Origin of the sequence: Desulfobulbus elongatus DSM 2908, assembly GCF_000621145.1 — a bacterium.
In the GTDB taxonomy this organism is placed as follows: Bacteria; Desulfobacterota; Desulfobulbia; order Desulfobulbales; family Desulfobulbaceae; genus Desulfobulbus; species Desulfobulbus elongatus.
Map to the genome: position 1 here is coordinate 1 of NZ_JHZB01000004.1, position 57671 is coordinate 57671.

Annotated in this window: 49 protein-coding genes and 1 pseudogene (1 of these 50 running past the window's edge); 18 read left to right on the forward strand and 32 right to left on the reverse strand. The window is 61.0% G+C overall.

The features are described 5' to 3' along the window. A pseudogene (locus Q362_RS24180) lies at positions 1-280 on the forward strand (hypothetical protein); the annotation flags it as partial. A gap of 49 nt (positions 281-329) precedes the next feature. On the opposite strand, the gene Q362_RS21940 reads toward Q362_RS24180, so the two are convergent. From Q362_RS21940 to Q362_RS0102925, 5 genes are all read right to left on the reverse strand, one after another. Beyond that, a complete protein-coding gene (locus Q362_RS21940) occupies positions 330-1424 on the reverse strand; it encodes a restriction endonuclease subunit S (protein ID WP_084312224.1) in 1095 nt (364 codons plus the stop codon). Further along, the gene (locus Q362_RS0102910) at positions 1421-3088 is read right to left on the reverse strand and encodes a type I restriction-modification system subunit M (RefSeq protein WP_028317460.1); all 1668 of its coding nucleotides are present in this window, start codon (positions 3086-3088) and stop codon (positions 1421-1423) included. The genes Q362_RS21940 and Q362_RS0102910 overlap by 4 nt, the downstream gene beginning before the upstream one ends. 63 nt (positions 3089-3151) lie before the next feature. After that, positions 3152-4015 (reverse strand): DNA damage-inducible protein D, encoded by an 864-nt coding sequence (gene dinD / locus Q362_RS0102915; RefSeq protein WP_028317461.1) that lies wholly within the window; start codon positions 4013-4015, stop codon positions 3152-3154. 81 nt (positions 4016-4096) lie between these two features. After that, on the reverse strand, positions 4097-6910 hold the full coding sequence (locus Q362_RS0102920; RefSeq protein WP_028317462.1) for a type I restriction endonuclease subunit R: 2814 nt from the start codon (positions 6908-6910) through the stop codon (positions 4097-4099). A 181-nt stretch (positions 6911-7091) separates the two neighbouring features. Then, positions 7092-7388, reverse strand: coding sequence for a hypothetical protein (locus Q362_RS0102925; RefSeq protein WP_028317463.1), 297 nt, complete (start codon positions 7386-7388; stop codon positions 7092-7094). 987 nt (positions 7389-8375) lie between these two features. On the opposite strand from Q362_RS0102925, the gene Q362_RS0102930 reads away from it, so the two are divergent. The 13 genes from Q362_RS0102930 to Q362_RS18850 all read left to right on the forward strand — a co-directional run bounded on the left by Q362_RS0102930 (position 8376) and on the right by Q362_RS18850 (position 21629). Further along, positions 8376-8600, forward strand: coding sequence for a helix-turn-helix transcriptional regulator (locus tag Q362_RS0102930; RefSeq protein WP_035215436.1), 225 nt, complete (start codon positions 8376-8378; stop codon positions 8598-8600). Between the two features lie 7 nt (positions 8601-8607). Then, entirely contained in the window at positions 8608-9567 is a 960-nt protein-coding gene (locus Q362_RS0102935; protein ID WP_028317465.1) for a phage replisome organizer N-terminal domain-containing protein, read from the forward strand. A 223-nt stretch (positions 9568-9790) separates the two neighbouring features. After that, complete coding sequence (locus Q362_RS18840) at positions 9791-10069, forward strand: hypothetical protein (protein WP_051553550.1); 279 nt, start codon at positions 9791-9793, stop codon at positions 10067-10069. After that, on the forward strand, positions 10035-10925 hold the full coding sequence (locus Q362_RS0102945; RefSeq protein WP_028317466.1) for a site-specific integrase: 891 nt from the start codon (positions 10035-10037) through the stop codon (positions 10923-10925). Before Q362_RS18840 ends, Q362_RS0102945 begins: the two co-directional genes overlap by 35 nt. Further along, positions 10922-11551: a hypothetical protein gene (locus Q362_RS0102950; protein WP_028317467.1), complete on the forward strand. Its 630-nt coding sequence runs from the start codon at positions 10922-10924 to the stop codon at positions 11549-11551. Before Q362_RS0102945 ends, Q362_RS0102950 begins: the two co-directional genes overlap by 4 nt. Before the next feature lie 946 nt (positions 11552-12497). Further along, positions 12498-13697 (forward strand): tyrosine-type recombinase/integrase, encoded by a 1200-nt coding sequence (locus Q362_RS0102960; RefSeq protein WP_028317469.1) that lies wholly within the window; start codon positions 12498-12500, stop codon positions 13695-13697. A 106-nt stretch (positions 13698-13803) separates the two neighbouring features. After that, complete coding sequence (locus Q362_RS0102965; RefSeq protein ID WP_028317470.1) at positions 13804-14601, forward strand: hypothetical protein; 798 nt, start codon at positions 13804-13806, stop codon at positions 14599-14601. A gap of 184 nt (positions 14602-14785) precedes the next feature. Beyond that, a complete protein-coding gene (locus Q362_RS18845; protein WP_035215393.1) occupies positions 14786-15064 on the forward strand; it encodes a helix-turn-helix transcriptional regulator in 279 nt (92 codons plus the stop codon). Positions 15065-15071: 7 nt separating this feature from the next. Next, positions 15072-17069: a bifunctional DNA primase/polymerase gene (locus Q362_RS0102970; protein WP_028317471.1), complete on the forward strand. Its 1998-nt coding sequence runs from the start codon at positions 15072-15074 to the stop codon at positions 17067-17069. Between the two features lie 300 nt (positions 17070-17369). After that, the gene (locus tag Q362_RS0102975; RefSeq protein WP_028317472.1) at positions 17370-19211 is read left to right on the forward strand and encodes a phage major capsid protein; all 1842 of its coding nucleotides are present in this window, start codon (positions 17370-17372) and stop codon (positions 19209-19211) included. A 653-nt stretch (positions 19212-19864) separates the two neighbouring features. After that, on the forward strand, positions 19865-20455 hold the full coding sequence (locus Q362_RS23405; RefSeq protein WP_157469846.1) for a hypothetical protein: 591 nt from the start codon (positions 19865-19867) through the stop codon (positions 20453-20455). A gap of 438 nt (positions 20456-20893) precedes the next feature. Next, positions 20894-21253 carry a hypothetical protein gene (locus tag Q362_RS0102985; RefSeq protein WP_028317474.1) on the forward strand — a complete coding sequence of 120 codons (360 nt, stop codon included), beginning with the start codon at positions 20894-20896 and terminating at the stop codon, positions 21251-21253. Between the two features lie 181 nt (positions 21254-21434). Then, positions 21435-21629 (forward strand): hypothetical protein, encoded by a 195-nt coding sequence (locus Q362_RS18850; protein WP_051553551.1) that lies wholly within the window; start codon positions 21435-21437, stop codon positions 21627-21629. Between the two features lie 217 nt (positions 21630-21846). On the opposite strand, the gene Q362_RS18855 is transcribed toward Q362_RS18850, so the two are convergent. The 3 genes from Q362_RS18855 to Q362_RS0103005 form a co-directional block, all read right to left on the reverse strand. Then, a complete protein-coding gene (locus Q362_RS18855) occupies positions 21847-22326 on the reverse strand; it encodes a cupin domain-containing protein (RefSeq protein ID WP_051553553.1) in 480 nt (159 codons plus the stop codon). 96 nt (positions 22327-22422) lie between these two features. Further along, positions 22423-24351 carry a SpoIIE family protein phosphatase gene (locus Q362_RS0103000; RefSeq protein ID WP_028317475.1) on the reverse strand — a complete coding sequence of 643 codons (1929 nt, stop codon included), beginning with the start codon at positions 24349-24351 and terminating at the stop codon, positions 22423-22425. After that, on the reverse strand, positions 24338-25306 hold the full coding sequence (locus Q362_RS0103005; RefSeq protein WP_035215444.1) for an ABC transporter substrate-binding protein: 969 nt from the start codon (positions 25304-25306) through the stop codon (positions 24338-24340). Before Q362_RS0103005 ends, Q362_RS0103000 begins: the two co-directional genes overlap by 14 nt. A gap of 507 nt (positions 25307-25813) precedes the next feature. Here Q362_RS0103005 and Q362_RS0103010 point away from each other — a divergent pair. After that, entirely contained in the window at positions 25814-26359 is a 546-nt protein-coding gene (locus tag Q362_RS0103010; RefSeq protein ID WP_028317477.1) for a septation protein A, read from the forward strand. Between the two features lie 164 nt (positions 26360-26523). Here the strand turns inward: Q362_RS0103010 and Q362_RS0103015 are convergent, their stop codons facing one another. The 6 genes from Q362_RS0103015 to Q362_RS23410 form a co-directional block, all read right to left on the reverse strand. Beyond that, positions 26524-27594, reverse strand: coding sequence for a cyclic nucleotide-binding domain-containing protein (locus tag Q362_RS0103015; RefSeq protein WP_028317478.1), 1071 nt, complete (start codon positions 27592-27594; stop codon positions 26524-26526). Between the two features lie 74 nt (positions 27595-27668). After that, positions 27669-28007 carry a hypothetical protein gene (locus tag Q362_RS0103020; RefSeq protein ID WP_028317479.1) on the reverse strand — a complete coding sequence of 113 codons (339 nt, stop codon included), beginning with the start codon at positions 28005-28007 and terminating at the stop codon, positions 27669-27671. Positions 28008-28209: 202 nt separating this feature from the next. Further along, the gene (locus tag Q362_RS0103025; protein WP_028317480.1) at positions 28210-29151 is read right to left on the reverse strand and encodes a radical SAM protein; all 942 of its coding nucleotides are present in this window, start codon (positions 29149-29151) and stop codon (positions 28210-28212) included. Between the two features lie 73 nt (positions 29152-29224). Further along, the gene (locus Q362_RS0103030) at positions 29225-29605 is read right to left on the reverse strand and encodes a hypothetical protein (RefSeq protein WP_028317481.1); all 381 of its coding nucleotides are present in this window, start codon (positions 29603-29605) and stop codon (positions 29225-29227) included. A 67-nt stretch (positions 29606-29672) separates the two neighbouring features. Further along, on the reverse strand, positions 29673-31769 hold the full coding sequence (pta, locus tag Q362_RS0103035; RefSeq protein ID WP_028317482.1) for a phosphate acetyltransferase: 2097 nt from the start codon (positions 31767-31769) through the stop codon (positions 29673-29675). Positions 31770-32006: 237 nt separating this feature from the next. Then, positions 32007-32213 (reverse strand): hypothetical protein, encoded by a 207-nt coding sequence (locus tag Q362_RS23410; RefSeq protein WP_157469848.1) that lies wholly within the window; start codon positions 32211-32213, stop codon positions 32007-32009. A 155-nt stretch (positions 32214-32368) separates the two neighbouring features. Between Q362_RS23410 and Q362_RS0103045 the strand changes: the two genes are divergently transcribed. Continuing rightward, positions 32369-33739 (forward strand): L-lactate MFS transporter, encoded by a 1371-nt coding sequence (locus Q362_RS0103045; RefSeq protein WP_028317484.1) that lies wholly within the window; start codon positions 32369-32371, stop codon positions 33737-33739. Positions 33740-33831: 92 nt separating this feature from the next. Here the strand turns inward: Q362_RS0103045 and Q362_RS0103050 are convergent, their stop codons facing one another. The 11 genes from Q362_RS0103050 to Q362_RS18870 form a co-directional block, all read right to left on the reverse strand. Then, the gene (locus tag Q362_RS0103050; RefSeq protein WP_169737353.1) at positions 33832-34590 is read right to left on the reverse strand and encodes a PP2C family protein-serine/threonine phosphatase; all 759 of its coding nucleotides are present in this window, start codon (positions 34588-34590) and stop codon (positions 33832-33834) included. A 58-nt stretch (positions 34591-34648) separates the two neighbouring features. Beyond that, positions 34649-35212 (reverse strand): hypothetical protein, encoded by a 564-nt coding sequence (locus tag Q362_RS0103055; protein ID WP_157469850.1) that lies wholly within the window; start codon positions 35210-35212, stop codon positions 34649-34651. A 17-nt stretch (positions 35213-35229) separates the two neighbouring features. Beyond that, a complete protein-coding gene (locus tag Q362_RS21945; RefSeq protein ID WP_051553556.1) occupies positions 35230-36663 on the reverse strand; it encodes a serine/threonine-protein kinase in 1434 nt (477 codons plus the stop codon). Further along, positions 36660-39275 carry an FHA domain-containing protein gene (locus Q362_RS0103065; protein ID WP_028317487.1) on the reverse strand — a complete coding sequence of 872 codons (2616 nt, stop codon included), beginning with the start codon at positions 39273-39275 and terminating at the stop codon, positions 36660-36662. The genes Q362_RS21945 and Q362_RS0103065 overlap by 4 nt, the downstream gene beginning before the upstream one ends. A gap of 115 nt (positions 39276-39390) precedes the next feature. After that, positions 39391-40548 (reverse strand): vWA domain-containing protein, encoded by a 1158-nt coding sequence (locus Q362_RS0103070; protein ID WP_245590140.1) that lies wholly within the window; start codon positions 40546-40548, stop codon positions 39391-39393. A 42-nt stretch (positions 40549-40590) separates the two neighbouring features. Further along, positions 40591-40998 carry a hypothetical protein gene (locus Q362_RS0103075; RefSeq protein ID WP_157469852.1) on the reverse strand — a complete coding sequence of 136 codons (408 nt, stop codon included), beginning with the start codon at positions 40996-40998 and terminating at the stop codon, positions 40591-40593. Then, positions 40976-42448, reverse strand: coding sequence for a hypothetical protein (locus tag Q362_RS18865; protein ID WP_051553558.1), 1473 nt, complete (start codon positions 42446-42448; stop codon positions 40976-40978). The genes Q362_RS0103075 and Q362_RS18865 overlap by 23 nt, the downstream gene beginning before the upstream one ends. A 20-nt stretch (positions 42449-42468) precedes the next feature. After that, positions 42469-42798 (reverse strand): hypothetical protein, encoded by a 330-nt coding sequence (locus Q362_RS0103085; RefSeq protein WP_028317490.1) that lies wholly within the window; start codon positions 42796-42798, stop codon positions 42469-42471. A gap of 24 nt (positions 42799-42822) precedes the next feature. Beyond that, on the reverse strand, positions 42823-43419 hold the full coding sequence (locus tag Q362_RS0103090) for a hypothetical protein (protein ID WP_028317491.1): 597 nt from the start codon (positions 43417-43419) through the stop codon (positions 42823-42825). 104 nt (positions 43420-43523) lie between these two features. Then, the gene (locus Q362_RS0103100) at positions 43524-44312 is read right to left on the reverse strand and encodes a hypothetical protein (RefSeq protein WP_028317492.1); all 789 of its coding nucleotides are present in this window, start codon (positions 44310-44312) and stop codon (positions 43524-43526) included. A gap of 356 nt (positions 44313-44668) precedes the next feature. Beyond that, positions 44669-46537: a sigma-54-dependent Fis family transcriptional regulator gene (locus Q362_RS18870; protein ID WP_035215396.1), complete on the reverse strand. Its 1869-nt coding sequence runs from the start codon at positions 46535-46537 to the stop codon at positions 44669-44671. A gap of 328 nt (positions 46538-46865) precedes the next feature. Between Q362_RS18870 and Q362_RS0103110 the strand changes: the two genes are divergently transcribed. Continuing rightward, entirely contained in the window at positions 46866-48803 is a 1938-nt protein-coding gene (locus Q362_RS0103110) for a phosphoenolpyruvate carboxykinase (GTP) (protein WP_028317493.1), read from the forward strand. A gap of 153 nt (positions 48804-48956) precedes the next feature. Here Q362_RS0103110 and Q362_RS0103115 read toward each other — a convergent pair whose 3' ends face one another. The 3 genes from Q362_RS0103115 to Q362_RS0103125 form a co-directional block, all read right to left on the reverse strand. After that, positions 48957-50849: a transketolase C-terminal domain-containing protein gene (locus Q362_RS0103115; RefSeq protein WP_028317494.1), complete on the reverse strand. Its 1893-nt coding sequence runs from the start codon at positions 50847-50849 to the stop codon at positions 48957-48959. A 150-nt stretch (positions 50850-50999) separates the two neighbouring features. Beyond that, positions 51000-52496: a serine hydrolase gene (locus Q362_RS21950; RefSeq protein WP_051553560.1), complete on the reverse strand. Its 1497-nt coding sequence runs from the start codon at positions 52494-52496 to the stop codon at positions 51000-51002. Between the two features lie 29 nt (positions 52497-52525). Beyond that, positions 52526-53815 carry a hemolysin family protein gene (locus Q362_RS0103125; RefSeq protein WP_028317496.1) on the reverse strand — a complete coding sequence of 430 codons (1290 nt, stop codon included), beginning with the start codon at positions 53813-53815 and terminating at the stop codon, positions 52526-52528. 163 nt (positions 53816-53978) lie between these two features. On the opposite strand from Q362_RS0103125, the gene Q362_RS0103130 reads away from it, so the two are divergent. Beyond that, positions 53979-54272: a DUF7352 domain-containing protein gene (locus Q362_RS0103130; protein ID WP_028317497.1), complete on the forward strand. Its 294-nt coding sequence runs from the start codon at positions 53979-53981 to the stop codon at positions 54270-54272. Between the two features lie 24 nt (positions 54273-54296). Here the strand turns inward: Q362_RS0103130 and purU are convergent, their stop codons facing one another. From purU to Q362_RS0103150, 4 genes are all read right to left on the reverse strand, one after another. Next, on the reverse strand, positions 54297-55154 hold the full coding sequence (gene purU, locus Q362_RS0103135; protein WP_028317498.1) for a formyltetrahydrofolate deformylase: 858 nt from the start codon (positions 55152-55154) through the stop codon (positions 54297-54299). A 238-nt stretch (positions 55155-55392) separates the two neighbouring features. Then, positions 55393-56706 carry a hypothetical protein gene (locus Q362_RS0103140; protein WP_028317499.1) on the reverse strand — a complete coding sequence of 438 codons (1314 nt, stop codon included), beginning with the start codon at positions 56704-56706 and terminating at the stop codon, positions 55393-55395. A gap of 123 nt (positions 56707-56829) precedes the next feature. Further along, the gene (locus Q362_RS0103145) at positions 56830-57330 is read right to left on the reverse strand and encodes a rubrerythrin family protein (protein ID WP_028317500.1); all 501 of its coding nucleotides are present in this window, start codon (positions 57328-57330) and stop codon (positions 56830-56832) included. 132 nt (positions 57331-57462) lie between these two features. Beyond that, positions 57463-57671 carry the 3' end of a rubredoxin-like domain-containing protein gene (locus Q362_RS0103150; RefSeq protein ID WP_028317501.1) on the reverse strand. The gene runs 445 nt beyond the window's last position, so the window shows 209 of its 654 coding nt (coding positions 446-654); its start codon lies beyond the right edge, outside the window; the stop codon is at positions 57463-57465.

A 57671-nucleotide genomic window follows, 5' to 3' on the forward strand; every position in this document is an offset into this window, starting at 1 on the left:
GCGAAGCTTCGCCTTCCTCAAATGCAGCGGCAACTTGGGCCGCATGACACTTCGCGGTATGGACAATGTTGCCAAACGCTACCTGATGCATGCCGCTGGCTACAATCTTGGTCTGGTGATGCGTCATCTGTACCGGCACGGCACTCCCAGAGAGATGGCCGGCCTGGTTGTTCGTCTGTTTTGGCCTGTAGGGAGCCTTGTATTGCTCCTCGTAACCGGATTTCGCGCTACGGATAAAATTCCTCCAGGGCATGTTTTGACCGGTGCCGGTTTGTCTTGATCGGCTTGGCGTGCCGTACCGAGTGCATGCTCCCGGAAACATGGCTTTTTCAACGGGCTGTTAGGGCGTCCACCTTTTCGACAATAGCGGCGAATTGGTTTTGCTGCTCGACCGGCGGCTTGATCATCGTGATCTTTTCGAAGTCGCCTTTGGTCAAGATTTTCTTCATCCCCTTTGACGCATGACTTTGGATGTAGGCTTTGGAAATCTTGAACAAGACGTACAAAAAGAACGGATTAATATCCTTCTTTGGCTGAATGGCGTTGATTTGCTGGTTAAACGCAACTGTTCTGTCTGTCAGTGCCGCCCGCCCGATGGACTCAACGCTTCCAGCTATACAGGCCACCATAAGAGCGCCCTTCGTTACTGTTCGCGCTTTGGTTGCCCCAGTTTCTGAAAGGTATTCTGCGGCCTGACTTATAAAAACAGAGTCAGCCGAAATATTGTCAGTCTTTATCCATTCAATGTGTCTGCTCGAATAGTTGGACGGGTCTTTTCTTGGCGGAGTATTTCCCGTCGAAATCTTGCCAAAATGTTTCAATTCCGGTTTATCCCACCCCTTCTCATTCCGCACGGGGTCACCGAACATCTCCAGAAAGACGCTTTTGAGCAGGTCGTCGAGTTGTTGCAGGTGTTGTTTGCGCCGGGCGATCAGCCCTTCCACCTTGCCGAGCAGATGGGCAATACGCTTTTGGTCATCGATTGCTTCGGGGACCGGAATTTCGTAGCCCTGAATCTCCCCGAGTCCGATGGCTGGATAGGCAGGGTCTTTGATGAGGCTTGAAGGTGGAAACTGTTTGAGCGCAAGCCGAAGATAATCCCTAAAAACGTTGTCTTTTGAAGTCAGGATCGCCAGGTGGCTGACGACATAGGCAGGATTCTGCAAAACATAAATGCGATCCTTGGTCGCAGACATGCCGCTTTTCGCAAAAAGAATCGAGCCGTTCGGGTAGAGTTTCAGCTTTCGCTTCTTGGCTGTTTCGGCAGGCACCAGTTCAAGGTCGGATTCGCTTTTACCAGCGAGCAAATCTTCCAGACTGCCAGCGCGAACGAAAGGAATGCCGCTGTCTGCAAATTCATCCGGCTTGGGGGCGCCTTGCCCTGCGGTAACATCCGCAATAGAGCTGATAGGAGCCTTTTTCATCCAATCATCTCCCTCAACTCCAGTAACTCCCGTACAATTCCGTTTTGAATCTTTTTCAGTTCAGCCTCGTCCACATTCCCGACTTCCTCCTGCAGCAGCCTCTCTAGGATCACCGCAGGCAGCTCATACGCCACCTCCTCAAATACATCTTTCTTATACCGGGACAAAGACAGGTCATACCCCTCAGCCTCAATATCCCCCCGCGCCACACAAAACCATTTCGCGGTGCGGTCGATATCGGTCTCGGGATTGCGTGCATGGAACCGGTCAACAATATCTTGCAAATCCCCATACCCTTCCTGCTTGCTGCGCTTGTCGTCCAGCGAGTAGCCGTCGGCCTGCATCTCGTAAAACCAGACCTTTTCTGTGGCTGGCTTGTCCTTGGCGGCTTTATCGTCTCCTACCCCCCAGACTTTGGTAAACAATAGAATCGCGGTGCTGACCCCGGCGTAGGGTTTGAACACGCCGCTGGGCATGGTGATGACAGCCTTGAGGTCGCAGCGGGTCACCAATTTTTCACGGAGGTCTTTGAAGGCCTTGCCGGAGCCGAACAGCACCCCCTGCGGGACGATGACGCAGGCGGTGCCGCCCTTTTTCAGCAGGCGGTAGATATTCTCGACAAAAAGCAGTTCGGTCTTGGTGGTGGCAAGGGTCAGGTTTTCGTTGATGTCGCCCTTGTCGATGCTGCCGGTGAAGGGCGGGTTGGCCATGACGATGTCGTATTCGGACTCCTCAAGGTAGCTCTTGGAGAGGGTGTCTTTGTAGTCGATGTTGGGCTCGTCGATGCCGTGCATCATCAGGTTCATCAGCCCCAGGCGCACCATGGTGGCATCGATGTCGTAGCCGAAGAGGGAGGCTTGCAGAATGGCCTGCCTTTTTTCGTCGAAGGCAGCTGCTACAGATGTTCGAACAAACCCATCTTCATCAGGCTTCAGGTCATTGGTTCCCGCCTTAATAGCCAGTTGGGTGACGATGTACTGATACGCTCCCAGCAAAAAGCCGCCGGATCCGCAGGCCGGGTCCCCGATGCGGTGGCCCAGTTGCGGCCGCACCAGCTCGGTCATCAGCTTGATGATGTGACGCGGGGTGCGGAACTGGCCGTTCTTGCCCGCCGTAGCAATCTCGGAGAGGAGCATCTCATAGACATCGCCCTGGATGTCCTGAAAGGCCTGACCCTTCTCCTGCGAGTCCTGCTCCATAACCTCGAAGATCTCGTCGATGGTCTTGACCGCCTCCACCAGCAGCGCCGGTTTGGGGATGATGAAGACAGCGTTTTTCATGTGGCGGGTGAAGCTGGACTCGGTGCCGTTTAAATCCTTGAGAAAGGGGAAGACCTTGGTCTGGACGTGCTGGAGCATGTCCTCGGCCTGCATGCGTTTGAACTCGCTCCAGCGCAGGCTGCGCTTTTCAACCGCGTATTGCTCGGGCTTTTCCTGGTTGCGGTATTCGGGTGGAATCCACGGACCGTCGAATTTGGCGGTGTAAGGTTCACCGGTCCAATCGGCATCGGCCTGTTTTTTCTGGTCCAGCTCGTCGAGCCGTTTCATGAACAGTAGGTAGGTGATCTGCTCGATGGCTGTGAGCGGATTGGAGATGCCACCGGACCAGAATTTGTTCCACAACTGGTCGATCTTGCTTTTGAGTTCGGGGTTGTTTTGCAGCATGTTATTTTCCTTGGTTCCCGGCAGGAGTCTCGGTCAATACTCCTGTGGTTATGGGTTCTTTGTTCACTCTTCGAGCTTCGGGTTGGGCAGCTTGCCTGACTGTTTGACGAGCTTCTTTTCTTCCGTCTTGACCCGGCGCTCCAGCTTTTTGATGTCCTCTTCCGGCGGCAACCGTTCGGGCTTGATGCCGCGCTGGCCGAGCATGTCGCGCACGCTCTCGTTGTTCTGCACATGCTCGCGGGTAATCGCGTGCTCGCCCCGCAAATCTTCCTGCTGCACGTTGTGGTTGGTCATCTCGGTGGCCAGGTTTTTGGCGGCAATGGTCAGGGTCGGCAGAAAATCCGCCAGAGGGCGGGTTTTGGTAATGCCGTAGCGGTCTTTCATCACCTGGGTGGTGTGACCGCCGAAAAGCGCCGCATCCCCCTTGGAACGGATACGACCGAATCCGGCATCGTCCACACCTCGTTCATAGATGTTCTGGGAGAGGGTCTTTTCCGATTCCCGCAGCCGCTCACGGGCATCCAGCCGGGCCAGAAGGCGCATGCGGTCTTCGATCAGTTCCTGCTTGCGGGTCTGGATGGCGAAGTAGCTTTGGGCAAAGGCGATTGGTTCCTTGCGCGGGTCGCCATTCTGGGCAATGAGATAGCAGGCGTAGCGGGTGAGCATGAAGTCATCGACGGCTCGCTGCCCTCCCTTGCCGATCTCGATCATTTTCGTGACGCCACGAAAATGATCATTTGGGTCATAACCCGTTGTTTCGCAAGACTCTATGGCTCGCTTGATGGCGGTCTGGAAGTTTTCCCAGCGGACATAGCCCAGTGGCTCCATCAGATCCCGAGCGAACCAGAATTCTATCCCTTCATCGGGTATGGTATGGCTCAAGCCATCAAAATAGTATGACAATTTCTGTACAGACGTCTTATCCATGACAAGCCCTCCGGATCATTTTCCCGGTGCCGGGAAAATGGTCTAGCGCTGATATTTTATGTCTTTCGTGGTTCTTATCCATCAGGCCGCCAGGCGTTCCGTAAGTTGTAATATTTCGTTGATCTCCGCTGGGCTGAACACGCCGCGAATGCCCTGCGGGTGGATGACCGTAAACGGCGCGTTGATGAGGTCTTTCTTCTCCACCTTCTCACGTTCGATGATGAAACCCTTGAGTAGGTTCAAAAAATCCAGCTGACGGCTGGAGAGGTTAGTATGCTGCCGGATGAACTGGTCAAACGTCTCGCTGACAGTTTCGGGGAAACTCTTCAGGATCTCGATGCCGAGGATGTGGCGGATGAACTGGATGAAGCGGGCCTTGCGGATATTGTAGACACGGCGCAGCAGGTCTTCGGTGATGTGTGGGTGCTCTGCATGGAGCAGCTCGGCCAGAGCGGAAGCCTCACCCGGTGAAACCTCTTCACCGTTCTTGATCTTCTGCAATATGGGATTGTGCGCGGTCAGCTCCGCAATCATGGCCTCGACCATCTCGCGGTAGCGGCTGATGCTGACCGACTCATGCTGCGGGCCGAACTCGACCCATTCTTTGTTGTGCAGCACGTCGGTGAGGTCGAGATGTGTCGGCCCGAGGCCGGTCTGGAGCTCGCGGAATTTCATTAGCGGCCCGAGGTGGGTGTTGAGCTCGTCGAGGGCGTCTTCCAGCGTGTTGGCATCCGTTTTGGCCCAGTAGTGGTTGGTCTGGGCGGCGCGAATCAAACCTTCTTCGGCCTTGACGAAGTTGATCGAGAGCGGGAGTTCACTGATCTGCGCAACAATACCCTCCTTGAGGGTTTCAGCCTTTTCCTTTTCCCCGCTTAACCAGGCGAGTGAGTATTCCAACGCATCACGTTCGAAACGCATGGCCTTGAAATCGGCCTCGGAGACGGTGCGGAACAGGGGCTTGATCTCGGTGCGCAGAAATTCCAGTCGCTGGTGATTCAGGGTGATCCAGAAGTTTTCCTCATCTATCCGGGCGAGTACGGCAGCCGCCTCCTTGATGATGACGGAGCTTCGCGGCAACTGGCTAATCTGGTGTCGCAGTTTGACAATTTCGCGCTCGGCAATGTTTGCCTGGGTAAGGTCGATGGCCTTTTCAATTTTATCCAGCCGCAATCCGACCAATCGTACCGGTAGGGGGAGCTGGGGCTTGAGCTCTTTGCCCTTGGGTTGCAGCTTGAAGTATTCGAAGTTGTCCCAGCAGTCGAGGATGAGGAACACCTCTTTTTCGGTGCACCAGGGCTTGGGCTTGCTGGTTTCCAGCAGGCGGGTGCCGCGCCCGATCATCTGCCAGAATTTGGTGTAGGAGTAGACCGGCTTGGCAAAGACGAGATTAACGATCTCACGCACGTCGATGCCGGTGTCGAGCATATCGACACTGATGGCAATGCGAGGCATGTCGTTGTTGGTGAACTGGTCGAGCAGGCCACCCTTGCCGTAGACGCGGGGATCATCGGAGACCAGCACCTTGGCCAGCTCGCCCTTGTATTGGGGAAAGAGCTTGTCGAAAATTTCTTCCATACGCCGGGCATGGGCCTTGGAAGAACAGAAGAAGATGGTCTTGCCGGGCAGCACCCCGCTTTCGTCCTTGATGCACTCCTCCATGAACTCTTTGACGATGAGGGTGTTGGTCCCCTTGTTGATCACCTGCTTTTCAAGTTGAGAACCCTCAAAATTGATCTCCTCGATTTCCTTGCCTTCCAGCAAAAGCTTTTTCTGATCTTCCAGTGAGATAGTGCGTTTGCTGATCCCTTCCATCTGGAAGCGGGTCTGAATCTTCATCACCTGAAAACTGCTCAAATAAGGCGGCACATTGTTCACCGCCTCTTCGAAGGTGTAGGCAAAGGTGGGAAATCCGTCCTCGCAATGGAAGAGCTGGAAGGTGTTGTGGTCGATGATGTCGGTCGGCGTGGCGGTCAGGCCCAGGGTGATGGTCTTGAAGTAGCCCAGGACTTCTCCATAGGTGTTGTAAATGGAGCGGTGGCTTTCATCGACCACGATGAAATCGAAAAAATGCGGCGACAACTGCTGTGATTCGTCCCGGATGATGTTGAGCATGGTGGGATAGGTCGAGACGTAGATGCGGCGGTCTTTGGCGATGAGCTTTTCGCCGACGTTGGGCCAGCGTGGCTCGTGGGGCAGGTGCTCCTTGAAGGCGGCCAGCGCCTGCTCGCGCAGCGCGATACGGTCAACCAGGAATAGTATCTTTTCCGCATGCCCGGCACGCATCAGTGCATCGACTAGGGCAATGCAGGTACGGGTTTTGCCAGTGCCGGTGGCCATGACCAGGAGGAAGTCGCGTTTTTTCTGTTCGATGCCTTCCAGGACGGCGCGAATGGCCCGGATCTGATAGTCGCGACCGGCGATGTTCGTATTGATCAGCTCCTGAGTCAGGGGCTTGCGGTTGCGGCGTATATACTGGAATCGCTCCAGATCGTCGCGAGTCGGAAAGCCGACAATCTTGCGCGGTGGGTAATTGCCGAGATCCCAAAAATAATGATCATGACCGTTGGTGTAGAAACAGAACGGCAACTCGCCCCCCAGTTGCTTCTGAATATTGTGGCAATATTGCTTGGCCTGTTCGCGGCCAAGAGCCGGATCCTTGCTGGTCTTCTTGGCCTCAACCACGGCCAGGGGCTTGCCGTTTTTCCCCAATAGCACGTAATCACTGAATTGGTGGCCAGCATAGGGAGACGGGGGCTCGGCGGTGGTCAAGGAAGTTGAGTCGACCAGGATGTCGAATTCCTGAATGACCAGAGTTGGGTTGGTCACATCCCAACCCGCCTGGGCCAATTGCCGATCAATGAGTTCTGAACGGGTTTGTGCCTCCGATTTTGTCATAGGTGTGGCGATCCTTGGGCATTATCACGTATATTCAGCAGGCTTACATCCCAATCGGTTGCACCTTATACTCCTGCCTGATGTTTCGCGACAAAAAAGTCAAGCAAATCAAGTCAATCTCTCATTTGTTTACTGAAGCGTGCAGACCATGAGCAATCAATGGTCACTTTGCACATCGTCTTCATGGTCTTGAGTGCTTCGGGGGACAATAATCAAACCCTGCTCTCTCGCTAAACTCGTCCATAAAGGATGAGAAGGCCTCGACAGCCTGGCGGGCATTGGCCATGAGTTCCAGAGCTTCCTGCTCCGGGATGCCGCCCATTTCTTTCCAGTGTGCCTTCAGATGATCGTAGGCCAAGTCGAACTGCACCACCAGATGCAGCATCTGCTTGGCCAACGGGGAACGGACATCGATGAGCTTGGCTGTGGGGGTACGCCTTGCCGTCTTTTTGATGACCTTCTTTTGGCTGGTTGCCATGATCCTTCCTCCAGTGATGTTTGTGGGTTATTTGTGGTCCAGGGTTTCCAAAAACACGCCGAGATTCCGGTAGCGTATCATTTTGATCTGTCAGGATTACTTACATAATCTCTCTTGACTGCCAACCGATACATGTCTAAAATGTGCGCGTAATCCCGATTCCGCCCGAGACGGTGGGGCTACAGATAATCAAATAACAACAGATACAACACTTACCCAGTCCGGAGAACCCTGCCCGGTTCCCGGATGAAGAACTGCTGATCCGTGCCAGGGTAGCACAGCACAGGATCCCCCGACCATTGCCGGCGTTGCTCCGCTGGCATCCGGCCGGGACCCGAATCGGACCCGTTGCGAGCACAATAAGGCAACGATGGTTCGTTCTCGTGGCCGTAGGCCAACTCCGCCGCCCCATGGCACAGCAGGCGAAGGAGGAAGAGAACGCCGGTTCCTCTACGGAACGCAGGCCACCATTCAATAATGCCAGGTCACCTGCCCACATGGAGGCAGCGCATTCCTCAATCGTCCCCCGCACTGCTGACCGCTGCGTTGGACATCAAAACCACCATCAGGTCGTCACGGATCTCTTTCCGGTGGGTCTTGGTTTGCCCGCACACCCTCGTGCAGTAGGCCACCCGTGCTTCGGCAAAAGTCCACCCTCACGACCGCCATCCATCCAGAGCCAGGAACGTTCAGTACCCTCTTTCTTCTTTTTCCAGGGGTGCTGACATCCAACAGCTTCATGTAAGAGATTTTTTCGCCCTTTTGGGGCTTTCCACCGCCTCGAGATGAAAACCGGACGGCCGGTTTTCTTACGGAATCCTCATTAGTTATCTAAGAGGAGCAATCCGTTATGGCACGTTCTACAAAAATAATTCGCATGCGCTGCGTGACATCGTTTGTCTCGCATCGCAAACACCCGGGAACCACCTTTTCATGGGTGATCTCAGCGTCCTGTTGCCCGACCACAAGGAGGGCAATATGGAAATGATGCCAAGGAGCACCCTGCCGGAAACCGGATTCCTGCGTCTGCCCCAGATTGTCGGCAACTCCAAGGCCCAGCCTCCCGTTCCAGCATTGATCCCGGTGTCGAGAAGCACCTGGTGGGCTGGCGTCAAATCAGGCCGCTATCCCCGCCCGGTCAAGCTCGGGCCGCGCATCACCGCCTGGCGGGTGGAGGATATCCGCCGGCTCATCCAGGACACCTTCGTGTGAGGTGGCTATGGAATGGGTCAAAGTGAAGTGCGACCTCTTTGATCACCGCAAGATCAAACTGATCCGCAAGGGACCCAAGGGCGATACCCTGGTGCTGCTCTGGGTGATGCTCATTGCCGAGGCCGGCAAGTGCGGCCGGGGAGGGGCACTCATGATCTCAGAGAATAAGCCCTATACGGCCGAGACCTTGAGCCTGCTATTGGCAATACCCGAATCAGTTGTCGAGCAGGGCCTCGAATTGTTTGCCCGGTTGGAAATGATCGAGCGGGATGCAATTATCCGGATTCGCAACTGGCGCAAGTACCAGAGCGAGGAAAAGCTGGAGGTCCGCAGGGAAAAGGACCGGCTCCGCCAACAGCGGCACCGGGAAAAAGGACCCGAGGTGTTACAGCCGGTGTCACGTGACAGTCACGCTTCTCCGTCACGTGATGTCACGCCTGAGAACAGAACAGAGAAGAACAGAGTAGAGAAGACAACAACAACAGAGGGAGTACGGTTGTTGTTGTCACAGACACCGTTGTCAAACATCTCTGCTCAGGAACTGGGTGGACTGATGCAACGTCACGGTCCTGGGCGTTTACGGCAGGCCGCCGATGTCGCGGCGGAAACCTGGCGACGTGACCGGGTGGAGATCCGCAATCCGGGTGGCTACCTCAACACCCTCTGCGAAACCCTGGTTATTCCAGACTGGTATGCGCCTCCTGAAGAACGGCAGAAACGTGCTCAGGAGATCCGGAGACGGCAGGAGGTGCAAACGGCCGGTCTAGTGGCGCAGCAACTGGCCGAAGAAATTGAGAACAAGGCCCGTGACCAACTGTGGCAGAGCCTGAGTGACAGCGAGCGTGACCAGTTCTGCACCGTTGCCCGGGATGAATATCCTGTCGGCACTCATGCCCCGGAGGGTGTGGTCCAGATCCTGGCCAAGATGAAAGCCTGGGAGGCCCGGCAGGTGAGCGGCTGCTCCTGAAAGCGTGGCAACCGTGCCTTGCACGGCTGCAATGCAGCAGACACGGAAATCCCCGGTGGTTGCAGCGCTGACACACTGAAGACTGTTTGTCACCTACTGCAAACCACTGTCAATTTCGATACCCGGATTTCCGCGCTGTGTCAGCAGGCGCCGACACAGCGCGGAACCCGCACCCCAGCACCGCTTTGCCGCGCCGGGCGCGACAAAGCACGGAGGACGAACCATGGAGACACATGAGGAGACATTTGATGCGCAGGCCGAGGTCGCGCGCATTCGCAGCCGCCGGGCAGTGGCCAGGCGGAAACACTACCGCAAAAGCCGGCTGGACCGCTACCGGGCCGAACTTGTGGCGATGAGGCGGGCCGGCGCCTCATGCGCCGATCTGGCCGAGTGGCTAAGGGTCCATCGCTGTCGGATCCATCGCAGCTCGATTGACCGCTATCTGAAATGCTTGCCGGAGTTACACCATGCCGAGTTTCCGCTCCCCGAAGGCCCAGGCTGAACATGCAGTCTCCCGCAAAATTGCCCTGGGGACCGGCAGGCATGATCACCAGAACGACGGTCGGATTCACAGTCTGGGTACGGCCCGGAGCTATGAACAGGCCCTCAAGGGCTTTGCCGACTATCTCCGCCAGCATCGATTGGGAGATCTGCACAGCGCCAGCGAACAGGAGGCCCGGCAGTATCTGGCCGAACGCTCAGAGGTAGTCGGTCAGAAAACCCTCGATCTGGACCGTCAAGCGATCCAGATCCATCTGGGACAAAAGCTGGAGATCGTCTGCAGCAGCAAAGAGAGCACCCTTGCCACCCGAAGCTATACCCCTGCCCAGGTGGAGAGGATAGCACATGCCCAGAGCGAGACCAACAGCCTGGCCACCCGGTTAGCCTATCATGCCGGCTTGCGGGCGCATGAGTTACTCACCCTGCGGCCTGCTGGTGAACGGGCAGCCTCCGGTCACCGCCAGTGGAACGAGGAGCGGTTCACAGGCCGGGAGGGGGATAGATACACCGTTGTCGGCAAAGGTGGACTGGTGCGCGAGTTGGTGTTGGCCCGAGAGTTGGTCACGGCCTTGGAAGCCAGGCGGTTGGAGGAACCCCGCCTGGTGATCGACCGGGGTGTGCACTACAGCCAGCATTATGACATCGGCGGCGGCCGGGCCTGGAGTCAGAGTTTTTCGTCTGCCAGCAAACGCGAGTTGGGCTTTTCCAACGGCGGCCATGGGCTGCGCCACAGTTACGCCCAGGAGCGGATGAACGAGTTGCAGCAGCAGGGGATGCGGTATGACCAGGCGAAGGGGACGGTGGCCCAGGAGGTCGGCCATTTTGACAAGGAAACCACTGAGGCCTATCTGCGATGAAAAAAGGATGGCACAGCTTCTGGTTTCTTGTTGGTTTCTTACCTCTGTTGGTTGTTCTCTGGTTGGCTTGGGTGTTGCCCGGTTGGGGTTTCTTCCGCTTGGAGGCGGACCCGTTTTATCTCCCCCAGGATGGGATGGTGCTGGTGGAGCGCAGGGCGGGCAAGGTGGTGAGCAGCTCTACCCTCTCTTCCCATGGCATCGGCAGGCAGGCATTATGGGAGCTGTGGCCACTGATGCTGCTCTGCGTCCTGGCCGGATATTCCTTGGGGGGCGGGTATCACTGGCTGTATCACCTGCTGGATGGCGAGCAACCGCCAGCAAAAGAAGTGACTCCAGAGGAGATAAAGCTCCGGGAGCTGGCTGAAAGTCTGCGCAACAATCAGCAGATACAAGAAGTTGAAATAAAGAACCTGCGGAAATTGCTCCAGCAAGCCCGGAAAGAATCCTTTGACCAAATGATGAAAAGCGGTGAGCGCGGCAAACAGATAATGATGCTGGAGCGCAAGGTCGAATCCCAGCAGCGGGAGCTATTCAATGCCAGGGCCAAGATGAAGCGACTTGCGGGAAAACAGCGAAGAAAACCAGTTGACCATCACTCCTGGCCCGAATACAGTGACGATATGTAGCGCACCGTGGCGCTTTGTCTGACGACACACGGATCGGCCCGCAGAGCCGGACCTCTTATGTGGCAGATCTACCTGACCTGATAGGCGCAGAGGCGCACAGGCCAGCAGCGGTGAACAGTCCCACGCTGAACTCTTGGGGGCGAATCGGGAAGGTGACTTCTCGCGGTGGTTCAGATTATAACCATCGGCCACGGCATCAACTGACCGTTTGGCAATCTAACGCGACGCGGACATTGAGCATGCACAGTGAAAGGCCTCCCCGGTAGTGGAGGCCTTTGGTGTTTGTAGCGCATTAAAAGGCAGGCTTACCCGGCCAGGTAGCATGGCTGGAGCAAAGCCGCAAGGCCAAGCCCTGCGGGTGCTCGCTCACTCGCAGCCTTGCCCCTTTCCCCCAGCCACGCTCCACCTCCAGGTGGCGAAGGCGGAGAGGCGCTCTGCCTCCGGCGGGGCTCAGACTGAAAGGCTTATTCGGTTTCAGTATGAGGTCATGGCGTATGCTAATGGCCAGATCATGACTTCTAACGGCCAAATTATTTTTTTTGTTTTTTGAAATACATTTTAAAATCAAATTGATATCGTTTGTTATTGGTAGGATGGCCGTTTGATTGAGCGCGATTTTTCCGCGTAGTGTCCTTTAGGAAATTGGCCTCAATCAGCGACGAAACTCTGAAAAATTTGTTGGTACTTTTGTTGGTATCTTGAAAAATAATGTTTGTCTTTTTAAATTAATTCATAAAGTTAATTGGTTAATACAAAGGTCTGCTTCACAGTAGTTTTTTATCGTCCAACAAAGGCCGGAAAATCCACGAGAAATCATGGGTTCCGGCCTTTTTCATGTCCTTTTCAGTCCATTCCCGTCCATTGACATCCGGCATTTTTTGTGAGTATGATTTGGAGTAACCCGCCTTACTCACAAAATTCCTACTCACAAACGAGGGAAACCGCGATGCCGCTGACCGAGACGGCCATAAAGGCACTCAAGCCGCGCACCAAAATATACCGAGTCGCCGACAGCAAAGGTCTTTGCCTGGAAATCACACCATCAGGCGGCAAGCTTTGGCGCTATCGTTACCGCCATGGCGACAAAGCAAAAATGCTCGCCCTAGGCAAATACCCTGAAATCTCCCTCAAGGAAGCGCGTGAACGCCGCGACGAGGCGCGGAAGCAACTGGCCCATGGTGTTGACCCCGGCGAGGCAAGAAAGGCGGAGAGAGCCGCCGAGGAGGCCAGGAGGGGCGCCACCGTGGAGGCCGTGGCGCGGGAATGGATCGAGACGTGGCGAGCAGGGAAAGCCGAGAGCCATGTCCGCAATGTCATTGCCCGGCTGGAAAATTACGTCTTCCCCCAAATCGGCGCACAGCCAATCGCCGAGGTCGGCGCACCGGAAGCCCTGCGCCTGCTCCAGCGAATCCAGGACATGGGCTTCGTTGAGAACGCACACCGGGTGAAATCCATCCTGTCGCAAGTCATGCGCTACGCCATCGTGACGGGCCGGGCGGAGCGTGACCCCTGCCAAGACCTGAAGGGCGCGTTGCAATCCCCCCAGACTACTCACATGGCGGCCCTGACCAAGCCGGCGGACGTGGCCGGGCTGTTGAAGGCGATCGACAGCTACCAGGCAACTTCGCACGCATCGAGCGTCACCTGCGCGGCGCTGAAGCTAGCCCCCCTGCTGTTCGTCCGTCCCAGCGAACTGATCGCCATGAGATGGGCCGATATCGATCTGGACAAAGCCGAGTGGGCATACACGGTCGGCAAAACCAAAACGGCGCACCTGGTCCCCCTTGCCCGGCAGGCTGTGGCGATTCTGACCACTTTGCAAGGGCTGACGGTTGAAAGCGGGTGGGTGTTTCCAAGCTGCCGTCATGGGCGGCACATCTCAAACGCCACCATCAACAAAGCGCTGCAAACTCTCGGCTACGACACCAAGACGGAAATCACCGCTCACGGCTTCCGGGCCATGGCCAGGACCATGCTGGCCGAACGTTTGGGCTATCCACCCGAGGTGATCGAACACCAACTGGCGCACAAGGTTCCGGACACCCTTGGCACGGCCTACAACCGCACCAAGTACCTCGACCAGCGCCGGGAGATGATGCAGGCCTGGGCGGATTATCTGGACGGACTGAGGGAAGGCAAAGGCTGACCACGAATTTCCCCGGCTAGGCGTGGCCTCATGAACCGCGTTGAACACCCTTCCCCTGGGGGGCCCGGGGAATACTTCACAGGGACTCCGCCAGGGGGGATAAAATATGTTTGGCGACTGGATAAGCCTGGGCTTGCTGGGCTCGGCCTACGGACTGGATGATAAAAAAAGCATAGAGCTGGCGCAAAGCCTGACGTACCAGGACAAGCACAATTTGCTGCTTGGTTTCGATATACAGAGGATTGACGATATCGCAAGGGAGCATGCATACCTATTTGAAGAACAAGGAGATGAATATATTCGTGGCATATTTGCCCAAAAATGGAGGTTAACAGAGCAATGGCGGCCCGACGCGCGGCGGGGAGATAACTCATACCTGGCATACGTGTCCTCCTTAGAGGGCGGGGGGAAAGAAGAGGCTCGCGATATTCTACAGACAGGTATACGGGGATATCTTTTCGCTCACCTGGAGGTGGACAAAAAGCGGGCTGTTCTCACTTTGGAGTGGGCTGGGCATTGGCTCCAAGCCGAAGTCCCCGGCCTGACTCGTGCTTTTGTTGCAAAAGTCCTGGCCGAGCACGCAAAAACCACCACGCCACCACCACAACCATCGCCTCAAGGCCATCCGCCGACTTCATCGGCTCAAAAACCAGCCGATCCCTTCGCCCTTGCAGCGTGGAAAACCGCTGTTGACACTTACGAAAAGGACCACATGACCAGATCCAACGATGCATTACCGGCCAGAATGCGCGTTTTCCTGCGATCCCTGGAAGGGGTGCCGTTTTCGGACTTGGAGAAAGAGTTCCCTGGCCGCACAATCTGCCGCGACCTTGGCGCCGCGCGAAGCAGGGATGTCCCCCACCTCGAGGCCCTTTTCCCCCACCTCGTCACCCTCAATTTCTGAAATTGCACCTCAAATTGCATGTAAATTGCATCTGCATGCAATTTTATCTTGCTGATATTTCGCTGTTTTATTTTTCAAGAACCCTATATTTTGCACTAAAACTGCATTCTCCCCATCGGTCATAATCCCCATCAATTCAGCGCGATCCACCCCGGAACGCGAAAGTCTTCTTGATGAGGTGACTATGAAAAGTTCAGATTTGCCCTCAACCGGATTCCTGCGAGTCCATCAAATTATTGGCGACAAAAGGCGCGGTGTCCCGCCCCTTTTGCCAATTTCGAAAAGCTCCTGGTGGAGCGGGATCGCCAAAGGCGTCTACCCGAAACCGATCAAGATTTCGCCTCGGTGCTCGGCGTGGAAGGTTTCGGACATCCAGGCCCTGATCGCGCGGCTTGGTGAGGGAGGCGGCAGCGCCGAGCCGATCCAGAAAACGACCCGTCGCACCATCTGCCCGAAAGCGTGACGTTGCCATGCTTGACGCTCAAGGCGCCGCAACCATGTACCTCGCTACAGGAATTTCGGTTATCCCGATCCAGCCCGGCAGCAAGAAGGCCGCCATCAAGTGGGAGCCCTTCCAAAAGCGCCGCATGTCCGCCGAAGAGTCTCGGCAGCATTTCATCAACGGGTGCCAGGTTGCCATGGTAGGCGGCACCATTTCCGGCAATCTTGAATGCCTGGACTTCGACAAGCCCGACCTCTTTCAGCCTTTTCTGGACACCGTGGAATCGGTCAACCCGGCCCTGCGCGGCAAACTGACCGCGTGGCAAAACACTCCGAGCGGCGGTTTCCACGTTCTGTTTCGGTGCTCCGGGCCGGTCGGCGGCAACCAGAAGCTGGCCATGTCCGCCCGCTACAAGGACGACCAGGGCAAGCTCCGTCAGGACGTGTTCATCGAGACCCGAGGCGAGGGAGGATATTTCCTGGTGGCGCCTTCCAAGGGGTACGCCCTTCATGGAAGCCCTCAAGCGCCCCCTGTGCTCACGCCGGAGGAGCGCGACCTTCTTTTCCATGGAATCGCCCGTTCTTTTGACGAGGCGGGGCAACAGGCCCCGCAACAGCCCGCCAGAACCGAACACGGCAACGGCGAACGTCCAGGGGATGGGCTCAACCGGGAAGCCGACTGGCGGGCGTTCCTGGAAGGCGAAGGATGGACCTACGTCAAGACCGTGGGCGATCGTGAGCACTGGACTCGGCCGGGGAAGAACGACGGCTCCACTTCGGCCACCCTGAATGACCAAGGGCTGTTCGTCTTCAGCACCTCGACCCCGCTTCCTGCGATGAAGCCTTTGAGCAAGTTCGCTTTTTACACGCATTACAGGTTCGGTGGCGATTTCACGGCAGCGGCTCGCGAGCTGAGCCGCCAGGGGATGGAGGCGGGTAGCCAGGCGGCGGGGGTGGAGCCATCCGCCTCACAAAAAATCAACCCCGTCCAGCTATTGGAGGCTTTCGCCGTGAGCAAGGAATACGCCGGCAGGCTAGGCAAGGAAGAATTTTTGATACCGAATCTTTTGATCAAGGGCCATATCCTCGTGGTCGTCGCGCAGCCGGGCGGGGGCAAGACAGCGTTTTTCTTTCGCCACGTCGCGCCCTTGCTGTCCGAAAAAGGGTGCAAGGTCTTCTATCTCGATTGCGACTCGCCGGTATCGGACCATCCGCAAATGCTCGAGATAGCCGAGCGCCACGGGTTCAGGTTTTTGAATCCCGATGCAAACGTCGGTACCAGCATTGACGGGTTGAAAAATACGCTTCAACAGATCGCCGATGGCGACAGTGACCTGGACGGATTCGTCTTCATCCTCGACACGTTGAAAAAATTTGCCAACCTGATGCAAAAGGATGACGTCAAAAACTTCTTCAAATTGTGTCGCAAGTTGACCGCTCGCGGTGCGACGGTGGTTCTCCTGGCACACGCCAACAAATATCGCTCAGCTGAGGGGCACCTGATCCCGGAAGGGACCGGAGATGTAAGAAACGACTCGGACGACCTCATCATTTTCGAGCGCGTCAAAAATGCGAATGATGGCATTGATGTGACCACGGTGGTGGACCCGGACCGGAACGCCAAAACGCGAGGGATATTCCACCCGTTCTCGTTTCATATTTCGCCGGAACGCGAAATCACATTTTACAAATTCCCGCTGGCGTTGGGCGATCCGGGCCAAACCGCCGCGCTGAAGACGACGGACGAGGAAATACTTGAGGCCGCCACGGCAGCACTGGAGGAGATGGGTGGCTGCGCACAACAGGCCCTTGTGAACCGTGTCTGTGACCTGACAGGGGCGGTGGCCAAGCGAACTAGGGAGCTGATCGTACGGAACTCCGAGCGGGCGGACTTACTCCAAAAAGAAGGGCGCAGGTTTTGGTTCACGGTTGGTGCGCACAACCGATATTCGTACAGTCTGGCGGCGGTCACGCGGCCGCCGGAGCAAGTCCCCATGTTTGAGGAATCCAGTTTTGCAAAACTCTAAAAAAATCGTTGGCTGCAAAACTGAGTTTTTTCCAGCCCCCCAGGCACACCCAGGGGAATACTAATAAACTAATAAACTAACAAAACTGCATAGCCGTGTGTTTACAGGTGGTTACGGGCCACCACCCCCGCTCGTAGCTCTGGCCCAGTTTTCAGCTTTGCAGTTTTGCGGCCCTGTGTGCCTGGGGGCATGAAAACTGGACCGGACTCCGCAAATCGGATGCATTTCGGACAGGGACTCCGAGAAAATCGGGGTCAAGATGATGAACAAAAGTTTCGTGAAAAATTGAAGAGGTAAAACATGGATAATTTCCAGCGAAGAATACTTGAGGGACAGTTTTACCGGACAGCAGAGGTCCGGGGAACAATCGATGAAAAACGCCGCACGGTCGAGATCGCCTTCTCAAGCGAGGATCCATACCGGCGCTGGTATGGGTGGGAGGTCCTTGGCCACCGATCCGGCGAGGTCAATATGGAGTTCATGGCGTCGGGCCGAGCTCCAGTCCTGCTCGACCACGATCACCGTCAGCAGATTGCGGTTATTGAAAAAGCATGGATCGGCGCGGACAGCAAAGGCCGGGCCTTGATCAGATTTTCCAAGTCGGCCAAGGCCGAGGAAATTTACCAGGATGTTATCGACGGTATCCGAAAAAACATTTCGGTCGGGTACGAGGTCGAAAAGGCGGAACTGACCGGCGCGGATGACAACGGCGTCGAGGTTTTCCGCATGAAGTGGCGGCCATTCGAGGCCAGCCTAGTAAGCGTCCCCGCTGACACTACCGTCGGCGTGGGGCGGAATCACAGCAACAACTCTATGGAGCAAAAAATGAATAACGAAAATATCACCACCAACAACCAGCAACAGGCCACCAGCAACCAGACCGGCGTTGAAGCCGAACGTTCCCGCGTGCGGTCTATCCTAGCCGTTGGTCAACAGCACGGTTTCGAGGCCGACGCGGCCAAGGCTATCGAGGACGGCACCAGCCTTGACGGCTTCCGGGCTCATGTCTTGGGCAAGATGGAACAGCCAAAACCCGTAGAGAACTTTTCCCGGGAAGGGATAGCCCTTCGCCAACAGCGGCAGGCGGAGGAATTCAGCATCGCCCGCCTGATCGCCAGCCAGATCCCCGGATCCCATATCGGCGCCGAGCGCGAAATTGAAGTCAGCCACAGGCTCGGCAAGGAGTTTGGCAAGGAGCGTCAATTTCGCGGCTTTGCCGTACCCATGGGGCAGCCCCAAGAGCGCGAATTGACCGTGGGCACAGCTACCGCCGGCGGCCATACCGTCGCCACCAACCTGCTCGCGGGATCGTTCGTAGATATTCTGCGGAACCGTTCCATGGTTATGAACCTGGGCCCGACTATCCTAACCAACCTGATAGGGGACGTTGCAATCCCCCGACAGACCGGCAGTTCGGCGCCGTATTACATCGGGGAGGGTGACGACATCCCCGCTTCCGATGCGAGCTTTGATCAGATCCTGCTCACCCCCTATACCATCGGGGCGCGGACCTCTTACAGCCGGAAAGCCCTGCTCCAGGCCTCGATCGATATGGAGCAGTTTGTCCGGCAGGACCTTGGCAAGATTCTCGCCCTGGGTGTTGACCTGGCGGCCATCAACGGCACCGGCACAAACAACCAGCCCCTTGGCATCCTGAACACTTCGGGTATCGGTGTGGTTGCAGGCGGCGAGAACGGCGCGGCTCCGTCCCATGGGGACATGGTGGGACTGTGGGCACAGATCGCCAACGACAACGCCGATGCGGGCAACATGGCTTTCCTGACCAACAGCAAGGTTTGCGCCAAGCTGATGACTGTTGATAAGGGCACCGATACCGGCGAATTCGTCATTCAAAACCTACCGGGGCAGGATGGCTTTACCCTTGCGGCTGGTATGCGTTGCGGCATCAGTAATCAGGTGCCGAGCAACCTGACCAAAGGCACTGCCACAGACTGCTCCGCCATCATCTGCGGCAACTGGGCAGACCTGTTGATTGGCATGTGGGGTGGGCTCGACATCATCGTAGATCCGTACAGCGACTCCGCAAGCGGCAAGGTACATGTCACTGCGTTTCTGAGTTTCGACGTGGCGGTGCGGCATCCGGAATCATTCGCGGCCATGCTGGACGCTTTAACGGTATAGCGAGGGCGGACAACTTGAACGGGGCCGCCCTCGTTCCCCGGCGCCTTCGGCATTGGGGACACCTCATCCCTTCAAGGCTGGTGCCGACTACCAGCGGGGCAAAGTCGGAAGCCCGCGAGGACATCCGGGGGATAACCATCCCCCGGATGGGGTTTCAACATCAGGAGATGAAGCAATGAAGCCAAAGTATTTTTGGGTGCAGGTCTACTCGGACACCGGTGAAGGCGAAGGGACATGGGTACAAGTGGTGCAGTGCTCCACCCGCTGCGAGCACTATCAGCGACTAACGGTGCCGGGCCGGGGTGTGACGCCCTGGTGCTGCTTCGGAGAGGACAAGGCACATTGGCAGCGGGTCCAAGGCGTCGTTCCAGTGGCCGATTGCCCAAAGGAGAGGCTGACAAGATGAGCAAAGTTTTCGTGAAGATCTCGCAGGCGGGGGGGAACTACGGGGTGTTCCCCTGCCCGATTTGCCAGGGAAGAGTGGACCTTAAGTTCTCGAATGGTGCCGGTTGGTGCGGGAAGTGCGGAGCCACTTTTCATGACTATGGCTATACCCCACGCTTCCGAGCACCAGGCGACCCGTTGAAGGCAACCTATTGGCGATGGCTTGGAGTTGATCGGCGACACCTCGCGCCCTGTCGCTGATCGGTGACATGAAAATGGGTCCTTCCCAGACGGCCTCAGCTGCGGGTGTATCGCGCCTCGACCTGTCGCTGGTTACGAGTTTGAAATTATCCATTTCCGCGTCCGCTTTCGAAACGCCACCATTCGCATTCACCCTTGCCCATGACTCAAAAATCGAACTCGGGCCGCCACAGCGCGAAATAGGGCCTATCGGTGTTCATGCCTCTGGCCAGCATTGCGAATCCAAGCCCCCCTACCCTTCAAGTCCATTGACAGCTGCGCCGGCAGCGCGTAACCTTCTGTCAAATTCAGTGGTCACCGCTGTAACGATGATTTCTATCTTGGTTGCCGCCATGCGTTGGAATATTGGGTGGTTTATTCTATTATTGCTCGCTGGGCCGACTGCCTGGCTACTCTGCGATCTGATTCAGCCGAGCACGACCACGATTGCTTTGATTTTCTTTGTCATCCCTTTTTTCGGGCTTTGCTGGTATGCCTTCATCGGAATACTGCGCCTCCTCTTCACCCCATGGGGAAAAATAGTGGGGGACGCGCTCAATGCAATCATCGAAGAAGAGAAAGAGGAGGAAAAGTTTTCAGCGTCGTCAAAAAGAAGCTGAAACTTTCGGACAAATGTCCGCAGCTGCGAACATTTCAGACATTTCAGCTATAGCTCTCCTCGAGCTCACCAAAGCCGCACCCTTTCTTGGCGGCGACGCGCCGCAAAGTGCAGAGCGCCAAATCTTCATTGACAATCCGTCCGATCCAAGCGATTATACTTATGCCGCGTCAAAAAAAGGCGTGGCCGGGTTTAGCGACCCGACTTCTCGGCGGACGCACCGCCACCATTTTTCATGTTCGGCGGTTTTTTTGCGTCCACAGCATGGCATTGCTCTTTTCATTTTCCCCCACAGATGGGAAAATTGTCTTTGGGCGGTGGTGTGTGGGAGGCCTCGTGCCTGCCGGTTCCGAGAGCCGGTTCGCTAACCCGCATACCGCCGCCCTTTTTGCGTTTAGCGACGTGGAAGGGCTCAAAATTCTTTCTCGGAGCTTTCGCCATGAACAATTCCACCCACCCCACCCGCACCCTCAGCGACCAAGAAATGCAATGGACCGAGGACGGCCTTGACCGCATCGAGGCCACCAACTGCTCGATCCAGGGCCTGACAAGCATGCTGATCACCCTGGCCGAGATGATGAACGACACGTCCATCGATCCACACTACCGCCGGGAACTCGGCTCAAAGGCGGTCATGACGGTTGCCTACGCCGTTGACCACCTGACGGAAAATATCACGCACCACCAAGAGGAACTCCAAAACATCCTCGACGGAACGGCCGAAGCGGCGCACAAGGCACGAATGGATTGCCTGTCGGCACGCCTGGCGCAACGGAGGCGAAAAGTTGCTCCGACATAATGTCGGAGCAACCGCGATCTATCATCTTACCGCCCCATCGGTCCCTGAGTCTGCACGCGCCGAGTCGGTCGGAGTACGTACTCCGACCGGGAATCGTTCGGTGCGAAATAATTTCGCACCGAACGACTCGCTGAGATCGAACGGGAAATTTTTACCTGAACCTTCCGGCCCCGGATAAAGCATGAAGACAATCGTTTTTTGCGGCGCCAAGGCCATTGCTGAAGCTGTCGGCATCCATTGGCGGCTTTTGCCCCATTACGTCAAGGAACATGGCCTTCCGGCTTTCAAGATCGAAGAGAGGGGCAGGTGGCTTGCCTTGCCCGAGGATTTGCACGCCTGGGTGGAGAGGATGCGGGATGAGAGCTTGAAGCGGTGAGACGTCAAGAAAACGTCATGAATGCGACATGTATTCCGCTGTGGGTAGAAATGTGGGTAGATCGGAAATTATATGTTTTCAAATTAAGTAATATCAATTATTTATAATGGAGGTTCGAATCCCTGCTTCGCTGAACAAAACAAGCCGTAACCATTTCAACTGGTTACGGCTTTTGCATTGCACGATGCGGCCACGGAGCAACCGCCCTTGTCATCGGTCATTTGGGCGCCTGTCGGGGGACCGCAGCCGGCTGCGCCGGCGTGACCACATTGGGCATTCCTGCAACCCCGAGGTAGAACACGGCCAGCTTGACCGGCTCGGCACCCCGGTTGCTGCCGTTGTGCAGGGTGTTCACCACCTCGATCACCGCCTCGTCCGGGCCGAAGGTCCGGGAGGTGCCGTCTTCCAGTTCCACGGATAGGGTGCCGGACACCACATAAGCATAGACCGGCACTGGATGCGCATGCCAGCCGGTGCTGGCCCCCGGCGCCAATTCCACGGTCATGGCGGTGACCTCGGCCTTGTCGGTTTGAGGATACGCGATCGGCTGGCCATTGCCGGTAACCGTGGTCTTGCACAGCACCTTTGCCGTCACGCCCGCTTGGTAGCCGTCGCTCCAGGCGGACCCGGCCAGCAGCCCTAGCGCCAGCCCGCCCACTGCAAGGACGCGCCACCGCGCCCACCTCCAACCCTTCATCGTCTTTTCTCCCATTCTGGTGCGCGGGCCAAGCGCCCGCCGCGTGGTTTTCCCCTCAGGTCGAGGGGACTCCCCTTCTCTTCCCGGCGGGCGATTTCAGGCACTGCCCGCCGGTCCCTTGTACCTGATGGCGATCATGGTCACGTCGTCGGATTGCGGCGCATCGGCCGCATGGCGGGCGACCTCGGCGCGGATGGCGCGGATCATCCCGGCCAGTTCCTGCCGGGCAACCGCCTGCAAAGCCTCCAGCAGCCGTTTCTGGCCGTACAGTTCCTCGTTCCGGTTGCGGGCCTCGGTGATGCCGTCGGTATAGAGGAAGAGCGTGTCGCCCGGCCGCAGGACAATGCGTTCGGCGGTATAGGCCACATCCTCCATAGGCCCGAGGACGAATCCCGCCTGGACCGGCAAGCTCCGCGCCCGGCCGGCGCTGATCAGCACCGGCGGATTGTGGCCGGCGTTGGCGAAGCGGACCTCGCCGCTTGCCGTGTCGAGGATGGCGCAGAACACCGTGGTGAACATGCAGCTGTCGTTGTCGGCGGCCAGAATCCGGTTGACGCCGGCCAAAATCTGGTCCGGCTCCCCCAGCCGCTGCCCCTCGGCCTTGAGCAGGGTCTTCGCCACCATCATGTACAGGGCGGCGGGCACGCCCTTGTCGGCCACGTCCGCCACCAGAAAGCAGAGGTTGGTGTCGTCGATGAAGAAAAAGTCGTAGAAATCGCCGCCCACCTCCTTGGCCGGGTCCATCAGGGCATGGATGTCGAACTCGGGCCGGTCGGGAAAGGCCGGGAACAGTCGGGGCAGCAGGCTGGCCTGGATGTCGGTGGCCATGTTCAGCTCGCTTTGGATGCGCTCCTTGGCGGCGGTGGTTTCGGTCAGGTCGCGGATGTAGTCCTTGAGCGCGCCGGTCATGGCCGCGAAGGCGAAGGTCAGCTTGCCCACCTCGTCGCCGCTGCGCACGGCCGGCAGCGCGGCGTCGAAATTGCCCGAGGCGATCTCTTCCGTCGCCTCGGCCAGCGCGCCGAGCGGGGCGGTCACCCTGCGGGCGATCCAGTGCACCGCGGCGGTCAGGAGCACAATGCCGGCCAGGGCGATGCCGGCGACCACGAGGGTGAGGTTGCGCACGTCCGCATACAACTCCGCCTCGGGGAAGACAACCCCCAGGGTCCAGCCGGTGGAGGGCACCGGCGCGTAATACATCAAGGCGCGCATGCCGCGGAGATCGGTGTAGGCGGCGAGGCCGGACCCGCCGCGCACCATCTTCCGGCCGAGTTCGCGGAGTTCCGGTCTGTCGAGCGATTCGGTCAGGCTGAAGATGGTTTCGTTCATGATCAGGTCCCGGTTCGGATGGGTGAGAAAGGTGCCGTTGCGGGAAAGCAGGAAACTGTACCCGGTTTCCAGCACCCGGATGGATGCCATCAGCTTCGTCAACCATTCCAGGGAGACATCCGCCACCACCACGCCGCGCACGACTTTTTCGCGACCGTTGTCCAGAAAAACGGGGACCGAGCAACTGGTCATCAGTATCCCGTGGCCGCCACTGTCGAAGTACGGCTCGCTCCAGGCCTTTCTGCCCAATTCCTTGGGGATCTGGTACCAATCCCGGTTGGGATACTGGGAACTGTCTACCGGGTCGAAGATCAGGCGGTCGCCTTGCCGGAAAAAATACGGAACAATGGGCGTGGGGGGATTGAAGGCGGGATCGGGTTCGAAGGCCGCGCCCAACCCATGGATGTCGCCGTTGTCGGCAAGGGTGTCCTTCAGGAGGGCGGCAAGGCCCTGGTCGGTGTACTCGCCCATTTCCAGGGAACGGGCCATACCCTCGGTCACCTTGCCAATGGCATGAAGCGTGGTTTCCACCCGGTATATCGAGGCCAGCACCAGGTTGGCGGCATCGTTCCTCATCTCCTTTTTCAGGGCGACCCGGGAACGATAATAAAAAGAGCCGATGGTGACGGAAAAGATCAGGATGGTACACACCGAAACGACCAGGGTAAAGGTCGAGGCAATGCTTTTAGTTGCGCGCATCGTCGCCTCCGGTGAAGGTTTCGTAGTCCGGAACGGTGGCGATGCCTCCGTGATCGCGCAGTATCCTGCCGGCGGCCTCATACGCGGCCGGCTGCAGGCGGCCCATGACGCCATCGGCGTCCGCCGGGACGATCAGGTCGCGCATCCGCGCCAGCATCCAGCGCTGGTGGGCCCGGCTGGCCGGTATGTTGGCCTGCCGCATGATGCGGAGCACCACCTCGATGGTCTCCTCGGGATGATCAAAGGCGTAGCGCCATCCCTCCAGCGAGGCCTGCGCGAAGGCCCGGGCAAGGGCGGGGTCCTTGCGATAGGCCCGCTCCAGGGCGTAGAGTCCGTCCTCCGGGAAGGTGATGCCGTGTTCGTGGAGCGAAAAGACCTGCAGTTCGTCGGGATTGACGCCGGCGCTGAGGATGGTGTGGTATTCGTTGTACCACATGGCCGAAGCGGCATCGATGCCGTCCAGCAGGAAGAGATTGACGGTATAGGCCTGGGGGATGCGCCGGACGCGCAGGCGATACGTGTCGAGAAAGGCGAGGATCGGCAACGACAATTCGCCGTTCCACAGACCGACTTTTCTCTCCATGAGATCGTGGGGCGCGGCGATGCCGCTCGCCTTCTTGGCCACCAGCATCAGCGACGACCGCTGGACGATTTGGGCCAGGTTGACCAGCCTGGGGCCGGCAGCGTCCTGCTGCAGGGCGGTTGCCAACCAGAGCACGGCAAAGTCGGCCTCGCAGGCGGTCAGGGATTCCACGGCCGACCGGCCGGGACCGCCTTCGAGGATGTCGATATCGAGGCCATGGCGGGCATAGATGCCCTGTTCCCGGGCCATGTAATAACCGGCGAACTGGGCCTGGGGGCTCCACATCGGCATGAGGCGGGCCTTGCGCAGCGCGCGTTCGTCGGCCATCGCCGTGGCGGCGAGCGCCAACAGCAGAACCAACAGTCCCATCATACCGGCCCGCATCGTCCTCCTCCGGGCGTTCGCCCCGGTGTGTTCCGTTCCGTGCATGTCCCTCGTGTCCGCTTGTGTCCGTATTTGAATCCGTCGCCCAGGGGCACCTGCCCCACTCTCGGCGGGCCGCTGCAGGTGCGGCGCTGTCCGTTCAGGCGGCGTACCTCCACCTGCGGGCCTCGCTGACCGGGCAGGCCGACAATGGCAACCGCACGCTCCCGTCGTGCGGGCCGCCGAAGCTCCCATCCCGTTTTTGCCGTATTCTTTTTTTGTTATGCCCGGTTTCGGACGGGAGTGGTAGCACATTTTCCACCGCACCGGCGTGTCCGAGCGTGTCCGATTTTCCGGGTCCGTTTCCGCTGACGCGCATTCCCGATGGCAAAAGCGGGAAAGAACGTTTAAAAGGTGGGGAACCATTTTTTCGCCGGCCAGAACCAACCGGCAAGGCACCTGATCCGGCTCACTGCCTTCCATAGCCCGCACAGCCGCAGCCATTGCTCCGCATCCATGAAATTCCTGTTCGAGTTCCTTCCGGTCCTGCTTTTTTTCATCGCCTACAAACTGTTCGACATCTACATCGCCACCGGGGTGGCCATAGCGGCCACCGTCGTCCAGTGCGGCTGGCTGTGGCTCACGACCCGCAAGGTCGGGACGATGCAACTGGCCACCCTGGCCATCATCCTCGTCTTCGGGGGGCTCACCCTTTTCCTCCGCGACGAGCAGTTCATCAAGTGGAAGCCCACGGTGATCAACTGGCTGTTCGGCGGCGCCTTTCTGCTCAGCCAGGTGGTGGGCCGGAAAACCGCCATCGAGCGCCTGCTGGGAAGCAACCTGACCCTGCCCCCGCCGGTCTGGCGCCGCCTCAATCTCGCCTGGACAGCCTTCTTTTGTATCCTGGGCGGGATCAATCTCTATGTCATGACCTATTATGACCGCGATACCTGGGTCAATTTCAAACTGTTCGGCATGCTCGGCCTGACGCTGGCGTTCATCGTGGCGCAATCCTTCTATCTGTCCAGACATATAACGGAAGCGCCGGAGGATTCCAAATAATTCCGCAGTATTCCTGATCGGGGAAAAGCTCCCCGGCGTTCTCTGGAACAGCGCCGGAACGTGCGGCTGCGTCGGGAGGCGACCACGCCGGAGGAATACCGGCGGCGGCCGGATAGACGGGGAAAACGCGGGACGCGGAAGCGCCCCGTGAAGAGGGGGGCGGCTCAGACCTCCTTTTCGTCCACCCGCCGCATGCCTTCCATGATCAGGCCCATGAACCCGCCGACCACCGGCAGCGTCTTCTCCTCGTCGGTGAGGCCGCCGGTATAGGTGAAATTGCCGTCGGTTTTCGCCAGCAGGGCGAAGAAGGCATCCTTGCCGGCAAGCTCCCGATAGCGGGTGTCGACCAGTTCCCCTTCGTGGAAGGCCACCACCGCGCTGCCGTCGTCGAGCGTCAGTTGCACCTTGCCCGTTTTCTGGCTGGAATTGATCAACTGGAACAGTTCCACCGGGTTGATCTCCGAGAGCCGGCCGGTCATGCCCGAACTGATGGTGCCGGCCCGCATGGTGTTGGCCTGGGCGCGCTCCACCAGCATCCGGTAGAAAAAGACCTGGAGCACCGGATAGCGATTGAGGACGTGCTTGAAATCCTTGCTGGAGAGCGTGGCCAGGCGGGTCTTTTCGCGGGAGTGGATGGAGGTGGTGATCGGCTCGCCGGACAACAGGCTCATTTCGCCGAAGATTTCCCCCACGCCCATCTCGGACAGGGTCTGGCCCTCGTCGCCGATGACCGCGACCCGGCCCTCGAGCACGATATGGAGGCTGGTCCCCGGCTCGCCCTTCTTGAGGACGATTTTATTGGCCTCGAATTCCTTCAACTGGAGCTGCGCGGTGAGATCGCGCAGGCTGTCTTCGTTGAGCGGCTCGAAAATCTCCAGCTTGCGCAGCACATCGTAGAACCGGTCCAGATGCCGCATCCGCGCCTTCTGCTCGGCCACGGCCAGCAGCTTCATCTGCAGCGTGGCGAAATCCTTTTCCTTCTTGAACTCGAACCGGATCAGGCCGGTGCAGCCGCCGCACTCGAACTTGACCCGCTGCGGCCCGATGGGCGAAAACCGCTCCATGCTTTTCTTCTCGGCCACGGCCTTCAACAATTCGCGCACCATCAGCAGGCAGACGGGCTTGCCCTCGGGAACGGTCAGGGCCGCCTGCTCCACCTTGAATTCCTCGCCGACGTTGTAGATCGGGCAGGAGCGCTCCTCGGTGACGATGAAAATCGCGTTACGGTATTCCATGATGCTCCAGCGGCGGGTTGAAAGCGGACGGGCTGCGGATTACGGGATGTCCGGCGATGCCGGACCGATGCCGCTCAATCGGAACGGCCCAGCAGAAGATAGATGATCAGCCCCAGGAGGGCGGCCCCGCCAAAAAGAACCGGCAGCACCTTGCCCACCTGCAGGTGGCCGTCGACCACCAGGGTCTGCATGTAGGGCGTCCCCGAGGCATACCAGGCGCCGATGAGGGCACCCAGAATGATCATGTCGCGGAAGGCCTTCTTGTACAGCAGGTAGCCGGCCAGCACGATGAAGGGGATCAGAAACCACGGGTTGGTGAACAAACCCGCGACATCGACCGTCTTGACCTGTTCCACCAAGTGCGTCTTTTCGATGAGCTGACCGACCGAATCGGCAAAGGTGCCAACATTCATCCTTTTCTCCTTGAATTCAACGGGAAGGTTCCCGGTCGAGAGCCGGCTCCCTGAGGCAAGCGTTGTCCTTTTGTGGCGATGCCCGCGGCCGGAATGCTCAACCTGCATTCATGGTAGCAGCGGCAATCCGCTTCGTCAAAACGAAATCAACGGGGTGCGGGTGGAGCCGTTGACCGGGAATCCTTCCGGCCCGGCATGGCGTTCACAGGCCCAAGCGCCGCAGCAGCCGGGCAAGATCGGGCCGGTCGAGCCGGGTGAGGCCGAGAGTCCGGGCCGTGTCCAGGGCGCGGCGGTATGCCTCGCCGGTGACGGTGCGGCGCAGTTCCTCGTGCTGGCCGGCCCGGCCGCAGGGATGGTACTGGGCCATGAGATTGACGTAGGTGGCCGGGGAGAGAGTGGTGGCGATGAAGCCGAGGATCGCCTCCGTTTCGGCGAGCAGCCCCGGCATCAGCAGGTGGCGGACCAGCAGGCCGGCGCGGGCGATGCCGTCGGGGCCGATATCCAGGTCGCCGACCTGGCGGTGCATGATCGCCAGGGCCTCGCGGACCCGCTCCGGATAATCCGGGGCCTCGGCATAGCGATTGGCGGTCTCCGGCCGCCAGAACTTGACATCCGGCATGTAGATGTCGACCGCGCCGGCCAAGAGCGCCAGGGTTTCGGCGCTTTCGTAGCCGCTGCAGTTGAAGACCACGGGGATGTCGAGGCCGGCGTCGAGGGCGGGAATGAGCGCCGCCAGAATCTGCGGCACCACATGGCTGGGGGTGACCAGGTTGATGTTGTGGCAGCCCATGGCCTGCAATTCGAGCATGACCGAGGCAAAGCCGCGGGCGTCGACCTCCTGGCCCGAATCGCTCCCCTGGCTGATGTCATAGTTCTGGCAGAAGCAGCAGCAGAGGTTGCAGCCGGCGAGAAAGACGGTGCCGGAGCCGCCCACGCCGACCAGGGGCGCTTCCTCGCCGAAATGGGGGCCGTAGCTGGCGATCCGGGCCAGGGCCCCGGTGCGGCAGCGGCCGGTCTCGCCGGCCAGCCGGTCGACCCGGCAGCGGCGGGGGCACAGGGTGCAGCAGGCCAGCATCCGGTGAGCCCTGTCGGCGCGCTCGCGGAGCAGGCCGCGGGCATGGAGGGCATAGGCGGCGATGGGCATGGCGACCTCCCGGCAAGGTTTCGGGACGCACGGCAACGACGGCTTCCGTCCAGAGACAGCCCAAGGCAGGCGGTTACTCCCCGCCGGCCGCCATCGCCTTGAGCAGGGCCTCTAAGCCCATGGCCTGGACCACGGTCAACAGCTCGTCATGATGGAAAAAACCGGCCATCAGGGCCGCGAACTGAGTGGCGAGAAACAGGGTGTCCGTGTCCGTCTCCTGGCCGAGCAGGCGGCGGCAGGAGGCGATATCGTCCATCTCGACCGAGGCCAGGATCTCGTTGAGCCAGTCCAACTGCGCCTCCTCGAAGTGGAATTCCGCCATCGCCTGGGCGTACATGGCGACAATGGCCGCCCGGTGGTCGTAAATGGCGTCGAGGTCGTTGGCCCCGGCCGCATCCAGCACCTGGCGGATCTGTGCCAATACCTCTACCCTGTCGTCGTGTTCCTCTGCCATGGTCGCGCCTCCTGATGAAAAAAGTGAATGTCCGGCATCGTTCCGCAGGCGCTTACGATGCCTGCGGCTACCGTACCAGGGCCTGTGCCTGGATGGCGGTGATCGCCACGGTGTTGACGATATCAGAGACCAGGCAGCCCCGGCTGAGATCGTTGACCGGTTTGTTGAGCCCCTGCAGGATCGGGCCGATGGCCACCGCCCCGGAGGAGCGCTGCACCGCCTTGTAGGTGTTGTTGCCGGTGTTGAGGTCCGGGAAGATGAACACGCTGGCCCGGCCGGCCACCTCGCTCTCCGGCATCTTCTGGCTGCCCACCGCGTGATCGATGGCCGCGTCGTACTGGATCGGGCCATCGATCTTCAGCTCGGGCCGCCGCTGGCGGGCCAGCAGCACCGCCTGCCGCACCCGGTCGACATCCTCGCCCTGGCCGGAATCGCCGCTGGAGTAGGACAGCATGGCCACCACCGGCTCGATGTCGAACATGGCGGCGGTCTCGGCGGAGCGGATGGCGATCTCGGCCAGCTCCTCGCTGGTGGGGTTGGGGTTGACGGCACAGTCGCCATAGACCAGCACCCTGGTCTCGAAACACATGAAAAACACGCTGGACACCACCAGCACATCCGGCCGGGTGCGGATGATCTGGAACGCCGGCCGCACGGTGTGCTGGGTGGTGTGAATGGCGCCCGACACCATGCCGTCGGCCCGGCCGGTATGGACCATCAGGGTGCCGAAGTAGCTGACATCGTTGATGGCGTCGCGGGCGTAGTCGCGGGTGGCCCCCTTGTGCTTGCGCGCCTGGTAGAGGCTTTCGATGAATTCCTCGCGCAGCTCCGAGGTGCGGGGATCGATGATGGCCACGTCCTGGAGCTTCAGACCCAGGGAGGCGGCCCGGCTGCGGATGATCTTCGCGTCGCCCAGGAGGGTAAGGTCGACCACCTCGCGGGAGCGCAGGATCTCGGCCGCCTGGAGGATGCGCTCTTCCTCGCCTTCGGGCAAAACGATGTGGCGGCGCATGCTCCGGGCCCGTTGAAAGAGCGAATACTCGAACATCAGGGGCGACATGGTGGCGGATTTGGTCTGGATCACCTGTTGCTCCAGGCCGGCGGTGTCAACATGGCTTTCGAACACGCCCAGGGCCCGGTTGGTCTTCTGTTCGTTGTGCGGCCGCAGGGTCCCTCTGATTTCGCCGGCCCGCCGGGCCACGCTGTAGGTGTCGCCGTCCATCAGGTAAATCGGCATGGCCAGGCCGTTGATGCCGTCGAGCAGTTTCACCATCGACGGACTCGGCTCCATGCCGCCGGAAAGAAGCAGACCGGCAGGCGAGGGGTAGTGGCGCGAGGCGATGGCCCCCAGGGTGGCGAAAATGATGTCCGGCCGGTCGCCGGCGGTCACCACCAGGTCGTCCTCCTCGAGAAAATCGATGTAGTTGGCCGGGCTCATCGCCGCCACCTTGATGGCGTGCACGTCGCGCTGCATGCCGGAACGGGGGCCGCTGAAATGGCGGGCGCCGAGTTCCTGGGTGATTTCCTCCATGGTCGGCATGCTGAATCCCGCCATCTCCGGCAGGAAATCGAGCCGATAAGGTTTGTCGCGGTGGTGGGCGCGGATCTCGGTCTCGGCCGCCGCCAGCAGGGCGGGATCGATCCGGTTGACGAAGATGGCCAGCAGCGGGCACTGGTACTGCTCGTAGATTTTTTCGGCCACGCCGATGTTTTCCTCGATTTCCTCAATGGTGCGGTCGCGGCCGTTGACCACGTGGAGGGTGGGCGTGCCCAGCTCGCGGGCGATGCGGATGGAGATGTCGTAGTCGAAGGCATCGGACATGCCCACGATGGTCGGCCCCTCGCACAGGAGGAAATCGCACTTCTTGCGGACCTCGCTGAACTTGCGGACGATCTCGCGGAACAGGAGCAGCTCCTCGCCTTCGGCGATCATGGTGCGGGCCAGTTCGTGGCTGACGCCGGCCATCTCGTCAAAACGCAGGCTGATGTTGTAGCGCTGCTTGATCAGGTCGATGTCGTTGTCGTTTCTGCCGTCCCCGGGAATGATCGGCCGGAAAAAGCCGACGTGGTCGATCCGCCGGGAGAGCAGTTCCATGACGCCCAGGGTGACGACCAGCTTGCCGCTTTCTTTTTCCAGGTTGGCGATGTAGAGACTGTCGGCCATGGCGCGCCCCCTTGCTGACGGCGGAAGTGAAGAACAATGCCGGCTGTCATGATAGTTGACCGGGGCCGGGATGGCAAGAGCCGTCACACTGCGGTGCCCGGCCGGACACCGACAAGTCGCTTTCCGGCGACTGGTCACCGCGATGGCGGCCTGTGGCGGCACCCCCGTGCGGCGGCATTCCGGTCAGGAATTTTGTAAATTCGCGCATCAGTGCTGCCGGCTGCCCCGGCCGTGCCATCAATCTTTTTTCTGTTTTCCGGAGAAAACGGTGGGTCTCCTTGAACCGCCTCCGGGAAGCGGAAGGGAAATCGCCAACATCTTCGGGTTGTTCTGGCTGAATGGTGCATCATTGTTTGGCCGCCTTAAACGGAAATTAGGCGAAAAAAGGGGGAAAATCGGGCCAAACCCCTTGATTTTGTTCGTTGACAGCACTTTCCAACTCATTTATAGTCACCGGAACGTTGGAAAAAGCAGGGAAAAGAGAGGCAAATCCAAGATAATTCAGCAAAAAAAGGAGGAGAAAGAAACAAGCCAGAGCCACGAAAAGTACATATGCAGCTAGCAGGTCAACTAAACTTCAATTAAGGGGGAGTGCATAAATGTCAGAGCAAACTACTTTTCCAAGATGGATACCATTACTTGGAGGTCTTTTAGGCAGCACCACTTGCGGTTTATTGTTGTATGCGTTTAGCGTTTTCATCAAGCCTCTGCAGGCGCAGTTCGGCTGGTCGGTACCCGACGTTGCCTTGGCCTATGCCATCATCTGCCTGATCTTCGGCTTGATGACCTTTCCTGCTGGTCGTTTGAGCGACAAATACGGTCCGCGGAACGTCGTCCTCATCGGCGGTATCATCATGGCCTTCGGCTTTTTCATGGTTTCCACCATCACCCCTCCGGACCCCGCGGTTATCGCCGCCGGCGGCGACGCCGCCAAGGCTGCCGGGAAAACCCAGTTGTATCTGCTCTATCTCTATTACGGTGTCATCGCCGGTTTTGGCGGTGGTTGCGTCTACCTGCCGCCGATCGCCACGGCGCCCAAATGGTGGCCCGATCGCCGCGCCCTGGCCACCGGCTTCACCGTTGTCGGTCTTGGCCTCGGCTCCTTCATCATGGCGCCGATGGCCACCTGGATGATCAACTCGCCGACCATCGGCAATGGCAGCGCCCTCCCCGTTTTCAAATATGTCGGCATCGCCATGGGCATCATGGTTGTCCTTGCCGCTCTCTGCCTGAAAGTGCCGCCGGCCGGCTACAAGCCCGCCGGCTGGAATCCGCCGGCTCCCGCCGGTGGTTCCGGTGCGCCCAAAGCCTATCGCGACTATACGTATGAAGAGAGCAAGAAAACGCCGCAGTTCTGGCTGCTGTGGGTCGCCTACTTCTGCGGTTCCTTTGCCGGCCTGATGGTTATCGGCCTGATCGCCGCACACGGTATCGACGCCATGACCCTGGTGAAAAAGGCTGAACTCGGCCTCGATGCCGCAACCAAACTGCCCGCCGACCAGGCCAAGGCCATCGCCATGGCCGCCGCCGGCGCGCCCAGCACTCTGGCCATCTTCAACGCCCTGGTCCGGATCATGATCGGCCCGCTGGCCGACAAGATCGGTACCAAGAAAATCTTCGTCGCCCTGTTCGCCCTCCAGGTCGTTGCCATGCTCCTGCTCTTCCCGGCAGGTAAAACCGCCGCCATGCTGGCCGCTGTCGCCGGTCTGATCGGTTGGAACTACGGGGCCATGTTCACCCTGTTCCCGGCCACGACCCTGCAATACTTCGGCGCGACCGCCCAGGGCTCCAACTATGGTCTGCTGTTCACCGCCTGGGGCGTGGCCGGTTTCGCCGGTCCCTATCTCGGCGGCCAACTCAGGGCCATGACCGGCTCCTTCTTCGTGCCCTTTATCGTCTCGGCTGTGATCCTGGCCGTTGCGGTCCTCATCCTGACCACCCTGAAGGCGCCTGAGAAGAAACACGCATAACTCAGCCCGTACCCAAGGACCCAAAAGGGCGTTCCGGTTCTCCGGAACGCCCTTTTTTTCTGCCCGGCCGTGCCCTCAAAGGGCACGTCGCTTCACTGCCGGATCGTGATGGCGATGACGGTGATATTGTCGTGTCCGCCCGCCTCGTTGGCCAGAAGGACGAGCCGCCCGACCAGTGCGCCGGGATCGGATGGATGCTGCCGGAGACCGGCGGCTATCGCCTCGTCGGGCACCATGCCGGTCAGGCCGTCGGTGCACAGCAGCAGCACGTCGCCGGGCGCCACGGTCACCGCCTGGATCGAGGGCTGGACCACGGCCTCGGCACCGATGGCGCGGGTAATCACATGCCGCTGGGGCGACTGCCTGGCCTGGGCCTCGGTCAGGGCGCCCTGCTCGCAGAGGGCGTGCACCAGGGAATGATCGCTGGTGATCCGGGTCAGGGCACCACGGTGCCAGCGGTAGATCCGGCTGTCGCCCACATGGGCCACCAGGGCCGAACAGGCGCCGAACCAGACCAGGGCCAGGGTGGTCGCCATGGTGGTGCCCAGGGCCAGCCGCTGTTCGTAGGTGTGGCGATTGGTCGCCGCGATGATGGCGGCGAGGCGGGAGTGCGACGGCTCCCGGTCGGAGGGTGGTGGCGGCGAGGCCGGCATCAATTGGCGGAGGCGGGTCAGGGCGGTGCGGCTGGCGACATCCCCGGCGTCGAGACCGCCAAGGCCGTCGGCCACCGCGAAGAGCCCGGTTTCGGGCGCAAGCAGGAGGGCGTCCTCGTTGTTGGGCCGGATTCGGCCGGGATCGGTCATACCGGCATACTCCGCCGCCATCCCGGCGAGATGACAGGTTCCGTGCATCAGAGACATCGACCACCGTCCCGGGGAACAACGATCCGCGCAGCCACCGTGACCGCCGTCAGCGAACCGTGAATGCGTGCCGCGTGCTTCGTGTCTGCCCCTGGGCGCTGACCTGCATGCTCACGGTGTATTGACCGGGTTTCGCCGACCCGGGCACGGCGAAACTCAGGGTGTTTTCCCAGGTGCCGTTTTCCTTTGTGCCCGATTCGTCCTTCAGGACCGTCAGGTTCTTCCCGCCCCTGCCCAGCGTGCTCTTTTCCCGGACCACCACCCCTTTTGCCGGGGCGCCGCTGATCGCGTACCGCAGGATCAGGGTCACCTCCTCCCCTGTGTGGACCTCCGTCGGCACCAGGGCGGACCGTTCGATTTTCAGGGCCAACCCGCCAGCGGCGGGCGTGGAGGGACGCTGTCGACGCGGCGGCGTCCCGCCGGTGATTTTGCGCGTGGTCTGCCGGATCGAGCGGCCCATGTCGTCAAAAAAGGCTCCCAATGTGTCGAGCGGCCCTGCCTGGGCGACCGCGGAGCCGGTACCGGCCCCGGCGGGGAGCACCATGAAGGCGCAGACGGTGGTCAGGAGGAGACCGACGGCGGCCAGCAGCGTGGGAAGCAATCTGTCAGGCATGAGGGCAACGGTACGGCTCAATAGATTTTGCGGGTGCGGTCTTCAGTCACCTGCCACTCGCTGGCTTGGCCGGAAGCGGACGATTGGGCTGTGGATCCGGATTCGGCGCGGGCCGAGGACGGGGCCTCGGCGTTTTTCTGCTGCCGCGCCTGTTCGACGACCGCCAGGGCCGAACGTTCCTCCGGCGGCGGTGACGGGGCCTGATCGGCCGGAACGGCGGCGGCCGGGATGTCCGGCGCGGGAGCGACCGTCGTCTGCGGCACGGCCGCAGGGACGACAACCGGCTTCGTCGGAGCGAATTGCTTGAACAGAAGCAGGCTGGCCAGCACGAGCACCGCGAACGCGAACGCGAGGACCGCATACATCCCCTGTCGGGACACGGCTCTCGTGCCGAACGGTTGTCGTGACCGCCCCACGGCCGGATTGAGCACCGTTGCCCCGACGAGGTCCACGGGCGGCTCTTCCCCCGGAAGGGCCAGCACCGTCGGTTCCGCCTCCTGGACGGTATGCGCGGGCAGCCGGATCGCCGGGGCATCGTCGAGTCCGTCTAGGGCCGCCAGGAATCCGGCGGCATCCCCATACCGTTCGGCGGTCCGCTTGGCCAGGGCCGTGCCCAGAACCTGCCGCAACCGTTCCGGCAGATGGGCGGGAAGAGCGGTCATGGCGGGCGGCACCACCAGATGGCCGGAAAAGATCTCGGTCATGGTCCCGGTGAAGGGCGGCTGGCCGGCCAGCAGTTCGTAAAGAATGATCCCGACCGCGTACAGGTCCGTGGCCGGGCAGACCGGGCCAAAGGCCTGGGAATCGATCCGTTCGGGCGCCATGTAGGCCGGTGTCCCCGGTCCCTGCACGCCCAGCGAGGTGAGACGGGTCATGGCCCCGGGTTCGATTCCGGCCCGGGCGATGCCGAAATCGGTCAGTTTAGCCTGAAAGCGGCCATCCGGCAGGAGGCGGAGGAGAATGTTCGAGGTCTTGATGTCGCGATGGACGATGTCGTGCTCGTGGATGCAGGCCAGGGCGTGCAGGATCTGGCGGACGATGTCCAGGGCCGTGGCCAGCGGCAGACCGGCGGAACCGGAGGCGGCCAGCCGCGAGGCCAGGGTCTCGCCGTCGACGTACTCCATCACCAGATAAATGTGGCCGTTTTCCTCGACCGTGTCGTACAGGGTGACAATGTTGGGGTGGGTGCCGATGGCCGCCTGCAGGCGGCACTCGCGCTTGATCCGGGCCCGGACCTCCTCGTTGCCGCTCAATTCCGCCCGAATGGTCTTGACCGCCACCCGGCGCGCCAGCACCCGATCGGTCGCCAGGTAGACGTTACCCATGCCGCCCTCGCCCAGGGGCCGCAGCAGGCTGTACCGGCCGGCGATCAGGCCGCCGTCGTCGGCAACAACCGGCGGGCGGCTGTCGACGTTCGTATCGACCAGGGTCGGCGCATTCTGTGCCATCATCGAAAATCGCGGTATCGGAGTATGCCAGCGCAGCCAAGGAGCCAGAGAACGGATTGGGCCATGAGGGCCTGCGCGCCACTATAATAAACGGTCCTGCCGAAGTCAAAACCAATTACCTCGCGGACCAGGGCGGGAATCCAGCGGACTCCGTCGCCTTCGAGCGACCCGAACAGGGCGGTGCATCCCATTTCCAGGCCCCAGCGGGCCGGCAGCAGATCGGCCGCCCAGCGCAGGCCGGGGGCCATGCGGCCGTAGAAATCGGGCCCCAAACCGCCGGACAAAAGCAGTTGCGGCAGCACCACGACAATGGCCAGCATCACCGAAAACCGGCCGCCGGTGGGATCGACGGCGCTGAGCAGCAGGCCGATGGTCACCGAACTCCAGGCCACGGCGACCATGACCAGCCAGACCGGCACGGGAGCCAGGTGCCGCAGGACCGGATGCAGCCAGCAGAGGGCAACGAAGACCAGGCACTGTACTGCGGTCATGGCCAGGCAAAAGGGGAGTTTCGAACCGAGATACGGCATGATCCGCAGGTGCGACATCCGTTCCCGCCGGTAGATGGACCGCTCCGAGGAAATCTCCAGACAGGCGATCAGGGTGCCGGTGAACACGGCGGTCATGACGATCATCAACAGCACGCTCAGGGGCACGGGCAAATGGGCCACTCCTTCATGCCGCAGACCGTAGAGCAGATCGACGACCGGGCGGGGATCGTGGCTGCCGGCCGGCGACAGCAGTTCTTTCAGCAGCAGCGCCAGGGCCGGGCCGCCGCGCGACACCGTCGCCCCGATGGCCTCCTTGCGGTCGTGGACCGTCTGGTCCGCCACCACGCCGGGCATGGGCTGCGCCAGGGTCACCAGGGCCAGCACCGCCGGCACCAGCAGCAACAGCAACAGCCGCCGGCTCGCGCCGAGGCGGATGTGCAGGTGGCGGCGGGACAGGATCAGCCAGGAGCGGAACGATTCGGCCGGCGAAAGGTTGGGCCGCAGCCGGCGGCCGATGGCGGCGGCGCGCGCCCATTTGGATGTTGGTTGTTTTTCTCTGTCGTCACCGTCGGCAGCGGGCGGCGGCGTGCGCGCGGCCGGGGACAACCGCTGGACGATGTATCGGCGGTGGCAGGGAGAATCGCGAAAGGAGCGGGCGTAACGGTCGGCGATCTCCTCCTGGACACCGCCGCGCTCCCGCGCGGATGCCTGCGCCTGTTCTTCGCCGATGAGCAGGTCGAAGATCCGGGCCGACCGGTCCAGGGGCGTGCCGTTCCCGCCGAAAAAGGCGAGGGCCTCGCCGGGAGAGCCGAAAAACACCAGCCGCCCCTGGGCCAGCACCGCCACCTTGTCGAGCAGGTCCAGATTGGCCAGCACATGGGTGGTGACGACCACGGTGGTGCCGTTGTCGGCCATGCGGCGGAAGTGCCGCATCAGCCGCTCCTCGGTGCTGGGATCGAGCCCGGAGGTGGGTTCGTCGAGAAAGAGCAGGCTTGGCCGGACCAGCAGTTCAGCCCCGATGGAGACCCGCTTGCGCTGGCCGCCGCTCAACCGGCGGATCGGGGTGCGGCGGACCTGCCCCAGTCCCAGGGTCTCGATGGCGCCGCCGACGATGTCGGCGCGCTGCTCGGGGGAAAGATCGGGGGAAAGCCGCAGGCGGGCGATGTAGTCGAGGCTGGCCTCGACGCTCAGTTCGGGATGGAGGATGTCGTCCTGGGGCACATAGCCGATGGCGTTGCGGAACATGGCCGCGGCGGTGTCCAGGTCGGTTTCGTCGAGAAGCACCCGCCCCTGTTCCGGCCGGACAGCGCCGCACAGGGTGGTGAGCAGGGTGGTCTTGCCGGCGCCCGAGGGACCGATGATGCCGACGAATTCTCCCGGCGCGATGGCCAGGGTGATATCGTCGAGCAGCAGCCGGGCGGTCCCGCCTGTGCCGGCCACGCTCCGGCACAGGCCGATCCCTTCCAGCCGGAGCGCCTGGCCGCCTTCCCGCTGGCACACGGTCAGCGAGCCGTCGGCCGCGAGGTGCAGGCGGAACCGGGTCGAGCCGATGACCACCGTGTCGGCGGACGCAAGCGTGGCGCTCCGCACGGCCCTGCCGTTCACCCAGGTGCCGTTGAGGCTGTGGTTGTCGAGCAGGCGGAGCGCGCCGCCCTCGTTGACCAGGATGGCGTGCCGCCCGCTCACCGTCGGATCGACGGGCAGGGGCAGGTCGCTGTCCGGGTCGCGGCCGATCAGCCACTGACTTTGCGCGGCCAGGGTGAAGGAGCGCACCTCCCGGCTGCTGTGGCGCTGAAAGCGCAGATGGGGCGCCGCCATGCCCAGGCCGATCAGATCGCCGTCCCGCAACGGCACGAAACCGTCGATCCGGCGGCCGTTGACGAAAACGCCGTTGGTCGAATTGAGGTCTTCCAACCGGAAGGCCGCGCCCTCGGTGACGATCCGGAGATGGCGGCGCGACACCGTGGCCCCGGCCACCACCGCCTCGCAGCAGGAACCGTCCCGGCCGACGGCCGCGCCGCCCGCGTCGATCCGGTATTCCCGGTGGGCGAAACCGGTGGCCAGCGCCACCAGAAAGGCGACTCCCTCTTCAGGGCCGGCGGCGGGGACGGGCGGGGCGGCCATGGGCGCTCGGCGGCATCGGCAAAACGCGGCAGCCCCCGGCCGCCTGAGAGGCGGGGAGGCTGCACGGGGTGAGGGGTCGGTGGCCGGGAGAACCGGCAATCGACATCACACCAGCTCAGTTCTTCGTTCCGGACGGGGCGGTGCCCACCGGCGCGAAGGGATTTTTCAGATAGAGCTCCTCATCCTTGCCCAGGGCGGGAATGGCCTTGTCGATCCGGGTCTGGGCCTCGAGAATGCGGGGAAAGGTCGGCGGCTCGATGGCCTCGAAGGAAGAGGAGTCATAGTACATGACGCCGCTGCCGGTCGGATACTCCACCCCCACCTTGACGTTGTGCCGGCCGCCGTCCACCGGAATGTAGGAGCGGAAGGTGAGCACGTAGTCGTTCTGCATGACGTGCTGGATATCCTCGATGCTGCGGGTGAGGGTATCGTGGCTGCTGCCCATGGGATAGTATTTGCCGAAGGAATTCTTTACCAAGGCCTGGAGATTGCGCTGGTCCCGGCCCTCGGTTCCGGTGAAGCCCAGGGCATAGATCGGGGTCGGGATCGTCAGGCCGGAGATCCGGGTCATCAGGTCGGAGCGGCTGATGGCGCTGTCGTCGTCCCGGCCGCTGCCGAGGACGACGATCGAGGTGGAAACGGCATACCCGACCTCGCTCGACGAATCGCCGCCCATGGCGCTGGCCGCCATCTGCATGGCGGCGGCAATGCCGTCGTACAGGCGGGTCTTGTCGGCGCGCGGTTGCAGGTCGGCCAGCCGGCGGCCGAGGCTCGAGGGTTCGCGGTCAAAACCGGAGAGCACCGTAAAGCCCTCGCCGCTGTTATCCAGGGCGAGCAGGGCCACCTGGTCCTGGGGCCGCTTGGCGTCGATGAAGCGGGCCGCGGCCCGGACCATGGCCTCGAAATCGGCGCCCTTCAGCATCTTGTTGGTATCGAGCACCAGAATGGAGCGGGTCGCCTCCTCCCGGCCGCGCAGGGGCTGAATCACATACTGCTTCTTGCGGGGATCGTAGGCCCTGCCTTCCACCATCATGCCGATGTTGAGCACATTGAGGTTGACCAGGGGATTCATCTCCTGGTCAAAGGTGCGCATGTAGACGTGGACAAAGGGGTACAACCCCGATTCAACACGGAAAATTTTCAACCCATACCCCTGGGGACTGACCGATCCAGGGGCGGCATGGCCGATATTGGCCGCCAGCACCGCGATGAGGACCAGGGCCAGGATGATCAACTCCTCGGCCACCGGCCGCAATCTGTTCCACCATTTCATATCCGCTTCCTTCCTGTTTATTGTCCGGATTTGTGTTCGTCTTTACATCTGCTGAAAGGGTTTGCCAAGCTTGTCGACGCCCTTGCCGCCCACGCCCTTGCCCGAACTGTAGACGAGCTTGGCCGCGCCGGTGGCGGTGTCGAGGACAAAGGCGCCGTAGGCGCCGCCCGCCGCCCAGGTGGCGATCTGATAGCGGCCGGCGGCGCTGCCCGCGGGCAGGCTGAAGCCGCCGCTGCCGGCGCCGCTCCCGGCGACACTGCCGGCAAAACCGCCGGGGCCGCCAAGGGACTGGGCAGGCAGGACCGGCTCTTCCTTCGGCTCGGGGACCGGTATCGCCAGGACGGGTTTGTCCTGGCTATGGACCGCTCCCAGCAGCAGGCCGGTCAGCATGGCGGCCAGACCGCCGATCGCCAGTCCCCTGGCGAGATTATTCATCCATCCGTCGCTCATTGATCAGCGCCTCCGCCGCGGATTTTGTTCCCAGAATCGATTCGGTCCGCACCACCTGGGCCACATCGCCATGGTCGTTCCTCTGCCCGGCCGGTCCGGCGGCCGTGGCGTTGGCCGGCGCGGCCTGGCTGTCGCGCTGACTGCCGCGCGCCACCGCCGCCGGACCGTTCGCGGCCTTTTCCGTCGGCTTTTCCTTTTTCGGCGCCGGTTTTTCTTCCTGCCGCTGGTTGGCCATCTTGGCCGGGGCGGCGGCCTGGGCCGCTTCAGCCCTGGTTTCCTTCTTTTTCGCCGGCGCGGCCGCCACCCGTTCCACCGGCGGCGCTCCTTCCAGCGCTCGGGCCAGCAGTTCGCGGCGATAGGCCACCTGGTCCATGTTGTCGCCGAGCGAACTCCACAGCTCGACATACAGCTCGGTATCGGTCGCGTTGCGGGCGCCGGGCTTGAAGCTGGCCAGCGCCGCCTGGGTGCGGCCGTCCACCCGGCCGGTGACCGGCACGTTGTAGCCCTTGAGATAGAGGCAGGTCTGCATCTCGCCGACCTTGTCGGTCTGGCTCAGGTTGCGGAAATCCTGGCGGATCTTGTCCATCACCACCGGATCGGGCTTCATCTCAGGAATCAGCTTCCAGTAGGGCAGATAGAGGTATTTGCCCACGACCTGGAGGACGCTGGTCTGCACCAGCAGCCGGATGGCCGCGTGCCGTCCCTGGATTTTCTTGACCGTGCCCTTGAGGCCGAAACTCGGCCCGAAGATGGTGAAGCCCAGTTCCTTGTCCGCCGACGCCTTGTAGACGTTGATCGTGTTGACGGTCTGCATCCGGGCCACGCCGGCCATGGTCTGGAAATCGAGCAGGTTGAAGTCCAGGGTGATCCGAGCCAGGCTGTCCTTGTCTTCCTGGTTGTAATCGAGCGAGATGATGTCGCCCGGCACCCAGGACTGGTTGACGTTGAAGGGCTTGGTGGTGACCCCGAAATCGGTGTTGCTGCCCCGGGTTTCCAGGCCGCGGTCAAACTCGGTGATGCCGCCGGACAGGACGATGTCCGGAATGAGTTTTCCCTGGAAATTGGAGTAGCCGGTGACCATCTGGTTGTTGATGAACACCGGACTGTAGGGGATGTAGACCACGTTGCCGCCGATGGCGTTGAGGGCGCTCTTGGTCATCTCGGTGATGTCGCGCGGAATCTCGCCGTAGCCGAAGGTGGAGAGCCCGGTGAAGTCGGTGATGTCCTTGCTCTGGATCAGCACCCTCTTGCCGTAGATCTGGGTCATCTTGCCCAGATCGGCCAGGGGTTGGTCGAAACTGATCTCCTTGACCACCGGCATGTCCTCGTGGAGCTCGACATCCACCTCGCGGGGGTCGATCTTGGCGCAGGCGCTCAGGCTCAGGACGGCCAGCGCCAGCAGCGGGACCGTCCCTCTGCGGAGCCGGCGTGTGTTGTGTGCATCGGGCATGTTCGTTCCTCGGCAGTCTTTTACTTGGCAATGACGGTCTTATCGCCCTTGGAGTCGTCGATGATGATGATGTCGCCGTTGATCTGCGCCCCCGCGTCCAGGATGACGCTGTTGAGCGAGCCGCCGTCGGAGAGGACGACGTCGCCGGAGCCCGAGCGGGCCTTGCTCCGGGCCCGCTGGGCGAGGTAGGAGAAGTTCTTGTTCGAACTGCCGAGATCGCCGTACTGGAGGCTGCTTTCATCGGCCTCGATGCCGTCGTCGAAATCGTCGGCGCGACAGGAGGTCGCCGTGCCGCCCCATCCTCCCGCCAGCAGCGCCGCCAGCACCAGAGCCACCGTGATCGTTCGCATCGTCCTTCTCCTCCCCCTTGGTTTTTACCGGGCCACCACCGAATCGACGGCCACGCTGCTGTTGTTGCCCTGCATCGACACCGAGACATTGCCCAGGTCGGCCCTGGTGGTGACGTCGCCCCGCTGGGCGCCGTTCATCTGGACCGAGCCGATGTTGAGCCGGTTGTTGTTGCCGTCGATCACGCCGGTGAGGGCTTCGCCGGTCACCTCCGAGGTCACCTTGCCGGCCTTGGCGTTGACCATCTGCACCGAGCCGATGTTCGAGGTGTTGTTGTTGCCGTGCACGGTGTTGGCGATGGAGTCGACCTTGACCGTGTTGCTCACCTTGCCGGCCTCCGCGTTCTGCATCTGCACCGAGGCGCTGTTGACGGTGTTGCGGTGGCCGGTGGTCGAGGCCGACACTGTGCCGTTGGCCCGGACCTTATTGGTCACTTCCCGGACATTGCTGCCGGTCAGGTTGATGGAGGCGGCGTTGGCGGTGTTGTTGTTGCCCTTGGCCTGGGCCGAGTAGGAGCCGCCCTGGAGTCGGTTTTCCGCCCGGATGCCGAGGAGATCGGCGGAATGGCCGAAGGTCGGAACCGTCAGCAGGGCCGCTATGGCGAGGAATTGTATCCGTTTCATGTTCGTTCTCCGTCAAGAGATTGGGCTTTCCCTGATGTGGGAGGGAGTCCCCCTGCCGCAGCCGTCGCCGAACTCCGACAGGGGGGAGAGGAACCTCAATTGGCTCAGTTGATGGCGATGGAGCCGGCATTGGCCATGTTGTTGTTGCCGCCGCTCACCGACGCCGAGATGTCGCCGGTGTTCTCGACCTCGTTGACCACCTTGCCCTTGACCGCCATGGAGCCGCCCATGGAGATGGAGGCGGCGTTGGCCTGGTTGTTGTGGCCGTTCTTGATGGAACTGCTGATGTTGCCGGCAGTGTTGACCCGGTTGATGACGGAAGCGGCGGTTTGCGACGAACCGTTCATCGAGATGGAGGCGGCGTTGGCGAGGTTGTTGTTGCCGCCCTTGATGGTGCTGGAAATCGAGCCGGCCCGCTTGATCTCGTTGCGGATCTCGGCCCGGGCTTCCTGCTGGGCCTCATCCTGCTCCTGGCTGGTCGCGGCAGTATCGGTGGTTGCCGAGGTATCGGTGGCGGACGCGGTGCTGTCCGTGCTGTCCGTCCCGGTGGTATCCGTGGTTGCGGTGGTGTCGGTCGTTGCGGCTGTGGTATCGGTGGCGCCGGTGTCGGCGGCGGGCGTGCTGCTGTCGCCGGAGGCAGACGCGGTCGCCGTGGCGGTCTGGGTCGCCGGTGCCGTGGCGGTGGTGGTCGATGTCTGCGTGGACGAGGTGTTGACGGTGATGATGTTGGTATTGGTGATCGGCTGCGCGGCGAAGGTGTTGTGGTGAATGGCGCCTCCCTTCGGCTGTTGCGGATGGAACGATCCGCGCAGGCCGGTGTATCCGGAAGCGTGGGCCATGCCGGTGGACAGGGCGAAAACGATGGCGGTGGCAAAAACGGATTTTTTCAGCATGATGACTCCTCCCTTGTGTTGGGTAATCGTTGAATGTGACGCATTGACTGCTGCCGGGAGAAAGCAAGGGGGATGCCAAAAATGGCGCCGCACACATTTCAAGATGGAACATGCTGAATAAACAATATTTTTTTGATCAATCCGAAGCAGGATCAAAGGAAAGGCGGCGGCCGCCGGCCCCACAGGGGCCCGAGCCGGGTCGGGCCTGTCCGAAAATCGGACAGGCACTCCTGATCCCACGAGATAAGTCTCTGAAATTTCTATGAGATGGAAAAGAGAGCGGCCTGTAGGAAAACCGGACAGGGGATTCAACGGGTGTCCGCTTCTCCGACAAGGGTGGTCGGGAGGGAGGCTTTTCAGGTGGAAAGATCGTATTTTTTCATCTTCTGGTACAGGGTCGAGCGGGCGATCCCCACCAGGGCGGCGGCATCGGAGATATTGCCGCCGGCCCGCTCCAGGGCGGCCCGGATATGATTCTTCTCCACCTCCTCCAGGCTGGGAAAGACCTCGATCCTGGCCGGCTCCATGGCGCCGAACTCCTCGTCCAGGGCCAGGACCTCCCGTTCGGTGATCGGCCTGCCCTGCGACTGGACGGCCAGCCGCAGGAGCACGTTGCGCAGTTGGCGCACGTTGCCCGGCCACGGATACCGACTGAGCAGCTCCACGGCGCCGTCGCTGATCCGGGGCTCCTGCCAGCGGTATTCTGCGGAAAATCTGGCGAGGAAGTAGCGGGTCAGGGGCTCGATGTCCTCGATCCGCTCCCGCAGCGGCGGCACCTTGAGGGTGAAGCAGGACAGGCGCTGGAACAGGTCGTCGCGGAAGCGGTTGTCGCCGATCATGGCGGCCACGTCCCGGTTGGTGGCGGTCACCACCCGCACGTCGAGCTTGCGGACCCTGGTGTCGCCCAGGCGGGTGATCTCGCCGTTCTCCAGAAAGCGCAGCAGCTTGGGTTGCAGGGTCAGGGCCATGTCCGCCACCTCGTCCAGAAACAGGGTACCGCCCTCGGCCAGCTCCAGCTTGCCCGGCTTGTCGACCGCCTCGTGGTACGCCCCCTTCTTCGAGCCGAACAGCTCGCTCTCGAAGATGCCCTCGGGAATGGCGGCGCAGTTCAGTGGCACATAGGCTCCCTTGCGCCCGGAAAAGGCGTGCAGGGCCGAGGCCACGTGTTCCTTGCCGCTGCCGGCCTCCCCCTGGATGAACACCGGCACGTTGATGGCGGCGATGGTCCGGATGTCCTCATAGAGCTTGACCATTTTCTCGCTGCGGACAATGGTTTCGTCCTGGGCGGCGAGCCGTGTCTTCAGGGATTCGCGTTCCCGGTGCATCCGCTGCCGGCTGGCCAGGTTGTCGAGCAGCACCGCGCCGTGCACGGCCAGAATCGCCAGACTGCCCTGGTCGGTCGGGGTGAAGGCGCCGGCCTGGCCATGATCGAGATAGAGGCAGCCGACGGCCTTGCCGTCGCGGATCAGCGGGACGGCGAGCACGGCCTGCGCCTTGGCCCTGCCCTTGCGGCCTTCCTGGGAGTGTTCGCCGTCGAGCCTGGCCGCCCCGCCCCGCTCCATCACCCGCCGCACCACCTCCTGGTTGACCTCCCGGCTCTCCCTTCGAGGATCGAAGCCGTGGGTGGCGGCATACAGCAGTTCGTTCTTCTCGCTGAGCAGGGCCAGAAATCCCCGCTCGGCTCCGGCCAGGTCCACGGCCCCGGCCAGCAGCCGCTCGCCTAGGGCGCCTTCGTCGTCCACCTCCTGCAAGGCCACCAGCAGGGAGGCCAGCGGCACGATTGGCTCCACCGCCGCCACGGCCGCCTGCTCGGCCGGCGGGGCAAACGCCGCCGAACCGGTCTCCAGGTTGAAGAGCACGGTTGCCTGGTCCGGCGGCCGTGGCGCCGAACCGCCCTCGTTCTCGGCGGCGAAGACCCTGGAGGGCCGATTGCCGCTCCGTTCGTCGATAAAGGTGAAGACATGGTCGCCGATCCGAAACGCCATGCCGTGCCGGAGACGCACGCCATTGACCCGGCGGCCCTCCATCCACACGCCGTTGGTGCTGTCGTGGTCGAACAGCATGTAGTCGCCGTCTTCACGCAGGACGATGGAGGCATGCCGGCGGGAAACCTGGGGCGAGGCAAGGACGATATCGTTGTCGCCTTCCCGGCCGATGGTCAGGGTGGTGGCACACTCCACCACCCGGTAATTCTGGGCATCCTGACAGACGATCACACTGGGCATGGCACGCAATCGGGCAACATCTTCATCGGTTCAGAGGTAAGTCTTTCGAACAAAAACCTCTTTCAAGTATCGGGCCAATTCGGTGCCCGGCGGCATCGCTTTCCGCGCAAAACGATGCCGCCATCATAGCATTGCTTCCGGTTTTCGGCGACGGTTCCTTGTCCGGGACCTGGAGACGGCTGCCGAGCGGCGGCGGGAAAAATCAAAAATACTGTATTCTTGTTTGCCAATTCCGTCGTTTCGAGCTACATATTCACGTTTACAAACTTGTAAACAACTGTTGCAGCACAGTTTTCACCCAAACAACGAGAAAATCCACGGAGGCAGGATGTTGGAGTTCAAGCAGGGCGTTGATATCTTATCAACGATTGGCGGCATGACAACCATCGGCGAGGCCAGGAAGCTGTTCGAGCAACGGCTCGACAGCGAACATCTGCAACGGCTCGCCGCGATCACAAACGAAGAAGCGCTGTTGAAAATCGCCAACGCCATTGCCATGTGCGCCCCCGACCGGATTTATATCCACACCGGCAGCGACGAGGATTGCGCAGCCGTTCGCCGGATGAGCCTGGAAAAAGGCGAAGAACAACCGCTGGCCATCCCCGGCCATACCATCCATTTCGACCTGCCCGAGGACCAGGGCCGCATGGTCGACCAGACCTTCTACATCGCCAACCCGGACGAGGCGGTTTCCTCGCTGGCCAAAAGGGAGCTGCGCGAGCGGTCGCATGCCTATATCAACGAGCACATGCGCGGGATCATGCGCGGCAAGACCATGTACGTGGGCTTCTACAGCCGCGGCCCGGTGGGGGCCAGGGCCTCGATTCCGGCCATCGAGATCTCCAGTTCCACCTATGTCATGCATTCGGCGGAATTGCTCTACCGCAACTGCTACGCCGATTTCGACGCCGAAGTCGCCCGGCGCGGCGAATTCTTCACCAATGTCCATTCCGAGGGCACGAACCGGTCCGAGGATGTGCCCAAGGCGCGCATCTACATGGACCGGAGCTGGCAGACCACTTTTTCCTTTTTCTGCACCTATGCCGGCAACACCCTCCTGATGAAGAAGGGCAACCACCGTTTCGCCTCCGACAGCGCCATGTACAAGCACAACGGCGAGGAGCTTTCGGAGCACATGTTCATCACCGGCATGACCGGTCCCGGCGGCCGCACCACCTTTTTCGCCGGCGCGGCGCCCTCGGGCTGCGGCAAGACCACCACCGCCATGGTGGGCAGCGACTTCATCGGCGACGATCTCGCCCAGATGTGGGTCGGGGAAGACGGCACCCTGCGGGCGGTCAATCCGGAAAGCGGCATTTTCGGGATCATCGAGGACGTCAACCGGGAAGGTGACCCCTTTCTGATGCAGTGCCTGCGCGAGCCGGGCGCCGAGGTGATCTTCTCCAACGTCCTGGTCGATCCGCAGGGCAAGCCCCGCTGGACCGGCGACGGCGAACCGATTGCCGAAAGCGGGATCAATTTCCAGGGCAGGTGGACCAAGGACATGGCCGGCGTGCCCATGTCGCATCCCAACTCGCGCTGCACCCTCAGGGCCGAGGCGGTCGGCAACCACAACAAGGCGGTCAACGCCGACCCGAACGGCATCGTCATCAAGGTCATCACCTATTCCGGCCGCGACGCCAACACCATGCCACCCATCTGGGTGGCCAGGAACATGGATGCCGGCGTGGCCATCGGCGCCTCCATCGTTTCCAAGGCCACCGCCGCCGAGATCGGCGCCAGCGGCGTCAACCGCCAGCCATGGGCCAACACCCCCTTTGTCGCCGGTCCGCTGGCCGACTACCTCGACGCCCAGTTCGCCTTCTACGGCAACCCCAAAATGACCCAGAAGCCGATCATGGCCGGGCTCAACTACTTCCTCACCCACGAGGCACGCGGCGGCAGTGGCACGGGCCTTCTGGGAGAGAAACGGGATGTCCACGTCTGGCTCGGCTGGCTCGAACTGTTCACCCACGGCGATGTCCAGGCCATCGAAACCCCGATCGGCCTGATCCCGAGATATGGGGACCTGCACAAGCTGTTCACGGACAAGATCAACAAAACCTACCCGGAATCGCTCTACACCATGCAGTTTTCCCTGTACATCGACAACATCGTCGCCCGGATCGATCTCCAGGAAGCCGCCTGGGGCAAGGAGCCGGGGGCTTCTCCCCGGCTGTTCGCCGTCTACAGGGAACAGAAGGCCGGCCTGCTGGCGCTCAAGGCCGCCAAGGGCGACATCGTCAAACCCCAGGATCTGGCGTAACCCCGCCTTCCCGAAACAACCCGATGACCAGCCCCCGGCAATCTGCCGGGGGCTTTTTTTCCGCATCAACTACAAAAAAACCGGAGATGCCTCATCGGCACTCCGGTTTTTTTGATCGATCGCGCTGCGTTAAGCAGCGCGCCTGGCCGGTACTCAGTCCTTGACCATCTGCCGCACCCTGGCGATGATCGCCTCGATGCCCAGGCCCTGGTAAGGGATCTGCTCGGACAAGCCGCCGGCGCCGTCCTTCCAGGTGCCCATGGCGCCGTATTTGGGCGCAAAGCCGCGTTCCAGCAGCCAGGTGCCGTAGCGGACGCCCAAGCCGGTCTTGCCGTTCTGAGTCTCCACCACCAGGGCCATCGGGCTGGCGCCCACGGTGGCCAGCATGGCCTCGTCCACCACATTGAGCACCGGCTTGTTGATCAGGCCGATGTCGATGCCCTCCTCCTTGAGCAGCTCAACCACGTGCAGACAGCGGTAGAGCATCTCGCCGTAGGACACGATGTAACCGGCGCTTCCCCGGCGGATGACCTCGTCCGTATCCCGCTTGAAAACGTAGCCGTCACCGAAGCGCCTGTTGCCCTGCTCGTCGAGGATGAACGGGGTGCCCGAGCGGGTGGAGAAGACGAAGCGCAGCCCCGGATCGTCGAAGACTGTGGCGAGGATGGCCCGCAGTTGCAGGGCGTCGGCCGGGAAATAGAGGCGGGTCCGGTCGTGCTCGGCCAGGCCGTTGTCGGCGAAGAAGTTGTTGATGCCGAAATGGCAGGTGTTGTCGGCCATGTCGTCGACCCCGGAATGGGAGAAATGGGCCAGGACATTGGCCTGGTTGAGCCGGGCCATGGTGATTTCGGAGATGACCATCTCCTGGAAGGCGGCGAAGGTACCGAAGATGCCCTGCCGGCCCGGTGTCGACCCGAAACCGGCGGCCACCGAGAAGTTGTTGCGCTCCATGATGCCGCCGTGGACGTAGACCTCGGGGCAGTTCTTGCGGATGTGGTGCAGGCCGCAGGAGCCTTCCAGGTCGGAATCGACCACCAGCACCCTGCCGGCGGGATTGTCCATGCCGGCCAGGATATCGCTGATGATTTTACCGAACTCGTCGCGGTTCTTGGCCTGCTCGGCGGTACTGCCGCGGTATTCGACCTTGGCCGCCTTGGTGGGCGGCTCCTTGAGCAGGGCCACCGCCGCGTCGCGGCCCCTGGAGGTGAGATAGTCGATGGCCATGCTCACCGGGATGACGTCGTGCCCCTTGGGCAGTCCCTCGATCCCGTCCACGCCGGGCGCCATTTTCCGCTTGATCACCACCGCCACCGGTCCCTTGATGGCAAGGGCACGGCGGATGCTGGCAAAGAGCCCGTCAATATCCTCGCCGGCGCAGACCTGGACGTCGAGGCCGTGGCCGGCCAGGGTGCGGGCCAGGTCGTAGCCCTGCATGTAGCTGCTGGGATGGCCGGCGATGGTGACGTCGTTGTCGTCGAGCAGCAACTTGACGTTCAGCTTTCTCGCCACGGCGTAGCGGGCCGCCTCGGCGTCGTCGCCCTCCTGCTGGGAGCCGTCGCTGCCGAAGAGAAACACCGCCTTGTCCGGATGGGCCTCGGCCACGCCGTTGACATGGCTCCACAAATGCCCCAGGCGGCCGGAGCTGAAAAAGACGCCGTCGGCCTCGTTGCGCTCGGGATGCCCGTAGAAGCCCTTGCCGAATTCGCGGTAATGGAGCAGGGATTCGGGCGCCTTGTAGCCGTTGAGCACCGCCATCATGTATTGGATGGCCACCCGGTGGCCGGCCTCGTCGAAAGAGACCGGGTAGCAGGCATCGGTCCCCTTCATGAAGCCGTCGGCGATCAGGAGTTCGGGCACGATGTCGTAGGCGCCGCCGGTATGGCCGCCCAGCCCCTTGGTATTGGCCAGGGCAGTGAAGAACACGATGCTGTCGCGCACCAGGTCGATGTTGGCCTGCAGGGCGGCGCGCTGCTCCCCGGTCATCGATTCCTGGGTCGCGGAAAACCGAAGGGCGCTGTAGGTCGAGAGATCAATGGGAAAAGTCATAACAGGTTCCTGATGGGAAAAAGTTCCAGGAACGGGCCAGGAATGGGTCGAATCGGGACGGCTCGTTCCACGGTGAAAAAGTACAGCACAGATAACAGAAATGCCAAAATACGCAAGGATGATCTTGCCGCCGGGCACGGACGGGACGGGCTAGGGGAGATCGTGCTTCCGTTTCATCTCTTCGTACACGAGGGCGGAAAAATCGCGGATGACGCCACCGCTGGTCCGCATCCATTGCTTGTAGTCCGCCGGTTTCTTCGACCGCTCGACAATGCCGACCACCGCGTAGGGGACCGCGCGGCCGCCCTTGGCCCGCGCCACCAGGATGCCCATGTCGCCGCACAGCAACGCGGTGGTTCCGGTCTTGTTGTAGACCTTCGTGCCGTTGGGGACATCGGCGCCGTAGACCAGGCGGTCGGGGCCGGGCAGCGCCATCACCCGCAGCAGTTCCTTGGAGTTCGGCAACCGGCCGTGCCAGAGCGCTTTCAGAAAGCGTATGTATCCGGACGGTTGCGCGCTGTTCAGATAGGTGCGCCCGTTGGCGGGGATATATTCCCTGATCCTGATCTGGCCGACCAGGTGGCCGTATTCCTTCTTCAACAGGGCCTCGCACCGGGCCGGACCGCCGAGTTGCCGGATGAACCAGTTGGTTGCCGGGTTGCTGCTGTGCTGGATCATGGCCTCCATCATCTGGCGATGCTGCCGCGTGTACGTTGCCTTGCCCTTGTCGACCTGGTGAAAAAAAGCCAGGGCGACAAACGGCTTGATCATGCTGGCCGCCTGGAAAGGCCGGTCGAGGTTGATGCTGACCAGATAACTGTCGGTGGTGAGATCGTACGCCGCCCATCCGGTTCGCACCTGGGGTTGCAGTTTGGCCTTGCGGATCTCGTCGCGCAGGATGGAGGCCATCTTGGCGTTGAGCCCTGTTTCGGCCTCCTGGCGGAGCGACGCCTGTTTCTGGGCCTTGACCGGGCCGGCCGCCTTTTTCGGGGGGCGCGCCAGGGAAGCGGTGGCGGCAGCCGTAACGGCCGGCCGGTCCACGGCGGCAATGAGAACCGGGGCCCCACTCGTTTTGGGCAGCAGGGAGGCAATGAGGCGGGCGCTTTTCAGCGCCGCCTTTTTCTTTTCCCAGCCCCGGTAGACAATCGCATGGGACCGGGAATCGATCTTTTCGATGGCCAGTTTTTCCCCGGCCTGCGCTCCCAGCCCCTTTTTCAGCCGCACGATCTCCGCCTGCAGGGCGTCGGGGCGGGACGTTCGCCCCACACGGACATGGTACAGGGCGGAAAAGCTAGTCGCGGGAATGACCTGCGCCAGCTTGAATCCCGACCGCCGCAGGCGTGCATTCTGTTGTTCGGCGTGTTTCTTCGCCTGCGCCAGCGGCGCGTCGATGTTCCAGACAAGGCCGTACTCCTGTTCCCGTGCCACGATCCTGAGCTGGGTGTCCGCCTTCAACCCCAGCAGGGCGGCAATCCGCTGCCGATGGTCGAGAACCCGCTGCCGCTGCGCGTCCCAGGTGTAGGCAAGCGCGTATCGCCGGGGCTGTGCCGCGAGAGCCGCCGTCTCCAGCACGAGCAGCAACGCCACGACCAGCAAACCCAGACATGCGGTGCGCGATTTCCCCCTGTTCGTTTCTCGGTGCAGCATGATACCGGTCCTTCCCCCTTTTCCTCCCGTCAGGACGGCCCGAGACGGGTCGCCAATATTTTGTCGATCCGGTTGTTGTCCATGTCGACCACCTCAAACCGGTAGCCGTGTTCCTCGAACCGGTCGGCTTCCCTGGGAATGCGGCCAAGCACATGCAGGACAAACCCCGCCAGCGTATGGTAGGTGTTGTTTTTTTCGCCGGTCAGCTCCTGTGCGATCTTCAGGACCGTTTTGACCTGCTCGATGGGCACCCCCCCATCGATCAGCCATGAACCGTCTTCCCGTCTGACGAATTCCTCCTCCTCCCGCTTGGCCGAGGGCACCGCCCCGACAATGGCGGTCAGGACATCGGTCAGGGTCACCAATCCCTGAATATCGCCGTATTCATCGACGATCAGGGCGCAGGGCCGCCGCATCCTACGAAACTGTTCCAGCAATTGCGTCGTGGTCACATATTCGGGAACATAGAGGGGGGGGCGAAGCTGATCTTCGATCGCCAGCGGTTTGCAGGCCAGGGCGGCGCTCAGCAGGTCGGCGGTGCGGAGCATCCCCGCCACCTCGTCCAGGCCGCCGCGGCAGACCACGACCTGGGAAAAGGGGGTGGTGGCGAGGAATTGGCGGATTTCCGCCTCCGGCTTGGTGAGGTCGAGCATCTGGATGTCCTGGCGGTGGGTCATGATCGCCGCCACCGGTTGTTCGTCCAGATGGAGGACGTTGGCGACCAGCAGCCGCTCGCTTTCATGAAACGTCCCGGCATTGGCCCCCTGCTCCATCAATATTTTGATTTCTTCGTTGGTGACCGACGCCTCTTCCCGCTTGCCGGCACCCAGAACCCGCAGGAGCGCATCCGAGGACACGGAAAAAAAATAGACCAGGGGCTTGACGGCGCGGGACAGCATCTTCATCGGTGGCGCGATCATGGCCGCCGTCTGTTCGGGTCGCAGCAGCCCCAGGTTCTTGGGCACCAGTTCACCGAGCACCACGGAAAAATACGTCAGCGCCACGACGACCAGGCCGAGGGCGACGGCCTGGGCATACGGCTGGAACAGCGGCACTGCCGAGAGCGCGGTCGCAATGGGGGATACCAGCGCATTCTCGCCGATGGCACCGCTGAGGATGCCCACCATGGTGATCCCGACCTGAATGGTGGACAGGAAGACGGTTGGATTGTTCTTGAGGGCCAGGGCGGCCCGGGCGCCGCGCCTGCCCTCGTCCGCCAGCTTGCGCAGGCGGACATCCCGGGCGGAAATGATCGCTATTTCCGCCATGGCAAACACGCCGTTGAGCACGACGAGTACGATCAGCAGGAGGATATCCATTGCGTGGGCAATCCGGTGGAGTTAAACAGAAAGGCCGTCACCGCCGAACGCGGAGCGGGCGAGGTGGCGGTAACCCGTCTTTCCTATCATACCTGAAAATCGAATTTCTCATCAACCGCCTGACAGCAGGTGACCTAAAAAAAATCGAAGTGCGGAACACAGCATGAAAACGATCTGGAAGTTCGAACTCACCCCCAACCGGATTCAGTCCGTTCCCATGCCCGTGGGCGCCCAGGTCCTCACCGTGCAGACCAAGGGGGACGACGCACCGCTGCTCTGGGCGCTGGTGGACCCGGAGATGCCGCCGCAGGAGCGCTACCTGGGCATCTATACCACCAACACCGCCGTGCCCGACGATCCGGGAAGGTATATCGGCTCCTTCATGGTGTACGAGGGCAGTCTCGAATTTCACCTGTTCGAAATGGCCGGGCCGCCTCCGGATGGGGAGTCCCCATAACAAGAACGGCGTAGTCGGAACGCTTCAGGAAAAAACCACGGTCCGGTTCTGATAGACCAGGATCTGCCGTTGCAGATGGTGCCAGATCGAACGGGACAGGATCACCTTTTCCAGGTCCCTGCCCTTGCGGATCAGATCCTCCACCGAATCGGCGTGGCTGACCCGGATGATGTCCTGGGCGATGATCGGGCCGGCGTCGAGCTCCTCGGTGACGTAGTGGCTGGTGGCGCCGATGACCTTCACTCCGCGCTCAAAGGCGCAATGGTACGGTTTGGCCCCGGGGAAGGCAGGAAGGAAGGAGTGGTGGATATTGATGATCCGGTTCTTGTAGTGGTTGATGAACCCCGCCGACAGAATCTGCATGTAGCGGGCCAGGACGATGAACTCGATCTGCTGCTCCGCCAGCAGCCGCAACTGTTCCTGTTCCTGTTCCTCCTTGTTGTGACCGTTGATCGCGAAGAGATGGAAATCGATGCCGAACTGGCGCGCCACCGGTTCGAGTTCGGGATGGTTGCTGATGATCAGGGGGATGGCCACCTCGATTTCCTGGGATTTCCAGCGGGAAAGAATATCGTAGAGGCAATGGGGCTGTTTGGAGACGAACACCGCCATACGGGGCACCTCGTGGGAGAAGTGCAGTTGCCATTGCATGTCGAATTTCCTGGCGATCAAGGTGTCGAAGTATTCACCGATCTTGTCGTCGGGAATGATGAAGTTGTCCAGTTCCCACTCGATCCGCATGAAAAAGACCTGGCGGGCCACATCGACGTGTTGGTCGAGATTGGTGATATTGCCGTTGTTTGTATAGATGAACTCGCTGACGGTGGCCACGATTCCCTTGCTGTCGGGACAGTGGATCAGCAGGATGGCCGAGGCCGGTATTTGTGAGGAATGGATGGCGGTCATGGCTCGGGGCGCACGGAAATCGGGAACGGATACCCTGGCCTCGTGAGGGTTTCGTGCCGTTTGTCACGGAACCATCGGGCCGGGCAGTCTGCAATTCGGTGCGCAAGATATATTTTTCCCGATGAATGCGCAAGCCGCGACCGCAATTTTTCTTGGAACCGCGGCAACGAATGGGTTCCGGGGCGGTTTTCCGCGAACGAATCCGGCAAATCGGTCAGTTTTCCTCGATCCGCCGGCGGAACCAGGCCAGTTGGTGGTCGCGGATTGCGTCCAGGTCGAGGTGGTAGATGTCCGGCGGAAAGAGAAAGGCGACCACGCCGGTATCGAAGATCCGCTTGACTTCGTATTCGTCGTGGGCCACGTCGCGCTGGTAGATGTAGTTCAGGTAGGAGCGGTTGGTGTGCAGAATGAATTCGATGCGCATGCCGCCGGTGCGGGCGAAGAACTTGAGCATCGCGGTCTTGCCCGAGCTGCCGGTGGCGCTGCTCAGGTATTCGCCGCCGGTCAGGGTGTCGGAGATGTCCTCCAGGGTCATGAACGATTCGGCCCTGGCCGCGCTCCGGGTGAGGTGGCGCACGAAGCGCTTGACGTCGTTGACCGAATTGAGCACGGCCATCAGGCCGAGTTCGTCGTCCACCGCCGCCGCCGGATTTTTCTCGTTCTTGCGCAGGAGCTTGAGCACCTTGGCTGAGGGCTCTTTCTTGCGGATGGTGACGTAAATGGGAATATCGGTGCCGTTGTCGCGGAATCGTCGCCGCTTGACCAGGGTCAGTTTTTCCCCGATTTCGGGAACCACCGACCGGGCCTCGTCTTCGGCCAGCACCTTGACCGAGGTGCAACTGAAATCGTCCGGGTGGTGGCGGCTGTGCAGGTAGCGGATGTCGAGCTCGCCGATCCGGTAATCGGGGCTCCAGACAAAAGCGTTGAGAAAATTGAGAAAACCGAGGAATTTTTCCGCGATTTTCGTTTCCCGCTCCCTCTGGTCGATGGAACCGGCCAGTCCCATCAGCGCCAGTTTGCGCTTGGCCTCGAACCGGGCCTTCCTGTGATACCGGTCGTCGAACAGCGCCAGGAGCAGTTCCACCGGGTCCCAGGCGGTGACGATCTCGTTGGTGGTTTCGATGTGGGCGCTGTAGGGCGCCAGCACCTTGGCCCGGAGCGAGCTGATGACATCGTCGGCGGTGCGGGCATATTCGTGGAGCTGCCGGATGACCTCGTCCTGGCCGCCCTCGATGGCGAACATGTTGCCGAGCAGCAGGTGCGCCCGTTCCGCCGCCTTGACCCGCAGCCGTTTGTCATGGATCAGCGCCAGGATTTCGTCGAAATTGGCAATGCCCAGCAGATCGAAGATCTGGTTGCGTACCGAACGGTATTTGGTCTTGAGCACCTGGTTGCCATGAATTTCCTTCACCCATGCCTTGGTTTTTCGGGAAAAGGAATGATGGGCCAGGGGCGGGATGTCGCCAACGGCAAAGGGGCCGTCCTGAAGCATGGTTGAAAAAACGGAATGTTGGTCGAGAAGGCTCATGGACGGGCAGGAAATGGGGGGGGAGTGGCGCCGTCGAAGGGGCGGACCACTCCCCGGGGAGTATGTCGGAGAAACGTGTACGGGTGAGAGGGATGACCGACGACGCCCCTTCTCACCCAGGAGTCAGGCGACCTGCTCGAAAATCGTCTGCTTGGCCCCGCAGATCGGACATTTTTCCGGCGCCGATCCCAGCTCGATGTAGCCGCACACCGGACAGAGATAGAATTCGCTGACATCAAGGTCCACTCCTTTTTTCACCGCCTCCAGGGCTTTGGCGTAGATCTTGGCGTGGACCGCCTCGGCATCGACGGCGAACTTGAACATGGTTTTCGCCTTGTGGCCGTCGGCCACGGCCATCTCGACCATCGGCGGGTACATTTCGGTAAACTCGTAGGTTTCCCCGTCAATGGCCGCCTGCAGGTTTTCGGCTGTGGACGCGATCATGTCCAGGGCCTTGAGGTGCCCTTCCGCATGGATCCGTTCGGCCTCAGCGGTGGTTCTGAACAGCTTGGCGATGTTGGCAAAGCCGTCCTTTTCCGCCTTCTTGGCAAAGGCGCGATACTTCTGGTTCGCTTGACTCTCCCCGGAAAACGCTTCTTTCAAATTGTCTTTGGTCGTGGGCATTGTATTCCTCCATGGTAATTGTGTTGGTGGTTCATTGTCCGGTTGTATCGACACAAAGATACCCCAAGCCGGCGCATGGGGCAAGTGTAAACAAGAATAAAAACCATTTGGTATTGTTTATCATAATTTTCATCAATCTTTCCGGGAACCAAAGACCAGCTTTCCACCATAATGACCGGCAATACCCACGCAGCCGACCAGGAGAAGAGCCCCGCCCAGAAAGACCCACCGCCCGGTTGAAGCCGTGGTGACGATGTCCGGCTGAACAGCCCGCCAGATGATCAGGGTCAGCAGAAGGATGACGGTCGCGATCGAGGCGCCGATCTTGATTTTGAAGATGG

Coding starts and splice junctions, on each gene's coding strand:
- Q362_RS21940 (WP_084312224.1), bottom strand. CDS start 1,424: ATGAAAAAGGCTCCTATCAGCTCTATTGCGGATGTTACCGCAGGGCAA.
- Q362_RS0102910 (WP_028317460.1), bottom strand. CDS start 3,088: ATGCTGCAAAACAACCCCGAACTCAAAAGCAAGATCGACCAGTTGTGG.
- dinD (WP_028317461.1), bottom strand. CDS start 4,015: ATGGATAAGACGTCTGTACAGAAATTGTCATACTATTTTGATGGCTTG.
- Q362_RS0102920 (WP_028317462.1), bottom strand. CDS start 6,910: ATGACAAAATCGGAGGCACAAACCCGTTCAGAACTCATTGATCGGCAA.
- Q362_RS0102925 (WP_028317463.1), bottom strand. CDS start 7,388: ATGGCAACCAGCCAAAAGAAGGTCATCAAAAAGACGGCAAGGCGTACC.
- Q362_RS0102930 (WP_035215436.1), top strand. CDS start 8,376: ATGCCAAGGAGCACCCTGCCGGAAACCGGATTCCTGCGTCTGCCCCAG.
- Q362_RS0102935 (WP_028317465.1), top strand. CDS start 8,608: ATGGAATGGGTCAAAGTGAAGTGCGACCTCTTTGATCACCGCAAGATC.
- Q362_RS18840 (WP_051553550.1), top strand. CDS start 9,791: ATGGAGACACATGAGGAGACATTTGATGCGCAGGCCGAGGTCGCGCGC.
- Q362_RS0102945 (WP_028317466.1), top strand. CDS start 10,035: ATGCCGAGTTTCCGCTCCCCGAAGGCCCAGGCTGAACATGCAGTCTCC.
- Q362_RS0102950 (WP_028317467.1), top strand. CDS start 10,922: ATGAAAAAAGGATGGCACAGCTTCTGGTTTCTTGTTGGTTTCTTACCT.
- Q362_RS0102960 (WP_028317469.1), top strand. CDS start 12,498: ATGCCGCTGACCGAGACGGCCATAAAGGCACTCAAGCCGCGCACCAAA.
- Q362_RS0102965 (WP_028317470.1), top strand. CDS start 13,804: ATGTTTGGCGACTGGATAAGCCTGGGCTTGCTGGGCTCGGCCTACGGA.
- Q362_RS18845 (WP_035215393.1), top strand. CDS start 14,786: ATGAAAAGTTCAGATTTGCCCTCAACCGGATTCCTGCGAGTCCATCAA.
- Q362_RS0102970 (WP_028317471.1), top strand. CDS start 15,072: ATGCTTGACGCTCAAGGCGCCGCAACCATGTACCTCGCTACAGGAATT.
- Q362_RS0102975 (WP_028317472.1), top strand. CDS start 17,370: ATGGATAATTTCCAGCGAAGAATACTTGAGGGACAGTTTTACCGGACA.
- Q362_RS23405 (WP_157469846.1), top strand. CDS start 19,865: ATGAAAATGGGTCCTTCCCAGACGGCCTCAGCTGCGGGTGTATCGCGC.
- Q362_RS0102985 (WP_028317474.1), top strand. CDS start 20,894: ATGAACAATTCCACCCACCCCACCCGCACCCTCAGCGACCAAGAAATG.
- Q362_RS18850 (WP_051553551.1), top strand. CDS start 21,435: ATGAAGACAATCGTTTTTTGCGGCGCCAAGGCCATTGCTGAAGCTGTC.
- Q362_RS18855 (WP_051553553.1), bottom strand. CDS start 22,326: ATGAAGGGTTGGAGGTGGGCGCGGTGGCGCGTCCTTGCAGTGGGCGGG.
- Q362_RS0103000 (WP_028317475.1), bottom strand. CDS start 24,351: ATGCGCGCAACTAAAAGCATTGCCTCGACCTTTACCCTGGTCGTTTCG.
- Q362_RS0103005 (WP_035215444.1), bottom strand. CDS start 25,306: ATGATGGGACTGTTGGTTCTGCTGTTGGCGCTCGCCGCCACGGCGATG.
- Q362_RS0103010 (WP_028317477.1), top strand. CDS start 25,814: ATGAAATTCCTGTTCGAGTTCCTTCCGGTCCTGCTTTTTTTCATCGCC.
- Q362_RS0103015 (WP_028317478.1), bottom strand. CDS start 27,594: ATGGAATACCGTAACGCGATTTTCATCGTCACCGAGGAGCGCTCCTGC.
- Q362_RS0103020 (WP_028317479.1), bottom strand. CDS start 28,007: ATGAATGTTGGCACCTTTGCCGATTCGGTCGGTCAGCTCATCGAAAAG.
- Q362_RS0103025 (WP_028317480.1), bottom strand. CDS start 29,151: ATGCCCATCGCCGCCTATGCCCTCCATGCCCGCGGCCTGCTCCGCGAG.
- Q362_RS0103030 (WP_028317481.1), bottom strand. CDS start 29,605: ATGGCAGAGGAACACGACGACAGGGTAGAGGTATTGGCACAGATCCGC.
- pta (WP_028317482.1), bottom strand. CDS start 31,769: ATGGCCGACAGTCTCTACATCGCCAACCTGGAAAAAGAAAGCGGCAAG.
- Q362_RS23410 (WP_157469848.1), bottom strand. CDS start 32,213: ATGAGTTGGAAAGTGCTGTCAACGAACAAAATCAAGGGGTTTGGCCCG.
- Q362_RS0103045 (WP_028317484.1), top strand. CDS start 32,369: ATGTCAGAGCAAACTACTTTTCCAAGATGGATACCATTACTTGGAGGT.
- Q362_RS0103050 (WP_169737353.1), bottom strand. CDS start 34,590: ATGCACGGAACCTGTCATCTCGCCGGGATGGCGGCGGAGTATGCCGGT.
- Q362_RS0103055 (WP_157469850.1), bottom strand. CDS start 35,212: ATGCCTGACAGATTGCTTCCCACGCTGCTGGCCGCCGTCGGTCTCCTC.
- Q362_RS21945 (WP_051553556.1), bottom strand. CDS start 36,663: ATGATGGCACAGAATGCGCCGACCCTGGTCGATACGAACGTCGACAGC.
- Q362_RS0103065 (WP_028317487.1), bottom strand. CDS start 39,275: ATGGCCGCCCCGCCCGTCCCCGCCGCCGGCCCTGAAGAGGGAGTCGCC.
- Q362_RS0103070 (WP_245590140.1), bottom strand. CDS start 40,548: ATGAAATGGTGGAACAGATTGCGGCCGGTGGCCGAGGAGTTGATCATC.
- Q362_RS0103075 (WP_157469852.1), bottom strand. CDS start 40,998: ATGAGCGACGGATGGATGAATAATCTCGCCAGGGGACTGGCGATCGGC.
- Q362_RS18865 (WP_051553558.1), bottom strand. CDS start 42,448: ATGCCCGATGCACACAACACACGCCGGCTCCGCAGAGGGACGGTCCCG.
- Q362_RS0103085 (WP_028317490.1), bottom strand. CDS start 42,798: ATGCGAACGATCACGGTGGCTCTGGTGCTGGCGGCGCTGCTGGCGGGA.
- Q362_RS0103090 (WP_028317491.1), bottom strand. CDS start 43,419: ATGAAACGGATACAATTCCTCGCCATAGCGGCCCTGCTGACGGTTCCG.
- Q362_RS0103100 (WP_028317492.1), bottom strand. CDS start 44,312: ATGCTGAAAAAATCCGTTTTTGCCACCGCCATCGTTTTCGCCCTGTCC.
- Q362_RS18870 (WP_035215396.1), bottom strand. CDS start 46,537: ATGCCCAGTGTGATCGTCTGTCAGGATGCCCAGAATTACCGGGTGGTG.
- Q362_RS0103110 (WP_028317493.1), top strand. CDS start 46,866: ATGTTGGAGTTCAAGCAGGGCGTTGATATCTTATCAACGATTGGCGGC.
- Q362_RS0103115 (WP_028317494.1), bottom strand. CDS start 50,849: ATGACTTTTCCCATTGATCTCTCGACCTACAGCGCCCTTCGGTTTTCC.
- Q362_RS21950 (WP_051553560.1), bottom strand. CDS start 52,496: ATGCTGCACCGAGAAACGAACAGGGGGAAATCGCGCACCGCATGTCTG.
- Q362_RS0103125 (WP_028317496.1), bottom strand. CDS start 53,815: ATGGATATCCTCCTGCTGATCGTACTCGTCGTGCTCAACGGCGTGTTT.
- Q362_RS0103130 (WP_028317497.1), top strand. CDS start 53,979: ATGAAAACGATCTGGAAGTTCGAACTCACCCCCAACCGGATTCAGTCC.
- Q362_RS0103140 (WP_028317499.1), bottom strand. CDS start 56,706: ATGAGCCTTCTCGACCAACATTCCGTTTTTTCAACCATGCTTCAGGAC.
- Q362_RS0103145 (WP_028317500.1), bottom strand. CDS start 57,330: ATGCCCACGACCAAAGACAATTTGAAAGAAGCGTTTTCCGGGGAGAGT.